Raw genomic sequence first — 56019 nt, 5'->3', positions numbered from 1 at the left:
TCCGGCGGGATTTCCACAGACGCCGCGCTTTCCACGGTTTCCGAGATCGCCTTGAAGCCGACCCAGCAGCCGCTGTATCGGGACAGGGCATAACCCCAGAGGCCAAACTCCAGGTACTCGGCGATGTTGGCGGGGTTGATGGTTGGCATGAAGAAGCTCATGAACGCCACATCGGACTGATGGGGCATGGACGACGACACGCACCCGTGGTCGTCACCCGCCACGACCAGCACACCGCCATGAGGCGAAGAACCATAGGTGGTGCCGTGTTTCAGGGCATCGCCGGCCCGATCGACGCCCGGGCCCTTGCCATACCAGAGGCCGAAAACCCCATCCACCTGCCGGTCTTCATCGGTCTCCACCTGCTGGGTCCCCAGCATGATCGTAGCGGCGAGATCCTCGTTGATGGCGGGAACAAAATCGATCCTGTTCTCGTCCAGCAGGCCCTTGGCCTGCCAGAGCGCCTGATCGACGGCACCGAGGGGGGAGCCCCGGTAGCCACTGACCATGCCTGCGGTGTTCAATCCCTGTTTTCGATCCAGGGCGGCCTGCATCAGGGGAATTCGAACCAGGGCCTGCGTGCCGGTCAGGAAAACCCGGCCGGATTCCCGCAAGTAACGGTCTTCGAGTTTGTAATTGTCGAGTTGGGGGGTATCGGCGGACATGGCGCCCTCCTTTTTGTGCGTTTTATGACCAAAATTCTAGAGGGAAGTCCGCAAAAGGTGCTTGCTTATTGGGTGAGGGTTTTGAGAGTTTGCGAAAGGTTCTTTGATAAATGACAATAAAGAGAAAGAACCTTTGATTAAAATCAGGTGTTACCAAATGAAACAGGTGGAATTGGACAAGTTGGACCGGAAAATCCTCTCGGCACTGCAGCAGGATGGGCGCATCAGTAACCAGTTGCTGGCAGAGCAGGTGGGGTTGTCACCGGCCGCTTGCTGGCGCCGCGTGCGGACACTTGAGGAAAGCGGCGTGATTCAGGGGTACAGCGCCAGAGTGGATCCGGAGCGTATTGGTCAGGGCCTGTGCGTACTGGTCAATTTGTCACTGCAGCGGCATAACATCGATAGCACCGCGGAGATCGAGCAGCAGGTGAGCAGTTACCCGGAGGTGCTTCAGTGTTTTGCGGTGACCGGGAATGCCGACTTTGTACTCAGGGTCATCGTGCCGGACATGGCCAGTTATGATCGGTTCCTGAACGAAAAGATCTTCACCCTGCAGGGCATTGCCCAGGTGAATTCAAACTTTGCCTTGCGGGAGATAAAGAACACCGAAACGATACCGGTGGAAGGGATGCAGTAGGTTTGGTTGGGAGCAATAACGAAAAAAGGCAGCCTCGGCTGCCTTTTTTTTAACGTGTCGTCTGCTATTTGCAGAGCATCTCTTTATAGATTAAAGAGCGACTACGTTTTCCGCCTGGGGACCTTTTTGGCCCTGGGTAACGGTGAACTCGACCTGCTGGCCTTCAGCCAGAGTCTTGAAACCGCCGCCCTGAATGGCGCTGTAGTGAACGAAAACGTCCGGGCCGCCTTCGCGAGTAATAAAACCAAAACCTTTTGCTTCGTTGAAAAACTTAACGTTGCCGGTAACTGTAGACATAGTATTCTTTCCTGATTTCAATCATTTAGTGTGCCGTCAGATCATCATTTTTGATGATTGCTCGGCGGTATGCGGGAAACAAAAAACTGGCGGGATCAAAAACAGGACAAGCTACTTATTACAGCTGAGCGGTCTTATTGATGAAATGCTTTGCTCAATCTTTCCAACGAGCCCCACTGTACTCCTGCCAATGTGAAAAGCAAAGCTATTTCTTGTAGGCATAAACCGGGTTAGTAGAAGTCCCGGTACCAAGGCTGTCCAGCCTGCGCGGTTTGGCAATGGCAAAGCCCTGGGCGTAGTCCACCTGGATCTCCTTGAGGGTGTCCATGATTTCCATGTCTTCCACATATTCTGCAATGGTCTGGAGATCGAGGAAATGGCACAGCTCATTGATCGACCTCACCATGGCGTAGTTGGTCAGGTTGGTGGCCATGTCCCGCACGAAAATGCCGTCGATTTTCACGAAGTCCACAGGCAGTTTCTGAAGGTAGGCGTAGGAAGATAGCCCGGTGCCAAAGTCGTCCAGCGCGAACCGACAGTTCAGGCGCTTCATTTCACGCATGAAATCCGAGGCAAAGTGGAGGTTGGCGACGGCCGAGGTCTCGGTCACTTCGAAGCACAGCTTGTGCGCCAGTTCCTGGTGGGCCCGGAGGTTTGACTCCAGCCCGAGCATGAAGCTGTCATCGCTCAGTGAGGAGCCTGACAGGTTGACGTTCAGGGTGGCAATCCTGTCGAGCGACTCGGGGTTGTTACGCATCCACGCCAACACTTCGGAAATGACCCACAGATCAACCCGGGTACTGCGCTTGAATTGTTCGGCCGCCTCAATGTAACCCTGGGGCGAAATCTCATTGCCCGAGCTGTCTTTCAGGCCCAGCAGGAGTTCATACATTTTGCCTTCGCCGGTTTCAGGGGCGAGTGCAACGATAGGCTGTGCCCGGAGGTAGAGGCTGCCGTCGCGGATGGTCCGGTCGATTTCCGTAACCCACTGAGGCGTGCCAAGCTTTGAGGGGTCCCTCTGTCCTTTCGCCAGTTCAATCCGGTTTCCTCCCAGTTTCTTGGCCGCCTTGAGCGATAGGCTCGCCTGGTTGAGAAGATCGCCGGGGGAGTGAGCGGCACCAGTAACCGGTCGAATACTGATACTGACCGTTGCCTTGTATTCCGCCGGCCCATGCTGGAAAACCTGCTGCTCGAAGTTTCGCCGCAGGGATTCTGCGAAATCCAGGCAGTCCTCCGTGCTGATGTTATTGATGAGCACGGCAAACTCATTACCGCTGATTCGGCCAACGTAGGATTCCGGGAACTTGGCACCGCACGCTCTTCGTAGCAGTTCGGCGACATCTCGCAACAGGGCATCGCCGGCTTCCGCACCATAGGAGGCGTTGATGACGCTGAACTCGTCTATATCCAGGATCATAAGAGCGGAATCACTCTCGTCCGGCGACGAGGGTGCCGCGCTGATCAGCCTTGATACCTGTTTTTCGAAGTCGTGGCGGTGCATGCAGCCTGTCAGGGCATCGTGGGTGGCCTGAAAATTCAGCTTCCGGTACACGTCCTCAACAATGCTGAACAGGCTTTGGTCAAGGAACGGGATGTCGCCATCTTCAACCAGCCAGGCTTCGCCCTCGGCGAGTTTCTGGACAAACTCCGGGAATCCATAACTGACTTCACTCATACCTTTGGGCGAGAGAAAAACGAACCGGAGTGAATCCTCGCCACCCCAGACCAGGCGCATGCGGCGGGTCTCCCCGTTTTCAAACCAGGCTTCAACCCAATCGCCGACGGCAATGTCCTTTGCCCTGGAAACCCAACGGCTGTCTTCGAGCTCCGGGGGCAGCGTCAATGGTGCCTCATCGGCGTCGCCGTATTCCTCCACCCAGGTGGTCTCTGCTTCCATAGTGCCCTGCAGGATTTCGGATAGCTCGTCTATGGCGGGCCGGGTTCGGGAGATGTCACCGGTGGTTTTGAGTTCCCGCTCAATGAATTGCAGCATGACACTGCTTTCAAGTTCCCGTTCAAATGCCAGCTCACCAGAGGTGCCGGCTGGAGACAGCCAGGCCTGGAGCTGGGCTACGACATCAACAAGTTCCTCACAGTGTCGGCTCTCCGGGCCTTCCCGCAACATTGTCAGGACGATCAGTTGCTCCCAGCCCGCCTGAAGCAGTCGAATCAGCGTTTTTGGAACCTGCCTGCCGCCGAGGAGTTCATTCAGTCGTTGCCGGGCTTCCTTGCGAGTTTTGCGCAGGCGCTCTTTGCCCTCCAGGGTTTTGGCCAGCCGTTCCGAGTTTCGGATAAATGACTGGTCCTGTCGCTCAACCAGCTGTTTCAGGCGTTGGCCCAGACTTTCCAGCAGGTCTGGATCCGATACCTCGATTTCCGTCAGCTCCTCGACAATGTCGGCAACCGTCGCTTCCAGTTTTTTGCTCGATGCCCTCTCCGCAAGGCAGATGTGCATCAGGTTATTGATTATGTCCCGGGCGGGGTGATCGTCGGTATTCAGAAAGTCCGGTGTTTCGACCAGCGTTTCAAACACCGGCAGCCGAAGTTTCTGCAGTTGGTGGCGAAGCGAACCCGAGAGTCCTTCGTTTGTTTCCAGCGGTGCAAACAACCGGTCCACCAGGTTGGCCTTTTCCACGGCTGTCCGGTCGAGAGCGCTGGCCAGTTCGGCGTCCGAGTCGGCCAGTTCGCGCAGCAAACCTGCCATATTCGGTTCATCTTCGTGCAACCGGTTCAGGAGTTCGCGGCGCCTGGAACGCAGGTTTTCCGAGAGCTTCGGATTGGGTTCCTCCCAGTCTGCGGGTTCAGAAGAGGGGCTTGCTTCAAGCGCCATCAACTGGAACAGGGAACGGCCAGCCGATGGCATCCCTGACATTGAGTGCCCGGTGGCGCCGGCTTCCGCCGGCTTGTCCGATGTGCCCTTGTCCGTTGTTTCACCCGGAGAACCTGTGTCCTCCTGGGCGTATTCCCTGAGCGACCAGTTCGCCGGCAACTCGGTGATGTCCAGGGCTTCCAGTCCTGCCCGGCGGCAATCATTGATCAGGGAGCGGATGGCTGCGGGCCACACCCTGCCCAGAGCGCTCTCCCAGGCCCGGTAGATGGTCAGGCGGTGCTCCCGCGCAATACCCAGGTGGTCGACCATGTATTGCAGGCACACGCACAGTGCGCGAGGCGTTAGCGGGTTGTTGTCGTCGTTGACGTCCTGACGGAAGATCTGGTTGAGGAACTGGTTGAGCAAAAAGGTCGCGCCGGAGTTTGCCTTACTTATGCCCGTGGCGATGGCCTGCAAATCCAGCCAGTCTTCGAACTCGTGCTGTTGCAGCAGATGCAATTCTTTGGCGTTGTTGCCGAATTCGGGAGCTGGTTCAAGGGTTGTCTGGTTGGCCTGAAACTGCGCCTGAAAATCCTGGAGCATCCGCTGCTGTCGGCTCTGGAAGATGAAGCGCATATCCTTGAGTCGGGTGATTTCACGAAGCTCGGCCGCTTGTTCCAGATCGGCTTCAATGCCTTCGAACGTGCCCTCCATGAATTCCGGAAGCAACTGTTCCAGAAGTCGCCGGCAATGCTGGTGATAAAGTTGTTTCAGCGCGGGCGCCGGCGCGGGGTCCGCCAGTTTGCTCTTGCCCGTGTGCTGCACCAGAAGATCAACTTCGCGTTCGAGGTCCGGGGTGATGCCCTGGAGTTCGAGCGAAATACTATCGCCCCGGCCGCTGCGAACCGCTCCCCGAAAATGGAGATGTTGCTTGTCATGATCATGATCGAGGAAAACGTGCAGATCCGCCTGGGCGGAGGCAGACGATGACAGTTGATCAAGCACAGCGGGTGAGGAGAAATGCTTCAGGCCGAGGCGGAGTTCTTTGCTGTCCAGAGTCACGCTGTCGATGATACAGCCACAAGGAATGAGGCCGGGAGTGACGACGACCGCATCCTTGCTGAGACTGGACTGTTTTGCGTTAAACCGGGCCATTGACCGCCTTCCTGAGCAGTGAAAAGTGAATTGTTGTTCAGATTATCCCCGATTGCAGTGTAATTTGAACTTCGCCGAACGCAAAGGTGAATCTACAAAAGCGACACATCAATTTGCTGACGGCCCAGGAGCCACGCCCTCATTATAGACGCTCGGAAGGTCTCAGTATCAGATCCCTGCTAAGCTCATAGCAGGCAAAGTCGTTTGCCAGATACAGGTTCCCTCTATAGATGCCCCTGGCTTCGGATTCGATCTCACCAATGTGTGGATAGGCGTTCGGGTTGAGCTGGTAGCGGGAGCTGAAATGGGTCAACACAAGATGCGGAACACCGGCGGCCTCAGCGAAACGGGCTACCTGGGCCGCGGAGCTGTGTTGTGGCCAGGGGCCGACCCGGTCCGAGACCTCCTGCGTGTAAGTTGCCTCGTGAATCACAACCTGGACATTCGTGCTTGCTTCGAGAAGCAGGTCAGGTTGGTCATTGTCACCGGCAACAATCACTTTACGTGGTTTTCTGGCAATTTGGGTGTAGTCGTCGCAATGGGCCAGGCGGCCATCTTCCAGAACCACATCGTGGCCCTGTTGCAGTCGGCCCCAGGCCGGGCCGGCCTCAATACCGTCAGCTTCAAGCTTGTCACGCAGCAGCTGGCGTTCGAGGTTCTTTTCAGTGAACACAAACGCCCGGCAGGATACGCGATGGGAGAGGGGAACTGCCGTAACCGACAACGCTTCGTCTTCCCAGTGGAAGCTTTCTGCCTCGGAATCAACAAATCGTATTTCAAAACTGAGGCTGGAGTCACTGTTGCCCAGCGCTGCCTCAACGAAGGTTTTTACCGGACGGGGCGCGATCAGGTAGAGCGGGGCGGTTCGGCCCAGCATGGAGGCGCTTGTGAGCAGCCCCGGCAGCCCGAATGTGTGGTCGCCGTGAATGTGGGTGATAAATATGGCCTGCAGTTGCATCACCGAATGATGCGTTCGCAACAACTGGTGCTGGGTGCCTTCCCCGCAGTCAATCAGGTACCAGTGTTTGGGGCCTCCATGACTCAATGCCAGGCCGGTTACATTGCGAGCTTTCGTGGGTGTTCCGGCTGACGTGCCGAGGAAGGTGAATTCCATACCAGGCCTTTTCGGGTTAACGTGTCGTCTCTCTGTCCGCCATAATACGAAGGTAGCAGAATAGAGAAACCATTATTCGCGGTGATCGCTTAAGAGCCGGTTTTCGGAATACATAATAAGGAGTGCTGTCTTGTCTGAGTTGTCCAGTTACGAGAGTTTTTCGATTGAGGTCAAAGACCATATCGCCCATGTCCAGTTCAACCGCCCTGAGGCGCTGAACACCATGAACAAGGCGTTCTGGCTCGAGTTGCCCCGTTGCATGCAGGATATTGAAGCCAACACCGACGCTCGCGTGATTGTCATCTCTTCCACCGGCAAACACTTTTCGGCCGGCATGGACCTGGGTGTGTTCAGCGATCCCAAGGCGGTGCCCATGAATGGGGACCCTGGCCGTATGGCGGAAAACCTGCGCAGGGTCGTACTGCAGTTGCAGGATACGCTGACCTCCCTGGAAAAAATCCGCCTGCCGGTACTGGCGGCCATCCATGGTGGTTGCATTGGCGGAGCTCTTGATCTGGTTTGTGCGGCGGACAGCCGTTATTGCACGGAAGATGCCTACTTCACAATCAAGGAAACCGAGCTGGGCATGACCGCCGACGTTGGCACGCTTCAGCGCCTGCCCAAACTGATGCCCGAGGGTGTAGTCCGGGAACTGGCGTACACCGGGCGCAAATTCTCCGCTGCTGAAGCCCGGAATCTCGGCTTTGTAAACGCCTTATACCCTGATCAGGAAACCATGCTGGAAGCGGTCATGGGCATTGCCGGTCAGATTGCCGCGAACTCACCACTGGCGGTGACTGGTTGCAAGGAAATGCTTAATTACAGCCGCGATCACAGTGTGGAAGACAGCCTGAAGTACATGGCCACCTGGCAGGCGGGCATGTTCCGTCCGACGGACATGATGAAATCCTTCCAGGCGAAAGCCCAGAAGCAGGCGCCCCAGTACGATGCGCTGTTTCCGGTGAAGCCGCTGTTCGATCAGTAAATGGCGCTTGGTAAAGGGCGAAAATCCGGTATTTCCCCCAATGCTGCGCTGCTGTTCCAGGGCGGCATTGGGGTCGTAGGGTTGGTGGCCATTCTGGTATTCGGGATTCCGGTGCTGCTTATCGGCCCGGGGTTCTGGCCAAGCCTGATTTACGGCACATTGGGTGCCGTTGCGACTTACGGCTTGCTGCTTCTGCTGACGCGCGTGCCACGCCTGTTTCCGGAGAATCTTGAACGCCAGATGCAGGGGCTGTATGACTTTGCCTCCAGTTATTCTCCGTTGGTGTTGGTCTTGCTGTCCCTATTGGCCGGCGTTGGTGAAGAGCTGTTGTTTCGCGGCGCAATCCAGGGCTGGCTGATGGCGCATACGGATCCGGTGACTGCGGTGTTGGCGGCGTCTGTGCTGTTCGGGCTGGTGCACTACGTATCGTTCACCTACTTTCTGGTAGCAACCGGGCTCGGTTTGATACTGGGCGCGGCCTATGAGCTATCAGAGAGCCTGGCGCTGGTTATGATCTGGCATGCCGTTTACGACATGATCGCGCTCTATTGTCTGCTCCGGTTTCCGCGCTGGTTTGGTGTAAAAGATTGTCGAGCCCGCCGCAAACCGGCCTCATGAATAGTCGACATCTTCCCGACCGGCACTCTTGCGCGCCTCAAAGTTGGACAGCTCAACGTTGATCGCATTGGTTGAGATCTGGATTTCATACAGTGAGTACAACAGCGAGAGAGACAGCAGTACGAGGCTGGCGCCAAACGCCACTACGCCCGGCAGTTCCGCGCCCAGGAACAGCAGGAACATGGAGACGGTACACAGGAAGAAACTGAGGACCCCGAATGCCTGCATGCGTTTGGTCAGCACAATCCGTTTGCGCAGCATGCTGATCTGCCTGGCGATGAGCGCGTGATCTTCCTCGGTGTCCATCTGCTTGAGCTGGCGTATGAGCTGCGCGAGCACCAGAAAACGGTTGGTGTAAGCGAGCAATAGCAACGAAATGGCAGGGAAGAGCAGGGCAGGTGTTGTCAGATCCAATCTCGTGTCCTTTTCTGTGGCGGGGTGTGAGCTGGTCTACCAGCTTCCGGAGTTCAGCCGTTGGATTGTTTTGACCGGCCGGTTGTAAAGATACACCCAGGCCGGCCCGTGGCGGGTGTCCATGGTCCGACGGATATACAGACTGCTCTGCGGGCGTTCAGGAAAGAAGTCTTCCAACTCGTCCAAAATCTTCAGCGTGGAATCGTTCACTTCATAGATTTCCACGCGAACGCCCGTGGAAGGTTCCTCTACAGCGCCTGGGTAGGGGCCCAGATGATACAGGCTCAGCTTCGGCATCCAGTCGGTTCCAACAAACCGCTCGCCTCGCAGAATATGGCTGTTGTTTCGGCCTCGCTTCAATGTGCCGTAAACCGCTACACGGTGCTTGAATCTGATTGGTGCTCCTCCTTTGTTCATGCACTTGAATTGAGTATGGCAGCAGAGCGCAGGGCAGAAGTCAGTCGGTCCATCACGCCGCCACCGTGGCGCCAGAAGTGCCAGTATAGCCGTACTTCCAGGGTTTGTTCAGGCGCAATGCTTACCAGCCGTCCCGCAGCAATTTCCGGGCGAGCCTGCATTTCCGGAATCATGCCGTAGCCCATGCCGGCCAGCGCAAGGTTCACAAAACCTTCCGAGGAAGGACAGAGGTGGTGGGGGAAGGTGCCGTGATAGCCGCACTGGGCCAGAAACCTGTGTTGCAGCTGGTCATTTGGCCCAAAAACGATGGCCGGGGCATTCTGCAGGCTGGCCTCACTGAGTCCGTTCCCGAAATATCGGTCAACATACTCCGGCGTTGCCAGGGGCATGTAGATCATGGTGCCAATTGGCACGCATCGCGCACCGGCAACTGGCTGGGGGCTGCTGCACAGGCAGGCCGCCACATCCCCCTCGCGCATTCGGCGAAGGCCGATGTCCTGGTCCTCTACCACGAGATCCAGTAGCAGGGTTTCGTCCGCGCAGAAACTGCCTACGGCGGCCGCCCACCAGGTGGCCAGGCTGTCGGCATTCAGTGCAATGCGGAGTCTGGCGGTGGGTTCCGAGAGCGCCGGAATGGATTTGGTCAGGTCTCTTTCCAGCAGTTGCACCTGCTGAACGTGATTGAGCAGGCGCTGCCCGGCCGGTGTCGCTTTGAGTACCGGACTACGGACCAGAACCGGTTGCCCCAGCCGGATTTCAAGTGTCCGAATGCGTTGGGAAACGGCCGACTGGCTCAGCCCAAGCGCCAGACCGGCGCGCTCGAACCCCCCGCACTCAACAACCGTCGCCAGCGCTTCCAGCAGTTTGTAGTCAATCATAAGGAAAACTGATGCAGCATAATGAGTATGAATTTCCAGTATAGATGTAAACCGGTAACCTTGCGCCATTGAGTGAGGAGAAACCAACGTGCTTGAGAGTTACCTGACCGGATTGATCGTGTGTGGCGGCATTATCGTGGCGATTGGCGCGCAGAACGCCTATTTGCTGAGCCAGGCAATTCGCCGGGAACACCACTGGTGGTCAGCCGGCTTGTGCATGGTGGCGGATGTCACGCTTTTCACGCTGGGTATGTTCGGCATCAGTGCTGCCCTGATGGCCATGCCGGAGGCCCTTGAGATTCTCCGCTGGCTGGGGGTGGCGTTCCTTGGCTGGCTTGCAATCCAGTCATTTGTTCGCGCCAGCCGCGGCAGGGCAGCCCTGGAAGCGGGTGAGGTGACCAAGCGAAGCCTGAAGGCCGTCGTGTTCACGACCCTGGCGGTCACACTGCTCAACCCTCAGGTTTACCTGGATACGCTGCTTCTGATTCCGGCTGTCGGCGCCCAGCAGGAAGACGCGACTACCTTCGTGGCTGGTGCGAGTAGCGCCTCGATTCTCTGGTTCGGCCTGCTGGCCTGGGGTGGCTCGGCGCTGGCCCCGATTCTCGCGCGTCCGCTGGCCTGGCGCATTATTGACGGTGTCATCGGCGTTATGATGGCTGCTATCGCCCTGCACCTCACGTTCAGTGGTCTTTAATATCGGTGGTCTTTAATATTCAAACGGTCGTATGAATTTCTTGCATCAGCGCACGACACAGCGGAAGATAGCGTGCTACTGAGTTTGCAGTCATTTTTACCACCGAGGATATGTGATGAACTCCACCTTACGTCGCTGGCTTGCCAGTGCAGGGGCCATGCGCCGCATGCTGTCCACGTTTGCTCCCTATCTCGGAGCAGGCATTCGCGTTACCGATATTGCCGATGACTTCAGCTCGGCAACGGTGGAGATGGGTCAGCACTGGTACAACACCAACTACGTCGGCACCCACTTCGGCGGCTCTCTCTACAGCATGGTTGATCCCATGTACATGCTGCTACTGATGCGTAGGCTGGGGAACGACTACATCGTGTGGGACAAATCCGCGAGCATCGATTTTATTCGCCCCGGTAAAGGCACGGTGATGGCCCGGTTTGAGCTGACCGATGAGCGTGTTGACGAGATCCGGGCCGCAACGGCAAACGGAGACAAAATGCTGCCCGAGTGGGACGTGGATATTGTTGATGAATCCGGTGAGCTGGTCGCGCGCGTGCACAAAGTACTCTACGTGCGTCGCAAAAATCGTTGAAGCGGGCTGGTCAGCCCGGCTCAGTCGAAGCGCCGCGCCTCGGTCAGGCGACCTTTCCAGTAATAACCGCTGATTGAAGACTGGATGACGCCGGCAGACGTGGAGGCGTGGATAAACCGGTCTCCGCCCATGTAGATGCCTGCGTGCTGCTCCTTGCCGCCAATCTGGAAGAACACCACGTCGCCCGGCTGGATCTCTCCAGGATGAACTACATCGCCACTGGCCAGCATTTGGCCGGTTGTCCTGGGCAACTGTTTGCCGAGGCCTTCCTGATAGGCGGTAAGAATAAATCCAGAGCAATCGAAGCCATTAGAAGAGGTGCCGCCGTATTCGTAGGGGGTTCCCCTGTAGCGCTCGAACACCTGCCAGAGCTTTTGTGCCTTGTCGGAACCGGACGCCTCAACAGGCAACGGCTGTGCCGGCGTAGATGAGGACGGCTTGATATTTCCGCTGCTGGCGCAGCCGCCAAGTACAAGCGCCATGACTGCCAGAGCGAAAAGGTTTTGCAGGGAATTGCGCATGCTCAATCCTGTATCGGTGTCCGCAGCCTACACTCTAAGCCTCGGGCCGCCTGATGTCAGGTTACGGTTCGTGAGATTTTGTTGGTCTCCTGGTTGATTCGGGAGGCCGCGAAGCCGGATCACGAACCTCCGGACAATCAGCTTTCCCGGATCAGGTCCGGCCTGTCATGCCTCGGGTTATTGACCTCCTGGGACACGGGAACGGCTTTCAGGTGCTCCGGGTCCAGGCGGTGGGTTACTGACCGTATCCGGGTGCGATCACTGATTTCCGGGTTCAGCCAGTCCCTCAGACAGCCGGGGTGGAGTACCACTGGTTGGCGATCATGAATGTGTTTCAGGCTCTCGCTGGCGGGCTCGGTAATAATGGCGCAGGCGGTGGTTTCGTCGCCCTCCCTCGGTGTCCAGAGACCGGCAAAGAAAATGGCCGGATTCTCCCCGGTGTCCGATGGCGTGATGTAGTAAGGCGTCTTGCCCTGTTCACTCTGCTGCCATTCGTACCAGCCATTGGCAGGAATCAGGCAGCGGTGGTGGGCAAAGGCGTCCCGGAAGTACTTCGAGGTAGCCGCTGTTTCTGCCCGGGCATTGATCGGGGCGGGTGCCTTTTCATCTGCCCAGGACGGGCGAAAGCCCCAATGGGAGTGCGCCATGATCAGGCTACCGTTCATGCTCATGCGGATCATGGGAATGCCAGTACCGGGCGGAATGTTGTAGCTGGGATTAAAGCGCCCGTCCACTTCCATACCTTCGGGAAAAAACTCGAGGATCAGCGTATCCGGAGGTGTATAAAACGTGAATCGTCCGCACATGGTGTCGGCTGCTTCCTGTCCCGGGTTTAATGGGGAGCGGTCCTCATGGGAGCCCGCTGGTTCGTATTTTGTTAACCTTAGCAGATGCTAAAACTATCCAACGCTGTTGAAATTGGCGACTGGGAGATCGAAATCACCCAGATCCGCGCCCAGGGTGCCGGTGGCCAGAACGTGAACAAAGTGGCCTCCGCCGTGCACTTGCGCTTTGATATCCCACACTCTTCCTTGCCGCCTTTCTATAAGGAGCGGCTGATGTCGCTCAATGATCAGCGAATCAGCAAAGAGGGTGTGCTGATCATCAAGGCGCAATCCTTCCGGACCCTGGAACTGAACAAGGAAGATGCACTGGAGCGGCTCAAAGAGCTGATTCTTGAGGCGGTAAAGCCCCGCAAGGCTCGCCGACCCACCAAACCGACCCGCGCTGCCCAGCGCAAGCGGGTGGATCGTAAAACCCAGCGAGGTAAAACCAAGGCCCTGCGGGGCAAGGTGTCGGTCTAGCCAGTTCCCGACCGACTGTTCAAAGTCAGGCCGAAGCCTGGCTCAGGTCGCCAGACTCAACCTCTGCCAGAAAGGCCCGGATATCCTCGAAGGCCTCTTCGGCTTCCGGAAGCAGTGGCACGAAGATCTGCCACACATGCACCATGCCCGGCCAGGTGTGGAGCGCGACCGGAGAGCCGGCAGCCTTTGCCCTGGCGGCATAGCGACGGGCATTGTCCAGCAACATCTCGGTGTCGCTGGCCTGTATCAGTGTTGGTGGCAGGTCCCTCAGGTCCCCGCGCAGTGGCGAGGCAACAGGGCTTGTCGGTGAGACCCGGAATGCCGCCAAGGTGGCCCACCAGATCACTGGCAGGGGGATTTTCGACAAGCCGCCGAACACAGGCCCGAGCAGGGGATCGGTACCAATGTTGTTGCGGTTGCTCGGCGCCGTCAGGGTCAGATCGGTGGAAGGCGAAAAAGCGATTGCGGCGTCGGCCTGTCGCAGGCCATTGTCACGAATCCACGCAATGAGCCCCAGGGTATGACTGCCGCCGGCCGAATCCCCGGCGATCAACATGAAGTCTGAAGGCTCGTCACCGTCCGGCCCGTGCTTCAGCAGCCAGGAGTAGGCATCCCGGCAATCCCGGACACCGTCCATGAAACGGTTCTCAGGCATCAGCCGATAATCCACGGCAAAAACAGCGGCACCAGTGATCGCCGACAGCCTGTCCGTAATCGCCCGATGGCTTCTGGGGCTGCCGGCAGCCCAGGCACCCCCATGGATGTACAGAACTCGCCGCCGCGTATCGCAACCCGGGGCCAGGACCCACTCTCCCCTGGGCGATGCGTTGAAACGAAACTCGGAAGCCAGTTCCAGCCCTTCACTCAGGCCATCCATGTGCTTGCGGAGCGCCATCAGTCTTGCCTTGCCCCGAAGTCCCCGGGAGGACTCGCCCATCTCCCGGATGCGCCCCAGTACCTCGCGATTTGCCGGGCTTGGTTTGCCCTCCCGAACTGGAGGATTGTCTCCGTCCAGATGCGACAGATCCTCAAGCCGGAACAGCAGAAACGTTGCGGCAACAATGAATACGATGACGGCAAGAATAATCCAGAGCATGTTCGATCCGTACGTTATTGGCCCCTCATTGCGGGGCGAACTATCCTTTAGATAATACTCGCAGATTTGTCCCGGTTCTGCCCGGAACGGTCACAGAAGGAGTCGCGTGTTGCAAATTGCCTATCGGGCCAAAGACATAACCGAAGCCCACATCGTGGCAGGTCTGTTGGAAGCCAACGGTATTGAGGCTTATGTGGGCGGCCACTATCTCCAGGGGGCAATGGGCGAGATCGGTGCCGCAGGTTTCAGTAATGTCCATGTCGATGACGAGGATCTCTACCGGGCACGACAACTGGTGTCAGAGTATGAACAGACTTCCGGTGGCAGTGTCAGCCGCGCGGTCAGCGACGATGAGGATCGCCCCGACCACTACGCCCGCTGGTTTCTGTTGGCCCTGGCCATCATCGCTCTCATCCTGCTGCAGATCTACTGACTGATCGGTCTGGGGTCACCGGGCGTAGCCCTACCCACACTTCCCAAGCAACAGGAGAAAAAGCTTATGGCAGATCAACCTGTAATGCTGATTACCGGCGCGTCGTCAGGCATCGGCGCGGAAACAGCGCGAGCGGCCGCGAAACAGGGCTATCGGCTGGTTCTGGCCGCGCGCTCTGAAGACAAACTGAAAGGCCTGCAGCAGGAGCTGGGTGGCGAGGAAAAGGTGTTGACGGTCCAATGCGACGTCCAGAGCGGTGATGACCAGAAAAACATGGTCGACCAGGCCCTGAAAACCTTTGGCCGTATTGATGCGGTGTTCGCCAATGCCGGCCGGGGCGGTGAGCCGGGCGGATTCAGTGGCGCTGATCCTGAGGTCTGGAAGGACATGATCCTCACCAATATCTACGGTGTCGGGCTCACGCTTCAGCACTGCATGCCAGCACTCAGGGAGAGCAAGGGCCACTTGCTGCTTACCGGCTCTGCGGCAGGCCGAACCACCATCCCCGGTTCCATGTACAGTGCGACCAAATGGGCGGTTTCCGCCATTGGATATGGTGTTCGTGAGGAGCTTCGTGGCTCCGGTATCCGCGTTACCCTGATTGAGCCAGGCATGGTAGACACGCCTTTCTTCGATGAACGTCCTGGCCACGCACTGAAGCCGGAAGACATTGCCAATGCGGTCATGTATGCCGTGGCGCAACCGGCACATGTGGATGTCAACGAAATTCTTGTCCGGCCCACGCCGAAGGTTGAGTAAGTCGGCGGATCAGCCAAAAAGGAGGTTGTTTTGAGCCAAACAGATCGCGTCGCATTGGTAACGGGCGGCGCTCGGGGCATCGGCCGGGGCATCGTGCTTCACCTGGCCGGTGCCGGTTGGAAAGTGGCGTTCTGTGATACCGACAAGGCCGTGGGTGAGCGATTGGCCGCCAGTGCCGAGCACCAACTGCGCTTTCTGCCAGGCGATGTGGCCTCGGAAACCGATGTGAAGCACATCCTTGCCGAAACCCTTCGCTGGGGCGGCCGCCTGGACGCCGTTATCAACAACGCCGGAATCGCCAATCCGGAGACCGGACCGGTGGAGGAGCTGAGCCTTGAACAGTGGCAGCGTCGTCTGGATGTGAACCTGACCGGGCCGTTCCTGGTCACCAAACACTCGGTACCGCACCTTCGAAAAACGAAAGGCGCTATCGTAAACATGGCCTCGACAAGGGCGCTTCAATCCGAGCCAGACACCGAGGCGTACGCTGCCACCAAGGGAGGCATTGTGGCGCTGACCCATGCCCTAGCCGTGAGCCTGGGGCCGGATGTCCGGGTTAACTGTATCAGTCCGGGCTGGATCGATACCCGGGCCTGGCAGGGGGACTCAGAAGAGGTTGAACCGCTCTCCGAAACCGATCACTTGCAACATCCGGCGGGCAGAGTAGGGCAGCCCGGTGATATCGCCTCATTGGCGGCTTACCTGATATCGCCCGAAGCTTCGTTTATCACCGGTCAGAACTTCGTGGCAGATGGCGGCATGGTACGCAAGATGATCTACGAGGAATAAGGAATTGCCACGGATCTTCTTCGGCCTGGAGCTCCCCTCCGAAATCAAGGAGCGGTTGCTGAACGTCAGGGTCTCGGTGCCGGGCGCCAAATGGCAGAGTGCCGAACAATTGCATATCACACTGCTGTTCCTGGGTGGGGTGGAAGAGAGCCGTCTGGAAGCCGTGGTTGATTCTGCCCGTGCAATTCGACCAACCCCTTTCGAGCTGGAAGTCTCAGGCCTGGGCTGTTTCGGCCAGTCGCGGAGGCCGCGGAACCTGTGGGCCGGCGTTCAGCCGGAAGCGCCGGTGGCCGACATCCACGAGGCGCTTGGGCAGCGAATGGAGAAGCTCGGGTTTGAGGCGGAGCGCCGGTCCTTTCTTCCGCATATTACCCTGGCCAGATTCAAGCGACAGCCGGGCTCTGTTGAGCGCCTGCTGGCCGAACAGGGTGCATCCGTGTTCGGGCAATTTGCGGTAACCGAGTTCGCCCTGTTCGATAGCAAACCGGGCCCGGCAGGGTCTGAGTATCGTGTCATCGAACGCTTCCCGCTGAGTGGGCCCGGGTAACGGATTTAGCTTGACGAAAAGCCGTTGCTCCACCAAAGATGAGGGCAAATCAACGCCTTTGCTGAGGTGTCTATGTGTCCCCCGTTTTCCGATCCTGATCAGCGCCTGTATGTCCGCAATGCCACGCTGGCGGATATTCCCGGCATCATCCAGCTCAGCCGTCGGGTTTATGAAGGCACAGGCATGTACGGCTACACCAAGGGGCCGCTGACCGGGCAGATCAATACCTTTCCTGACGGGCAGTTTGTCGCCATGCTTGGGGATACTGTAGTCGGCTACTGTGCCACGTTCCGGATCGCCGAGGAGATCGCCCTGGCCGCTCACGACTGGACGTCCATAACCGGCAATGGCTATGCCTCAAGGCATGATCCGGAAGGCGACTGGCTCTACGGAATGGAAGTCTGTGTTGATCCGGAATGCCGTGGCTACCGCATCGGTGAGCGGCTCTACAACGAGCGCAAGCAGTTATGCCAGACGCTGGGGTTGCAGGGTGTGGTCTTCGCCGGGAGATTGCCGAGTCTGCGCCAGCGCCTCAAGAAGTTCACCAGTGTCGAAGAGTACGTCGAAGCGATTCGGAGAAAGGAACAGAAGGATCCGGTGCTGTCCTTCCAGCTTCATCAGGGGTTCGAGGTGCACGGCATCATTCCGCATTACCTGGACGCCGATCACGACTCCATGGGCTATGGCATTCACCTGGTCTGGCGCAATCCAAAAGTACCCCAATCCGAGAAAAACGGGCGCAGGAAACGCTATGGTCAGCGCATGCGCGATACCGTGCGAATCGGCACGGTTCAGTACCAGCAACGCCCGGTAGCGTCGTTCGATGAATTCAGTGAGATTGTCCGGTATTTCGTGGACGTTGTTTCCACCTACAAAGGCGACTTTGTCGTGTTTCCGGAGCTGTTCACCCTGCAGCTTCTGTCCATTGAGGCCCGCAAGGGCAGCCCCGCCGAGACCTTTGCCGCCGTTACTCATTACGCCGAGCGCTACCGCGAACTGATGCGCGATCTGGCGTTGCGCTACAACATCAATATTGTGGCCGGCTCCACCCCGGTCCGTGAGGAAGACGGCACCATCCGGAACATGGCGTACGTGTTTCTCAGGGATGGCCAGGTGTTCAGCCAGCCCAAGATCCATCCGACGCCCAACGAGGCCTTTTGGTGGAACGTGCAGGGCGGTAACCGGGTCAGCGCCATCGAGACCGACTGTGGCACCATTGGCGTGCTGATTTGCTATGACGCGGAGTTTCCGGAGTTGACCCGGCATCTGGTGGATCAGGGCGTGCATATTATCTTTGTGCCCTTCTGTACCGACGAACGGCAAAGCTATTTGCGGGTGCGCTACTGCTGTCAGGCCAGGGCCGTTGAAAACCAGGTTTACGTGGTGTTGTCCGGCAACGTGGGCAACCTGCCGAACGTGCCGAACATGGAAATCCAGTACGGCCAGAGTTGCATCCTGACACCCTGCGACTTTCCGTTTGCCCGGGATGGCATTGCCGCTGACACCGAACCCAACGTGGAAACCGTCGCTTTTGCCGATCTGCGCCCGGAAGTGCTGATCACCGCCCGCAACAGTGGTACCGTGAAAAACCTTCAGGACCGCCGGCACGATCTTTACAGCGTGACCTGGCGCGGTGAGTGAACCGGATCGACAGGAGTGTCGTTTTGCCCGATAAAGGGTCCGTACAGTCCAGACGCATCGGACGTCGGCTTTTCTGGATCGGTGGCCCGGCACTGCTCGCCTGGCCCCTGGCAGTCGCAGGCTGGTCTTTTGCCATTGATCAGGGCTCGATAGGCATGGCGTTGCCGGATATCCGGTCTGGTGGTTGGGAAGTCACCGGAAGCCAGGCGGATATCAGACCCTCTGTAACGGCCGATAGTGATTCTGCGATTATCGAATTTGCTCCTTCCTCGCTGATTATCACGGAATATCTCGCCTATACAGGGGCGGAGCAGCCGTTGAAGTTCAACACTCTGCGCACAGACCTCAGCAATTCCACCGTTACCTTGGACTATGGCGCGTCAGGGTCCTGGGCAGACCGCATTGCGATTGATGGCGATATCGCCGTTTCTGCCACCCGTGTTGAGCATCCGATCCTGTTGCCGCAGGCATGGAACTTCGAGGGAAGGGCAGAAGGTCGCCTTTCCGAACTCCGCGTCCAGGGAACCTTGGTTTCTGACTCTGGTTTCTCCGCCGATCTCGACGTTCAGCTTGACCCCGATGGCGGCGTTTCGGTTGCTATCGAGTCTGTTATCGACGGTAAACAGGGCGTTCGGGCCCTGGCAGGCACTCTGTCTGGCTGGCCGGATCTTCTGACCGTCGATTCCGGCAATGCCCGCCTTCGGATGGCAGTTTCCACCGGCAGGGGCGGTGAGCTTGAAGCCAGTGGGATCGCGGATTTGCAGGATGTCGGGGGTGTGTATAACCGCACGGCCGTGTCCGGACTCTCAGGCCGGGTGCGGGTATCTCTTGAGAATTCGCAGGTGGCGGGCAGTTTCAGGGACCTGGCCGTTGGTGAGATCAATGCCGGCATCCCCGTCAGCTCGGTTCGGTTCTCGGCGAACTACAACGCCCCGATGACGGAACTGCTGGCCGGAACTCTGGAGGTTCAGCAGGCCAGAGCCCGGTTCCTTGAAGGTACGCTCAGAGTTCCTCCTGCGGTGTACGAGTTGGCAGGTGGCTCTGGCCGTATCCCCGTTGAGGTTGAGGATATCTCCCTGAGCCGTCTGATGGCGGTGTATCCAGCGGAGGGGTTGTCCGGAAGCGGGCAGCTTCGTGGAAGAATCCCTCTGGGTATCAGTGGCGACGGGGTGCAGGTGAGTGCAGGAACAGTGTCAGCCATAGACCCGGGTGGCCGTTTGCAGCTGCCGGCGGACAAGCTTCAGGCAATGCTGGGTGGCAATCAGGCCATGGATGTTGTGGTTCAGGCGTTGCAAAACTTTCACTATTCAGTGCTTAACAGCACGATAGACTACGATGAACAGGGTAAGTTGACGCTGGGCCTACGACTTGAAGGTAAAAACCCGGAGCTCAGGGGCGGGCAGCCAGTCGTGCTCAATGTCAATCTTGAGGAAGACATTCCGGCGCTGCTGACCAGTCTTCAGTTGAGTGGCCGGGTGAATGAAGCCGTTACCAGACGTGTCCGGGAGTTGCTGCAGGAATCCGGTGAGGAGACAGCACCATGAGAAAGCCCTTGCGGCCGGAAAGGCCGCCATTTGCGAGAATACTGATGACAGCGATGCTGCCAATGGCCATGGCGGCCTGCACACCCACAGTGCAGATGGCGGCACCCAAAGAGCCGATTACGGTCAACCTGAACGTGAAAATCCAGCACGAAATCTACGTGAAAGTGGATAAGGAAGTGGATGACCTGTTCAGCGAACAGGGTCTGTTCTGACTGTACGCGGAAAGTTTGAGGGGTTAACGATGAAACGATTGATGCAGATGTTTGCGCTGGTTCTGGCGTTCGGTATCAGCGCCTCCGTTCTTGCCATGGGGCTGGACGAAGCCAAGCAGAAACTGGAATCGGTCAAGCAACAGGGGCTGGTTGGAGAAACGCCAACGGGTTATCTGGAGGTGGTGCGCGCCGAAGGGCAGGCCAGCGAAGTGGTGGAAGCCATCAATAGCGCCCGCCGGGATGAGTACAAGCGGATCGCTGAGAAACACAACATTCCCGTCACCCAGGTGGAGACCGTTGCCGGTAAGAAGGCCATCGAGAAAACACCGGCCGGACAGTACGTGCAAATGGGCGGCAAGTGGGTGAAAAAGTAGCCCGACATGGCCAGGTACAAGCCCTGGTTACCGTTTAACGCTCTTCTGCCTTGGTTTGCCGCCTTTGGGCCGTTTACCGGAGGTGGGTCTTTTGCCAGGCGTGGGTTTTCCTTTCGGGCCTGGTCGCCGAGCGCCGCCGGGCTTGCCCGGTGCTGATGAAGATCCAGGCTTTCGATTGGTCTGTGGTTTGGTCTTCGCCCCGGGCTTCTTTTTTGCAGGCTTGCCAGAGTTGGGCGGCGCCTCTGACGACGAATCCCGTATGGCATCGAACAGCCCGGCCAGTTCTTTCTCGGTCAGGTCCCGCCATTGGCCCACCGCGAGCCCTTTCAGACTGACGTTCATGATCCGGATACGTTCGAGTTTGGTAACCTCGTAACCAAAATACTCACACATCCGGCGAATCTGGCGGTTAAGGCCCTGAACCAGGATGATCCGGAAGACAAATCGTGACTCCCGCGACACCTTGCACTTTTTCGTCATGGTTCCGAGGATCGGCACACCATTGGCCATACCCTCCACGAATTCCCGGGTGACGGGCTTGTCGACGGTAACCAGGTATTCCTTTTCGTGGTTGTTGCCCGCCCGCAGGATCTTGTTGACCAGGTCGCCGTTGCTGGTCATGAAGATCAGGCCCTGGGAGTCCTTGTCCAGGCGTCCGATCGGGAAGATGCGTTCGCTGTGACCCACAAAGCGCTGGATATTGTGTTTCTCCGCGCTGTCCGTGGTACTGACAATCCCTACCGGTTTGTTCAGTGCAATGAACACGAGATCTTCTTCAGCCCGTGGCTCGATCACCTGGCCGTTCACCTTGACCGTGTCACCCGGAAGCACCTGGTCGCCGACGGTCGCCCGTTTGCCGTTGATGTAAACATTGCCTTGCTCGATGTATCGGTCAGCCTCCCGGCGGGAGCACATACCGCTTTCGCTGATGTATTTGTTGAGCCGGGTGGAATTGCCAGAGGTCATCGGGAGTCCGGTTGCCAGTGAGAATGTCGGGCATCATATCAGTCTGGAACACCGGTCGCAGCAGGGCTGGTTCTTTCTAACCGTCTCTGCCATTCTTGGCGGCGCCCTCAACCAATCAAACAAAAAAGACCATCATGGAAAAGACACGCATCACTATTGTTGCCGTTACCTGTATTGCCCTGTTCTTCCTGACCAACTACCTGTTCCGGTATCTGATCGGATTTACCGGGTTGTTGGCTTCATTGGTCATTGCGGCCCTGATTGCCGTCTACATGAGCTTCTCGGTGGCCCGGACCCTCGAGCGTTTGCCAATGCCGGAGGAGCGCTCACGGGCGCTATGGATTTATGGCGGTTTTCTCGGAGCCCTGTTCGTCGCTTTCGGCGCCTGGATGTTCCTGGATGCCGGGATGGATGCGGTCACCCTTGCCACCCTGTTTGTTCACTATTTGCCCTATCCGGCTCTCGCGCATGCGCTGCTATCGGATAAGGCCGTCGGGATGTTCCTGAAGAAGGATCGTCCTGGGGGATAAGGTGTTACAATATAACGTTTCGATTCTTCAAGGAGTGCCTCCGACGCCATGGCTCAACCTATTCCCACCAGTCTGATACTTGGTTTACTCGGTGTCGGTAAAACCACCGCCATTCTGGATTTGCTGAAAAACAAACCGGAAAACGAGGTCTGGGCCGTTCTGGTCAACGAATTCGGCGAGGTGGGCATTGATGGCGCCATGCTGCAAACCGAGGGCGCCTTCATCAAGGAAATACCCGGTGGCTGCATGTGCTGCGTGGCCGGCCTGCCGATGCAGATCGGGCTCAACCAGCTGATCCACAAGGCCAAGCCGGATCGGCTGCTGATCGAGCCCACCGGATTAGGGCACCCCTCCCAGATTCTGGATACCCTGACCAGCGAACACTACCAGGATGTGCTGTCGATGGGGCCGGTGATCTGCTTTGTGGACCCTCGCAGGCTCGAGGAGCCGAAAGTGCTGGGCAATGTCCAGTTCCGGGATCAGGTGGCTGCGGCAGATATTCTTGTCGCCAACAAGACTGATCTTTGCACTCCCGAACAACTGGCCCATTTCGATAACTGGGCGGCTCAGCTGGAGCCGGCCAAGCGGGCGATTCACCACACACGGTTCGGACAGCTTGCGCCGGGATGGCTGGACGGCCAGTCCGATGCCCTGCCAGTGACCAATCCGGACGCTCACCATCACCACCATCACAAGAACTCAGCGCCGGCCCCCGCTATTGATGACGAACCCTGGCAGCAGATCACCAATCAGGGGCAGGGGCACTTCAGTGTTGGCTGGCGGATTCATCCGAAACTGATCCTGGACGAGAACGCATTGCTGGTGATGGCCATGGACTCGGCGTTTGTGCGCTTCAAGGCGGTCGTTCACACAGTCGATGGCTGGCGGGCTATCAATGTTGTGGATGGTGCTCTGACCGTTATTCAGGGTGAACCGCAGGCCTATAGCCGGGCGGAAATAATCGCGTCTGATCAGATTGATGCCCGGGAACTTGATGCCCGCATGCGGGCGGCCGCAGGTCTGGATCCGAGGTGAACGAGTGAGCCTTTGTCCGGTATGTGAGCGGGGCAGTCTCTTGAAGTTCCGGGTGGTAAATACCCAGCGTTACCTTCGATGCAATGTCTGCCAGGCCACGGTGATGGATGCGTCCTGCCGGCTATCGCCCGAGCAGGAACGGGACATCTATCAGCTCCATGACAATGACCCGTCTGATGCGGGTTACCGGAAATTTCTCTCAAAACTGACGGAACCTCTTCTTGAGCGACTGCCACCGGGCGCCAGCGGCCTGGATTTCGGCTGTGGTCCAGGCCCGGCTCTGGCGCAGATGCTTGAGGCGGAAGGTATGGACGTCAGTCTCTACGATCCCTACTTTTATTCATCGACGTCCGTCCTTGATCAAACCTACGATTTCATCACCTGCACCGAGGTGGTCGAACATCTCTATGCGCCGGCTGCCGTCTTCAGGGATCTGGACCGGATGCTCAGGCCTGGTGGCTGGCTGGGCGTGATGACCTGCTTCCAGACCGACGATGACCGGTTCGACAACTGGCACTATCGCCGCGACCCGACCCATGTGGTTTTCTACCGGGAATTCACCTTCAAGCTGCTGGCCAACCGGTTTGGTTGGCATCTGGAGATACCGAGAAAGGATGTGGCGCTGTTCCGGAAGCCAGCCTAGGGCCTTTTTTGCGAGCACTCCGGTAGTGCAGGACAGTGTTCTGCGGATTTGGCATCGTCATGGCTCAGCAATTCCGACTGACCAAAACGATCCGGTGCCAGAGACGCAGCACACCGCGCAGCCTGCTTTGCTGTCCCCGAACAGCCGCTTTCCTGCAATGCGAAAGCAAGGTTGTTCCAGCCCTCGGCGAACTCCGGAAAACGTGTTGCCGCGCGCAGGAAATGGCCCCTTGCCTCATCCCGGCGGCCCAGTTTCCAGGCCAGGTTGCCTCTGGCCATGGTGGCCGTCGGTTGGTCTGGCCAGGTGATTTCGGCCGTCTCATAGGCGATGCCAGCGGCGGTGGTTCGCCCGGTTGTTTCAAGGTCATGGGCGGATTGCAGAAAACGAAGTGGTTTTGCGGTCGCAGGCACTCGGTCCGGCGGCAGAATGGTCACGGCCCAGTTGTCCGCCCGCCCCCAGGTGTGGCTGAAAACCTCCAGATCTATGGCCTCCCGCTTGCGGGTATCGGTATGGAGGATCAGGTCTCGCTCCTCCGAGTCGTAGCCCATGACAACTGCAAAGTGCCATTGGGGCCACCAGTCGAATCTCAGATTCTGCATCACCAGCACCGGGTTGCCCGAGTCGATTTCGACCAGCAGGCTCTCAAGCTCTCCATCCAGCGGGTAAACCAGCATGCCGTGCGCCCGCGCGGCGGCCACCATCTCGACCTGAAGGGACCCTTCGCGACCGGGGATGTAGACGAGTTCTTTAAGGATGTCGGGGTCGGTGTGAAGTCCATGGCTATTGAGCATCATTGCCAGGGACGCCGGCCCGCACTGATACTTCTCCTGCGGGTAGAAAGGCACATCGTCCAGAGTAACCCGATCGGGCCTTGAGAGCTGGTCGTCTTTAGGTGACGGCCATTCTGGCGTGCTCGCACAGCCAGCCAGCAGGCTGACCGTCAAAAACACGGTCAGCCCGCCGGAAATGGCTTTCAGTCTGGAGAACAGGACTGTCACTGCCCGCTGCTAGCGGATGCAGTTCACGAACGGGAAGATGTTCGTGGCGCAGAGCATATCGGTGATGATGAACACCAGCAGGAACAGCACAATAATGCCGACAACATCCTGCCCTGCAGGTGCTTCGGCAAGCTGACGCTCGAAATCCGCCAGTTCCGCGGGCGTGAGGTTCTGGATGCGTTCCTTGACCTGGTCCTGGCTGACCCCGAGATCTGCCAGCTTGGCCTGAACGTCCTGTCTGTCGAGCATGCTGATAAGCTCTTGCCGATCCAGTTGAACCTGTTGTTGGCCGATCATCTCGCCGGTTCCAACCATGCCGGCAGTAGCGGTAGCCGACCAGACAGAGCCCAGCGCCATCATCATCGCCATGAAAAAGGAAACGTACCTCAGGTGTTTGCGAATGCCTGACATGATTCACTCCTGTTATTGGCTACTTCCGCTGTAGCTGATGTGTTGGGTCATGTTGCACTACTTTCACGATAGATCAGTCTGTTGCGTTCCCTCAACCTACAAAATGTTCATGATCCCCGGACTTCAAGCTTGCGCTCCGGCCAATGGAGGATCGCTGAGCGAGTAACCATCCTGGTGGCCAGCTCAGGATAAGCCTGGCGGATAACCTCGGCCCCGAAGTCTGCCAGGAATGCCGATTTCAGTTCCGCCCGGGCTTTCTGCGTGCCCGGCTCCTGATAGGGCGCAGAGCAAAGCAGCAGGAAACCATCGTCGGGAATCCGGCCGCTGTCCATATTGCTTTTGATAATCCCTGCCGCCTGGCGGATGGGGTGAGATAGATCCGGACTGTAGGGGCCAATGATCAGGGCCACGTTCGGCGCGTGCAGGAAATCGAATCCCCGGCCGAGGCAGATTACCCATTCCCGGTGCTCGATGTTCAGCTCCCGGTCAAACTGGCGGATCTCGTTGACGTGTCGAATATTGCCCTCAACCAGGGGCAGCAGATCGCGTTGCACCGGTTCGGGCATATCCGGACAAAGGGATGCGATTTCGGAGGCCATGTCGTCAAGTCTCGACACGGGAATGGTGGACAGATCCAGCGTTCGCTCCTGGCTACCGTGCAGAACCAGCGCATCCTCGTCACTCTCGAAACCACATACCAGGGGATAGACCGTGCGGTGGCCGTTCCCGAACAGTTTTTCCACCTGGCTGCGGATCTGGAACGCATGGCGCATGGCGGCCTCACGGTCGCAGTCAAAGCCGGCGCAGCCCCGTTCCCGTAAACCTTTTGAGTAGTGATAGGTAATGATGATCAGCACCCGGCGCCCCTGACTGACTGCCTGCTGTACCGTGTCCGCAAGCATGTCGCCCAGATAGGGCCAGCCCAGCTCAAAGATGCCGCCGAGATTCCTGAAGGGGTGTATGACCCCAAGGGGCGTCTGGGTCACGTAGGGCAGGTGAATGCGGCCGTCCATGCACTTCATGGCAATGATCTGGGTGTTGTGCTCCGCCAGGTAACGCTGCCTGGCCAGATGGTTTTCCGGGCTGCAGAAGCTGGCCGAGTGGGCCCGGCTGAGTTCCATCAGCCAGTCGATGCGTTCCGAAATGGGGCGTGCATGTACCGGTGTTGTCATGGCTGTGTCCTGTGATGTTCAGAAGGTCGACAGGCCGGTGGCCTCCATTATCCGATAGCGCCAGTAGCGAAGCCTGGATTCATCGGCCCAGTCCTCGTAGGGCAGGCTCATTACCGGATCGTCCCCGGGCCCTTGTTGCCATTGTTGGTCAAAAAAGTCTCTGGCCCGGGTGGCAACCTGCGACTGGTCGGCCACCGATACCCAGACATCGGCTTCGAGATTCAGGTCGTCAAGATTGCGCCGGGTAAAATTCGCCGATCCCAGCAACATCTCTGTTGCGCCGTCGTGTTTGTCCAGCATCAGAAGCTTACTGTGACATTGCTCGCCCAGGGTATTACACCAACGGACGGGAACGCCTGCCCGAACCAGTTCCATGGCTACCTGTCGATTGGGAATGCCACTCTTCTGGTGGCCGAAGGCCTCGTTGTTGGCATCAAGCAAGACCCGCAGCGCCACGTTCCGTTTTGCCGCATCTATCAGGGCTTCGACGATATCGCGGTGGGAAAGATAGAACATGGCCATATCCAGTTGGTCGCCTGCTGAGGCCTTTCGAATCATCGCCAGGGCCTCATCCAGGATGGCTGATTCTGTCAGCACTGCCACCCGGGGCATTGCAGTGTCATCGGGTGGCGCAGTCGCTTCGGAAACCTGACTGATTTGCTCATCGATCGGTTGGGTGTTGGCGCCGGACATGGCGAGCACGGCACGCTCGCTTTTCAGCAGATCAATCACCGCCGGGCCCTTGAAACTCAGCCCCAGGTTGCTGTGCCGGCTGCTGCCGTCGTGGGGGTTGGCCGAGGTAACAATGGCTCTCAAGGAACCGGCCTCATCCGCAACTACAACCTTGCGATGATTGGCCTTGAAGTTCAGCAGCGCGAGGTAGCTTCGAAGGGTAACGGGCCTGGTGCCCAGGGCGTTGTCCAGCCAGCCGTCCCGTGGGTTGTTTCCGAACCACTGGCAACACAGGCGCCAGATCGCAGACCAGGTCGAGTTGCTGTCTCTGAGTGGACGAAGCGCGGTCTCCACAACTGGAATGCCACCATTACGCAGGGCCTCGAACCAGGGTGAGATAGTGCCGCCGTACATGGTGTTCAGAGGATCGGAGATCACTGTGATGGAAAGCTCCGGTTTCTCAGCTTTCCTGGCCAGCAGTGCCTCGGTCAGTTGTTGTGCCAGAGGGCGGTGGGCGACATTCTCCGGTGCGGTGCTGTTAAATAGAAACATGTCGACGAGAATGAACTCGTTGGCCTGTCCCACAAGCCGGAACACCTCGTCGAAAATTTCATGGTCGCGCTCTTCCCGGCCGTCCTGGTAGTGACGGGTGACGTCTGTCAGCAGCACGGGTTCCTCCAATGGCACCGCGGTTCCACGGTAGCTGATGCCCGGTGGCAGTGGCTTTTGAGTGTGGTACAGGCCGATGCCGGCCAGGGTGAGCAACAGCAGGAGAGTCAGTAACTTCAGTGTCATGTGTGTATTTCCATCATCCCTGAGGTAAACGACGACATAACTATACGTGACCTCTCTCTCAGGTAAACAAACACTTACAAAAAACACCCCGGCCGTTGTATCGAAGTTCCGCCACGCTTCCTAAACTAGTCAGATCAACCATTTATAACAAAGTTGCCTGTGAACGCCATACTCTCTTTCATTCCGCGCCTGTTCAGTTTGCGGGCCGTTATTCTCGTTCTGGCTGTTGTGTTTGCCCTGATGGGTGACCAGCTTGCTCTCGTTGGCTGGGCCGACCGCGCACTGTTCAGCATTTTCGGCGTGCCAGACGGCTCTGACCCGTCCACGATTGTCCCGCAGGAGGCATTCGGGCCGGCTATGGCTGATCGGGGCCTTTCGGAACCACTCTGGTCCGACATGGCAGTGACCGCAGGGCTGGCGATTGCGGCCCTGTATCTGGTGCTTGCTATCCCGGCGATGGGCGCAGCCGTTTCCCTGCCTGTCACGCTTTTGCTTGGCGGCTCGCTCGTGGTGATCCAGGCCGCGTTGATGTTCTACCACAACGCCTGGGTTCCGTTTGGCGTTGTGCTCACTTTGCTGGTGGTTGGTTATGTGGTGATGCTGTTCTGGCTGCAGCCACGGAAACACATCCGTGCACTGACAGACAATGTGCGCGATGCGCGGCTGAAGCTGGCCAAGGTGTTTCTGCAGCAAGGCCATACAGACGAGGCCCTTGAAGCGCTGGATCGCTGCCCCGACTGTGAGAGCGAGATCGAGCTGCGCTACGATGTCGCCATCCAGCAAGAGCGCAAACGCCAGTACGACAAGGCGGTCAGCACCTACCGCAGTATTCAGGAACGAAAAAAAGGTTTTCGGGACACCGCCGCGAGGCTGTCGGCACTGGAGAAGCTCGCACCGGATAACTCGTTGGTGCAGGGAGGGAGTTTCGATAATACCCGCACCTTGCTGATGCCGGAACCGTCAGTGAGTCGCCCGACCCTGGGGCGCTATGAAATCGAGCGGGAGATTGGTCGTGGTGCCATGGGTGTGGTCTATCTGGGCAAGGATCCGAAGATTGCCCGAACCGTTGCAATCAAGACCCTCAGCTACCAGGCCTTTGATGATGGCCAGCTGCAGGATCTCAAGGAACGATTCTTCCGGGAAGCGGAAGCCGCCGGGCGTCTGAGTCACCCGGCTATCGTTACCGTGTATGACGTGGGCGAGGAGGCCGACCTCGCCTACATTGCCATGGACTATGCGAAAGGGCGTCCGCTCAGTGAATTTTGCAGAACCGGCCGGTTACTGCCCCTGCCCAGGGTACTGGATATCGTTGCCCGAGTGGCAGACGCACTGGCCTACGCCCACAGCCAGAAAATCGTCCACCGCGACATCAAGCCCGGAAATATTATCTTCAATCCCGACAATGGCGATATAAAGATCACCGATTTCGGCATTGCCAAGATTTCCGATGACTCCCGAACGCGCACCGGGGCGGTGATGGGCAGCCCGCTGTATATGTCACCGGAACAGTTGAAGGGCCAGAAGGTCACCGGAGCCTCCGATATCTATAGCCTGGGCGTAACGCTTTACAAGCTGGTGAGCGGCGAAACGCCCTATCAGGGCGACACCCTGGCCAACCTGACCTACCAGATTCTCAACAAGCGCCCGCGCAGCGTCCGCGAGTTCAACCCGGATCTGCCAAACGGGGTGGTCCGTCTGATCAACAAGGCCATCCAGCGAGAGCCGGACAAGCGCTTTGCCAGTGCAGCAACCATGGCAGAGGCTGTGCGTCGTCTGGCCGTTCGCGAAGCTGGCCAGGAGGTGTCCTGATGCGCTATCACGTTGCTGGTCAGAGTCACCGGGGAGCCGTGCGGGAGTCGAACCAGGACGTTGTCGACTGGCGGATCAATGATGCCGGTGATCAGGCGTTACTGGTGGTTGCCGACGGCATGGGTGGGCATCAGGGGGGGGAGGTCGCCAGCCGTCTGGCAGTTGATGCCGTTATCGAATCCCTGGAACCGGCCATTGCTGGTGCCGCGTTCGACGGCACCGATGGTGCCATCCGGGAACATCTGGGGCGGGCCTTCTCGCTGGCCAATGAGCGGATAGTGAACCGGCGTTCCGGGGACCCGAAACTTGAAAAGATGGGCACCACACTGGTGGTGGCCTGGGTGATTGATGATCAGGCGCACATTGCCCATGTTGGAGATTCCCGGTGTTACAGCCTGCGTAGCAGTCAGGCGGTGTGTCTGACGCGGGACGATACCGTGGTCCAGAACATGCTGGAAGACGGCAGCATTACCGCGGCGGATGTGCCCAATGTGCCATTTCGGAATGTTCTGACCAGGGCAGTGGGAGCAGTGGAGAAGGCGGATCCGAGTTATCGGCGTGAGACCCTTGAAGAGGGGGACGTGCTCCTGCTGTGTTCCGATGGGTTAACCGATTCGGTCCCGGAATACCGGTGGCTTGAGATCCAAAAGGAAAGTGACGGCATGGAGCGCACGGTTCAGGCGCTGATTGATGCCGGCCTGGCAAACGAGGCTGGCGACAATGTGTCTGTGGTATTACTGACGTTGGAGTATTGAGGAAACTGACATGGCTTCGCTTTCGCAACTGGTGGATAACGTGGTTGTTACCACCTTTGAACTCGGGCAACCGGAAACCCGCATCGGTCGGCGCCCGGATAACGATATCCAGATCGATGAGATTTCCGTGAGCGGTCAGCACGCCCTGATAGAAGCGGTACCCAACGCCTATCTTGAAGGAACAGTGGATTACTACATCACCGACAGTAACAGCACCAATGGCACCTTCGTGAACGAGCTACGGGTTGCTGACCGGCAGCGCCTCAACAGCAACGACATGGTGCGCATTGGCTGGAACGAGTTTCGCTTTATCGACGAAGAAGAGCAGGCGCTGGAAAAAACCGCTTACATCCTCGACTGACAGAAACCAATGGTGCCGGTTTTAACGGATCCGGTCCTGAACAAATTGGCTGAAACGGGACAGTAGCGAGGACGCGTCTGGCGCTGGCTTCACGCCGGAGATCAGGGCTTCGGCATCCAGCCCCTCCCGGGTCAGGTCGGGCGCCTGTACTTTCAGGTAGGCGCTCATAATGGCGTCCGTGAACTCTGGATGGAATTGCACACCCCAGGCGCAGGGCCCAACTCTGAAGGCCTGATGGGGCTCGAATCGGTTGCGCCCCAGCAGCACCGCGCCTTCGGGCAGGCGCAGTACGGATTGCCGATGCGTCAGCTGTGCCGGAAATGCCTTCGGCAGGTCGCGGAACAAGACATCGGAGGCGGCTTCGGGGAGAAGTTCAACCTCGTGGGTGCCGGTTTCCCGGCCATTCGGATGGTAGCCCGCTTCTCCGCCCAGCGCGTGGGCCAGTAACTGGTGGCCGTAGCAGACACCGAGAACGGGCACTTCACTTTTCACAGCCTTTGCGAGCCAACGACCCGCGTTTTCGCTCCATTCGGCCCGGTCGCTGACCATGGCAGGCGAGCCTGTCACCACAATGCCGTCCCAGTCCTCCGGGTCGCCCGGCAGTTCGCCGGCTTCGGCGTTGGCTACAGTGATCTCCAGCTCCTTTGAAAGCCCCCGCAGGAACCATTCGTCAAAATCGCCAAACTCTGCCCGAATGTCCGGGTAGGTGGTCCCTGTTTTCAGGACCACTACACGCGCTTTGCGGATTGCGGGAGCGTTCTTCTGCATGGTGTTATCATTCCTGAATGACCGGAGGCCGGGCTGTTTACTGGTCTGGCAGCTCGGCATTGTGGAACACGTTCTGTACGTCGTCCAGCTCGTTCAGCATGTCCAGGAATTTCTCGAACAGGGGGATGTCATCACCTTCCACCAACGTGGTGGTTTTGGGCAGGAACTGGATTTCATCCACTTCAAAATCGATGTCGTCAATGGCGTCCACCAGCGCCTGACGGGCTTTGGCGTATTCGGTGTTCGGCGTAAACACGGTGATCAGGCCGTCTTCGTTTTCGATGTCGGTGACATCCACATCCGCTTCCATCAGCGCCTCGAGAACGGCCTCTTCATCCTCGCCCTTGAACGCAAAGATAGCGCTGTGGTCGAACATGTGAGACACCGCACCGGGCGTTCCGATCTTGCACTTGGTTTTGGTGAAGGCCAGACGCACATCGCCAAAGGTGCGGTTCGGGTTATCGGTCAGGCAGTCGACAATTACCATGCAGTTGCCCGGTCCGTAGCCTTCGTAGCGAGCGGGGGAATAGTCTTCGCCAGCGCCACCCTTGGCTTTGTCGATCGCTTTCTCGATGACGTGGGAGGGCACCTGGTCTTTCTTGGCCCGCTCGATCAACCCGCGCAGGGACAGGTTGGCCTGGGGGTCGGGGCCTCCGGACTTGGCGCTCATGTAAATTTCGCGGCCGTACTTGCTGTAGACCTTGGTTTTCGCCGCAGCCGTCTTGGCCATGGATTCTTTGCGGTTCTGGTAGGCTCTGCCCATCTGCGCTGCCTCTTGGTTCTCTGGAAAAGGCCGGATTTTACTCAACATTGCCGGTTTGGGACAGGCTTATTTGCCCCCCGTTCCGGGATGGTTTTCACGATCCACCAACACCAAGGTGCCAGCAGGACAGCACTTTTGGTGCACAGATCTATCGGCAGGACACTGCTAGCGTAAGAGGATAACTGGCATGCGTCGGGGAGCAGAATGCAAAGACATATCACAACGCAGACAACGGTCCGGATGCTGGTTCTGTATCTGATCTTTTCATGCTCGTACGCGAGTGCCGGGGTTAACGAGAACGGCGATCAGGATCAGGTTGCACGGGACATGATCCGGGTTCTCAACGCCTATGTCGTCTACAAGATGGGGCAATACGAATCGGCCTTTGAGCAGTACCTGGAGCTGGCGGAAGAAGGCAGCCGCCAGGGCATGCTGAACGTGGCCAACATGTATGCCCAGGGGCAGGGCGTTGAACAAAGCCAGAAGAAAGCCTTTCAGTGGTACCTGCGGGCGGCCGAGAGCGGCGATTCCATCAGCATGGTCGAAGTGGCCATGGCGTATGAAGAGGGTAGAGGGACCGTCCTGGATAAAAATGAAGCCCTCAGCTGGTACCGGCGCGCTGCGGAAGCCGGAAACAGTGACGCCCGCTGGCGGTTGGGCAAAAGGCTTTATGACAAAGGCAGTAGGGCTGAAGGCTTGTGTCTGATCCAGCAGGCGGCAGTTGATGGTGGTCAGCCCACGGCGCAGCAGTTCCTGTTAGCGCTGCAGCCGAGCACCGGACCCGAGAGTAAATTGCCCCGGTCTCGGTGCTCCTCTTCCGACAGTTAAACGTAATCAACCGGCCGGCGATAATTATCCTGTGTCATCAGGTCGATACCGCACTCAATGTCGCTGACCCAGTTCAGGAAGCGATCAACCATAACTGGCCCTTCAAAGCGTTTGCCATGCTGGGGCACGATCATCGAAACGTCCATGTCGCGGACCATGTTGGCCCACAGTCTGCAGACTTTCTGGGAGGCGATGTAGCGCCGATGGAAGCCAATCATGCTCGGTATGTGCTTGTCGAAGTCTTTCACTGGCAGATGATCGTCCTCACCGCCCAGCGAAGCTCCCAGGTCGCCGGAGAAGAGGATCTTGGAGACCGGGTCGTAAAACTGGAGATTGCCTACCGAATGCATGAAGTGGGCTGGCAGGCACTGCAAATAGGACTCGCCAAACTTCACATTGGCACCGGCATCCGGAATGCTGACGATGCGGTCGTACACGCTGCCGCTGAGCTGATTGGTCACGTAGCTGGAAACCAGGTGGGGAAGGAACCGCGCCCAGAGTTTCGAGGTGACGATTTTCGCGCGGGTATGAACAATCCAGCGGTCGATGGCGCCAATGATGTCCGGGTCCTGGTGAGAAGCGAACACGTAGTCCATATCGCGAATGTTCATATAGCGAGACGCGGCCACCGACAGGGGAGTGTAGGTAAGGTCACCGCCCGGATCGATGAGCGCTTCGTGTTTTCCGTCGACAATCAGGAACTGGTTGGACTGGACGCCCTCGCCGGTCACCAGGGAATCGAACATCAGGCATTTGTGGTGTCCATTATCGAACAGGACAATCGGCTCGGCTGCCATTTCGGTCTCCCGCTGAATACAGTGTGGTCCGGCCGGAATGGCCGGATATTGCAAGCTGCGCGGAGATTACAAAATTGACAAAAGCCAACTATTGCCTCAGGTCAATTCTCTGATATTCCTCAAGTAACGATTTGTTGTTGCCGACCATCAGGCCAGCCGGGGCACCCGTTTGATCCCGCGGCGAATGCCCTGTTCCAGGGCGCTGCTGACCACCTTGCCGGTAAACGGCACGATGTCTTCAAAGGTGATGGTGTAGTTCACCCGGGTATGACCTTCAGGCGTGTCCTCGAACCGGATACGGCCAAGGTGATTGCGGATCGGACTCATGCTGGTGATGGTGTACTCGATCAGTGAATCCGGCTCGAAGTTGGTCACGGTTTCTTCCAGCCCCACCGGCCCGATGCCGATCTTGCGGACGGAACCAATGCCATTGGGATCGGCCTGGTCGCTGTCCTTGATGCGTTTTACGGGCGCACCCAGCAGTTTTCCGAAACGGTGGTGGTCGGCGAACAGTGCAAAGACCCTTCGTCGCGGTACATCGAAGGTTTCATCAATTTCTATGGTGTACATGGCCATCAGCTCACTCTTTTTGTCGTTCGATACACCAAGCCTAAACCCTTGGCTCCTACAACAAAAGTCGTAGAAAGCGGCAGGTTTCAATCTGGCCCGGACTGACCGTTCAGTGCCGCGCAGTATGCCGGTAGTCCCGGGGCGACTGGCCCATTACCTTTTTGAAAAGCCGCGAAAAATAGTAGGCGTCGTCGTAGCCCAGCCGTCGGCTGATGTCGGCAAAACTCAGGCTGCTGTTATCCAGCATCTGGCACGCCCGCTCTACCTTGAGGTGCAGGAAGTGCTGGATCGGGGAGGTTCCGGTCTGCTCCCGATAGCGGGTGGCGAAATGTGCGGGGGACAGGCCGGCAAGGTCAGCCAATTGCTCCAGGCTGATACGCTCATCCAGGTGCTCCCGCATATAGTTGTGGATGGTTTCCAGCTCGGCCTGCCGTTCATGCCCGGTCTCGTCGGCGTTGATCGGAACCGCCGCTAACAGTTGCCGTAGCCGGTTGGCCGCGTGGATAAGGCCGCGGGCCCGGAAACCGGTCTGCCGCACCGACAGCAGACCATTGAAGTCAACCAGAAGCCGGGGTTGGCGGCCCATGTGGCGAATGCGGGTCGGGCCGTCAAAACCCATATAGTGTCGGAAATCCTCAGCCAATGGTCCGGTGTAGTGCACCCAGTGAATGGTCCATGGATTGTCCGGATCGGCGGTATAGCGGTGGTTGGCGCCGGCCGGCAAAAGCAGCAGGTCGCCAGCCTCCACCGTGTAGGGCTCACCGCCGACGTTCAGGAACGCCCGGCCCTCGGTACAGTAGATCAAAAGATTGTCGTGATGGTGCTCCCGGTGCATGTGATGGCCCACGGCGCGCCGATAGTGGCCGAACGCCAGCGGGTAAAGATCCCGGGTGAGCGGATGGCTCGCCAGCAGTCGGATGATTGGTTCAGGCACGACGTAGCGAATGCTGTCTTTGGGCACCGGCCACTGTGAGGTTTGGGTCATTTCAGGTCTTTTGTTTTTAGGCTTAATCGAAAGATAGTCCATTACGGGCGAAATTTAGTCAATCACCCCTTGGTCGATCCCGTGCTAGCCTTTGGTTAAACGTGGCCGCAACCCTTTGGTTCTGGCCGGCTTCCCGCACAACAACAAACAGGGACATCAACATGAAAAATGTACCGCTGTATCTCGCAGGTGAGTTCGTCGATAGCCAAACCAGTGAATGGATCGACGTTACCAACCCCGCCACCAACGAAGTGATTGCCAAGGCGCCGTGCACCACCGATGCGGAAATGCGTAAGGCCATCGAAAGCGCTGGCGAAATGTTCAAGACCTGGAAGGAAGTGCCTGTCTCAGAGCGCGCCCGGGTTATGCTCCGTTACCAGGCTCTGCTGAAAGAGCATCATGATGAGATCGCCGAAATCCTGGCGCAGGAAACCGGCAAGACCTTTGATGATGCCAAAGGTGATGTCTGGCGTGGCATTGAAGTGGTCGAGCACGCTGCCAACGTCGCTTCAATGATGATGGGCGAAACCGTTGAAAACGTGGCCCGCGAAGTGGATACCCATTCCTGGATCCAGCCGCTGGGCGTCTGCGCGGGTATCACCCCGTTCAACTTCCCGGCCATGATTCCGCTGTGGATGTTCCCGATGGCCATTGCCTGCGGCAACACCTTTATCCTGAAGCCGTCCGAACAGGATCCGCTGACGCCTATGCGCCTCGCAGAGCTGTTCGAGGAAGCCGGTGCGCCCAAGGGCGTCCTGCAGGTGGTTCACGGTGGCAAGGAGCAGGTTGACGTACTGCTGACTGATCCCGCCATCAAGGCCGTTTCTTTTGTAGGTTCTGTGCCAGTTGGCCGTTACATCTACGAAACCGGCACCCGCAACATGAAGCGTGTACAGAGCTTTGCCGGCGCCAAGAACCATATGGTGATCCTGCCGGACGCTGACAAGCAGCAGGTGATCAATGCCCTGGTTGGTGCTTCAGTAGGTGCTGCCGGCCAGCGCTGCATGGCAATTTCCGTCGCCGTTTTTGTGGGCGAAGCCCAGCAGTGGATCCCCGAGCTGAAAGAAGCCATGGCTAAAGTGCGTCCCGGCGCGTGGAACGACTCCGGTGCCAGCTATGGCCCGATCATCTCCGCCAAGGCGAAAGACCGCATTGAATCTCTTATTGCGACTGGCGAAGCCCAGGGCGCCAAGCTCCTGCTGGACGGCCGTGGTTGCACAGTAGATGGTTTGCCGGACGGCAACTGGGTTGGTCCGACGCTGTTCTCCGGTGTAACCACCGACATGGACATCTACAACGAAGAGATCTTCGGCCCCGTGCTGTCCTGCGTCGAAACCGACACCCTCGGTGATGCCATCGAACTGGTCAACAAGAGCCCGTACGGCAACGGTGTGTCCATCTTTACCAGCTCCGGCGGTGCCGCACGTCGCTTCCAGCATGAAATCGATGTAGGACAGGTGGGCGTGAATATCCCCATTCCGGTGCCCCTGCCGTTCTTCTCGTTCACCGGCTGGAAAGGTTCCTTCTACGGTGACCAGCATGCCTACGGCAAGCAGGCGGTTCGCTTCTACACTGAGACCAAGACGGTTACCTCCCGCTGGTTCTCCAGTGAAGCAACCAGCACCGAAGCTAACTTCTCTATCCAGTTGCGTTAATTGCGTTGAAGGTGGGGTATTTGGGCCGGAACCTGTTTCCGGCCCCTTGTTTTCCCTGCCCAATGCCAAGCCTTCTCTATCTGGAGCGTAACGATGGACTTTAACCTCACCGAAGATCAGCTGGCGTTTCGCGAAGCGGCTCGGGCGTTCGCTGAAAAATCCATGGCTCCCCATGCGGCGAAGTGGGATGACGAGCATATCTTTCCGGTCGATGTGATGAAGGAAGCCGGAGAGATGGGTTTCATGGGTATGTACACGCCCGAAGCACTCGGCGGCATGGGCCTTTCCCGTCTGGATACGTCGGTTATCGTGGAGGAACTCGCCGCTGCGTGTCCTTCAACCGCTGCGTTTATCACCATCCACAATATGGCTACCTGGATGGTCGCCAGCTTTGCGTCTGATGATCTCAAGCAGGAAATCGTGCCTAAGCTCGCCAGTGGCGAATGGCTCGCCTCCTACTGCCTGACCGAGCCGGGTGCCGGTTCAGACGCGGCCAGCCTTCGCACCAAGGCCGTGCGGGATGGCGACAGCTATGTGATCACCGGCAGCAAGGTATTTATTTCCGGCGCCGGTGCCACTGATATTCTGGTATTGATGGCGCGGACCGGAGCGCCGGATTCTGGTTATAAAGGCATTTCCACCTTTGTGATTCCCGCAGATGCCGATGGCATTTCCTACGGCAAGAACGAAGAAAAAATGGGCTGGCACAGTCAACCGACCCGGATGATCAGCCTCGAGAATGTCCGCATTCCGGCCAGCAACCGGGTGGGTGACGAAGGTGATGGGTTTGCCATCGCCATGAAAGGCCTCGATGGCGGCCGGCTGAACATTGCTACCTGCTCCCTAGGCGGTGCTCAGGCGGCTCTTCTCCGCGCCCGAAACTACATGCATGAGCGCGAACAGTTCGGCAAACCGCTGGCGGCTTTTCAGGCCTTGCAGTTCAAGCTGGCCGACATGGCCACCAATCTGGTTGCCGCGCGGCAGATGGTTCGCCTTGGCGCGTTCAAGCTCGACAACGCCGATCCGGAAGCGACACTGCACTGTGCCATGGCCAAGCGTTTCGCCACCGATGCCTGTTTCGAGGTAGTCAACGAAGCGCTGCAGCTTCACGGCGGCTATGGCTACATTCGCGAATATCCGCTTGAGCGTTACCTGCGCGACCTGCGAGTGCACCAGATTCTGGAAGGCACCAACGAAATCATGCGTCTGATTGTTGCCCGTCGCCTACTCGATGACGGCGTGGCTGAGGCAATTCAATAATCATAGAAATGGGGCCAGATGACGATTTCGTCTGGCCCCATTTTCAGGATGAGGAATAAGAAATGAGTGACCTGATTCAGCTCGAAAAACGCGGACACATCGCGGTACTGACTATCAATAATCCACCGGCTAACACCTGGACAAAGGATTCCCTGATTGCCCTGACGAAAATCGTCAATGAACTGAACGAAGACCGGGACATCTTTGCTCTGGTGATGACCGGGCAAGGCGAGAAGTTCTATTCCGCCGGCGCCGATCTGAAAACCTTCGCCGATGGCGACAAGGCACGGGCCAATGAGATGGCTCAGTTGTTCGGCGAGGCGTTTTCCACGCTGGGCCGCTTCCGGGGTGTCTCCATCGCTGCAGTGAACGGGTATGCGATGGGTGGTGGCCTGGAATGCGCCATGGCTTGCGACATCCGCATTGCCGAAGAGCACGCCCAGATGGCGCTGCCCGAGGCCGGCGTTGGCTTGCTACCCTGCGCCGGTGGTACCCAGAACCTGCCCTGGTTGGTAGGTGAGGGCTGGGCCAAGCGGATGATTCTGTGCGGTGAGCGGGTAAAAGCTGATACCGCACTGCGGATCGGCCTGGTTGAGGAAGTGGTGCCGAGCGGACAGAGCCTTGATAAGGCGCTGGAGCTGGCGGAAATGGCGTGCCAGCAGAGCCCGTCGTCTACCGCCCGGTGCAAGACCCTGGTAATGAGCGCCCGTGATGGCCGCAGCCACGACGACGGCTGGCGCATGGAGCGGGAACTGTTTGTCGAGCTGTTCTCCACCGAAGACCAGAAAGAAGGCGTAAACGCATTTCTCGACAAGCGCAAACCGGAATGGAAAAACCGCTGAAGCCGGCTGGAAAAGGCTGGCTCAAGGACCTGTTATGAGTGATCAACCCATTGTCTTTGAAGAATGGAAAACGGGCGACGGCACGCTGATCGCCGTGGCCCGATTGAATACGCCGAAGGCGCTGAACTCGCTTTCTCTGGAGATGATCCGGTTACTGACGCCACAACTGAAGCGCTGGGCGGAAGATCCCGCAATCCAGGCTGTCTGGTTGGAATCCGAAGGCGACAAGGCGTTCTGCGCCGGTGGAGACATCGTCGCGCTGTATCGCAGCATGACTGAACCGCAGGGTGCAAGCGAGGGCGAGGCGTTCTTCAACGAGGAATATGAGCTGGATTACCTGATCCATACTTTCCAGAAACCGATCGTATGCTGGGGACATGGCATCGTGATGGGTGGCGGCATGGGCATTATGGAGGGCGCTTCCCACCGGGTGGTGACCGAAGGCTCGAAACTCGCCATGCCCGAGATCACTATCGGCCTGTACCCCGATGTCGCCGCCGGCTGGTTCCTTAACCGGACCCCCGGCCGCACAGGCCTGTTTCTGGGGCTGACCGGCGCCCGCCTCAACGGTGCCGATGCAGTTTTCACGGGGCTGGCAGATCGCTTCATCCGGCATGATCTGAAGGCCGATGTTGTTGCTGCACTCTGCAAGCGTGACTGGCAGGGCGAGGATCCTCACGCCGTGGTTGGCAGCGTGCTCCGCCAATTCGAGCGTGAGAGCATCGATGCCATGCCGGAATCACCGGTTCGTACGCATTTCGATGAGATCAACCGGGTAACCGATGCGGACTCCCTGGAAGCAACGGTTAGCCAGTTGAAAGAACTGTCCGGAGGCGACGGATGGGTGGCAAAAGCAACCCGCTCCCTGGCGAGTGCGTCACCCACATCTCTGGCTCTGGTCTGGCGGCACCTGCACGGTTGCAAACACAACAGCCTGAAAGAGGTGCTCGATAAGGAACTGGTACTTTCCACCAAGTGCCTCACCAAGGGCGAATTCGCCGAAGGTATCCGCGCGCTTCTGATCGACAAGGATCAGCAGCCCCGCTGGCGCTATGCGTCTCTTGCGGAAATGGATAGTGCGTGGATCGACGACTTTTTTAGCTGATCTATTACAAGAACAAGGAGAAAAGACATGGCAAAAATTACCTTCATCGGCCTCGGTAATATGGGCGGCCCCATGGCCAGCAACCTCGTGAAAGCGGGCCACGAGGTCACCGTATTCGATCTGTCCAAAGACGCTGTTGCCGCCCTGGTGTCCGAGGGCGCGAAAACGGCAGACACCGCCCACGAAGCAGCCAACGGCGCAGAGTGCGTCATCACCATGCTGCCGGCCGGCCAGCATGTGGAAGCGGTATACCTGGGGGACGATGGTCTGCTTGCAAAACTGCCGGCCGGCACCCTGGTGATTGATTCTTCCACCATCGCACCGGAAACAGCCCGGGGCGTTGCCGAAGTGGCACGTGCCAAGGACATTCCATTCCTCGATGCGCCAGTCTCTGGCGGCGTTGGCGGTGCCAAGGCCGGTACCCTGACGTTCATTTGTGGCGGTTCGGAAGAGGCCTTCAACAAGGCCAAGCCGATTCTCGATGCCATGGGCAAGAACATTTTCCACGCCGGTGATCACGGTTCTGGCCAGGTGGCCAAGATTTGCAACAACATGCTGTTGGCCATCCTGATGTCTGGCACCAGCGAGGCGTTGGCGCTCGGCGTGAAGAACGGTCTGGATCCGGCGGTGCTGTCGGAAATCATGAAGCAGAGCTCCGGTGGCAACTGGGCGTTGAACGTCTATAACCCCTGGCCGGGAGTGATGGAAGGTGTACCCGCGTCCCGTAACTACGAAGGCGGTTTCCTGGTGAACCTGATGACCAAGGATCTGGGTTTGGCCTTCGACAACGCTGTGAAGAACCAGGCCTCTATTCCCATGGGCTCTCTGGCCCGTAACCTGTTCCAGCTGCACGCCGGGCAGGGTAATGGCAGCCTGGATTTCTCCAGCATCCAGCGGCTTTACAAGCCTGAATAAAGATTGGGTAAGGACACGATCAAAACGCCGGACGGGCGCTACCTTGTAGTTAAGGGGCGCCTGTGGCGTTGTTCGAATCCCGGTCTTCCATAGGCAAGGGATTAACCTTCGGTCTTTTCGTTGAATAACCACGACGACGCTGTTAATGTTTCACCCGCTACGATGGAAGAGCTGCCAGGGATAGTGCAGTTTCTGTAGCAGAATCATCCGGATTGATGACTTCAAAGGATTGAAGACATGCCCCAGGCAAATGGATTGCAGTTCACCGTCCGTGTTGGCGGTCTCCCCTCTGATATTTTTTCACTTGTTGGCTTTACCCTGACCGAACGCCTGTCCGAGGTTTTTTACGGTCGGCTTGAGCTGGCCAGCACCGATCCGTCAATTCAGGCCGCGGAAATTCTTGAACAACCGGTGGATCTTGTGGTCTGGCAGGATGGCGAGCCGCTCAGGCGCTTCACCGGTGTGGTCAACGAATTCGTTCGGGGCGATGCCGGTCATCGGCGAACCCGCTATGAACTAATCATCCAGCCGCCGCTCTGGCGCCTGGGCCTGATGCACAATAGCCGGATCTTTCAGACCCAAAGTACCGAGGCCATCGCGCGAACTTTGCTGGAAGAGCGCGGCATTATCGACTCGGTTTTCGATCTGAAACGCACTCCAGAGCAGCGGGAGTATTGTGTTCAGCATCGAGAAAGCGACCTGGCCTTCCTCGAACGCCTTGCGGCTGAAGAGGGTTGGCATTACAGGTATGAACACGGGAGCGTGGACGCAGAAACACAGCCGGCGCTTATAATCGCCGACCATCATGGCGATGCACCGAAGCTTGAGCCGGCAGAATATAACGCCAAAGCCGGCGGCAGCAGCAGGCGCCCGGTCGTGTACCGATTTCGATATGAAGAGCGGGTGCGGGTGGCCTCTGTGGCCATGAAGGATTATACCTTTAAGAATCCCGCCTATGGTCTGATGCATCAGCATGCTTCCGGCGACCTGAAGCACCGGGAAGACTACCAGCACTACGATTACCCCGGCCGCTTCAAGGCCGATGCCAGTGGCCAGCCGTTTACCGAAGCCAGACTTCAGTCTCTGCGTAATGATGCAAGTACCGCATCCGGTGAGAGCAATCGCCCGGACTTCAGCGTCGGCGCCAAGGTTGAACTGAAAGAACATGACAGCGCCGGCTTGAACCGGGAATGGCTGCTAACCGAAGTTACTCATACTGGTTCTCAGCCCCAGGCGTTGGAAGAAGAGGGAGGCAGCGAACCCACCACTTACCACAACCAGTTCAATGCAGTACCGGCCGATCTGACCTGGATACCGCAGAGGACCCACCCTCCTCTTATGGACGGCCCGCAAATCGCGATTGTTACCGGCCCGGAAGGCGAGGAGATCCACTGCGACGAATATGGTCGGGTGAAAGTGCGCTTTCCCTGGGATCGATATTCAAAGAATGATGAGCACAGCAGCGCCTGGCTCCGAGTCAGTCAGGGCTGGGCCGGCGGGCAGTATGGCTTCATGGCCTTGCCACGAATCGGCCACGAAGTGATTGTCTCCTTCCTGGATGGCGACCCGGACCAGCCCATCATCACCGGGCGAACCCATCACATCTCCAACACGCCACCCTATGGGCTGCCGGAGCACAAAACCCGCACCACCCTTAAAACCAAAACCCACAAAGGCGAGGGCAGCAACGAACTGCGGTTTGAGGATGAGGCGGGCCAGGAACAGATCTACGTTCACGCCCAGAAAGACCTGGACCTGCTGACGGAAAACAACCGAACCGAGGTGATCAGGAATGACAGTCACCGAACCGTGGAGAATCATGATTTTTGCCATGTAAAAGGCAATGCGCACCGAGCGGTCGATGGCGAACAGCGAGAATCGGTCGGAAGCGATTACAGCCTATCGGTCGGTGGCAGTCTTCACAGCAAGCAGGGCAAAAATCAGCTCGTTGAAGCCGGCACCGAGATTCACCACAAGGCGGGCATGAAAGTAGTGATTGAAGCAGGCGCCGAACTCACGCTCAAAGCCGGTGGCAGCTTTCTGAAGCTGGATCCGAGCGGTGTCACTGTTTCCGGGCCTTCGGTGCGTATGAATTCCGGTGGTGGGCCAGGGAGTGGGAGTGGGGTGGCAGATAAAGCCCCTGCACTGCCTGCCGGCATTGTTGGCCAAGACGGAAGTTCGGGCGCTGCGCAGCTAGAGGAAACCGACCAACGTGATACAGGAAAGAGTGCTCCGCAGGTTCTGGCAGATCACTCAACACTGCTGAAGGAATCAGCCAACCAGGGAGCGCCAGTCGTTTCCGATTGTGAGTTTGACGAGAATGGACGCTGCAAACTACATCAGCACGCTTGATAGTCTGGATTTGCTGGCCCAGGAACCCTCCAGCGCGGACTTTGCCATCATTGACCTTGCGGTCGACGATCGCTTCCTCAGGTTTCTTTACGAAGCTGATCAGCACGGCTCGGTTCAGTGGTGGAGCCTTCTGGAGAATACCCGATGGCAGGCCTCATGGAATCAGGGACCCATACTCTTGGCGTTCAATGGAGACACCCAATTTCTTAAAAAGCTTAAAGAGAAATTGCGCTTTATGCCGCTGGGAATCGTCATTGACTCGCCGGAAAGCTCGACATGTGTCTTCAATTGGGCTCAGGGATGGTTGCTATCCCTTGGAAAGTCAGATGAGCGCCTTTTCCGATTTTACGATCCAAGATCTTTTCGTCCATTGCTGGCGGCTTTTGCAGCGCGAGAAAAACAGATCATTAGTTCCGGTGTGACGATCTACTGGCATAACGGGTCTGGTTGGCATGGATACCGGTCGCCTGACAACGCCATAAAGGAAGAACTCCCTGAACAACCTTCGTTGGTTCAGGCTGAACTCTCCGAGTTGCCGGCCTTCAGATCGGCTGATCGTGCAATGGTCTATGAGCAAGTCTATCGGGATTATTTGCCTGAAGCCGGAGACCGAAGAGTCTGGGTTTTGGAACAGCTTCAGACAGCCTCGAAACTTGGTTTTGGAACTGTTTCTTTACAAGAGCGTTGGTTACGACTTTGCATCCGCATTGGCTCTGATCCGATTGGTAGGGCGGATGTTCAGGAAGTGATTAGAAGGTCGGAGATGACGCCGGCGGACCGTTTGAATGCGATGGAGAGCATATTGGAGGGCAAGGATGCCACAGCATGAAGTTCAGTCAGGAGAGACACTCTCAGCTATTGCTTCGAAATATCAAGTCTCGTTAGATGCGATCAAAAGTGAGAACCCGATTATCAAGGATGTGAACCACATAGAGGCTGGCTGGAATCTAACTGTCCCTGAAAACTCCGCTGATCGGGGTGTACTTCCGGCAGCGCAGTCGGCTAACGATGATACAAAAGATGATCTCGAGTGCTCTCAGTGCTCGATCGAGTGCGAAGCGCTTGTTCATGTCACTGGTGAGGAGGACACGGTTTATGCGCTTAGCCGCACTCAGTTGCAGGATCTGTATAGGGAGATTGAGACTCTCAACAAGCCTTTGGCTGAGTTGAAAAGGGCCGAGGCGGGGCCTGAAGAGGATATACCTGCTGCGCGCGAAAAGGCTTGGGGCAGCCTTCGAAAGTTGGGGGCACTCCCCGAAACTGAGCAAAGTTCTACAGCAAAGGAGCTGCTCAATGACTACGAGGCCCGCTGGAAACGAGAGCGACAACGACTCGAGCATCAGCGCCGTAGAGAAAAACGGATTGAATATGAGATCAACCAGATCCGAAGCCAGATTCTGTTGCCCGCGAGCCAAGCCAACCTAACTGAAAGGAAAGATCTGCTCTCAGTAAGAGTTTTCACAACGCTTTGTGCCGAACTGGAAGCGACACTGCCCGGCGTGAAGGCAAAGGTTGAGGCCCACGAGCTAATAACTGAAGCCAGTAAGCAAGATCTGGATGAAATGGACGAGAGGCTCAGGTTCCTCAGGGCGGCTTTGGAGGCTGAGCTTCAGTATCGGATGGTTCAGAACGATCAGGACGCAGATAGCCATCAAGTGCAAAGGCTCAAACATGAAACCCAGGAGCTGAAGAAATACACGCGTTGGCCGGATTTCATTGCTGAGGCTGATCTTCAGTCTTTGGTAGACAAAAAGAAGCGACTGAACGAGCTCGATGATGAGCTGATTCCCTACATGGATTACGTCAACGAATATGCAGCGAGAGTGTCCTGGGTCGTCCGGCTTTGGAACGTAATCCACCATGAAGAAGTCGAAAAGCACCGTAACGAACAGCAGGAACGACGGGATCTTATCGTAGATATAGAGAAAACCCTTAGGCGTTTGGTGGAAACCAGTCCGCCTTCGGCCGTCGATGTTCTCGCCAAGCCGAACACCGGCTCGATGAAGTCTCGCCCACTGGTTGAACTTAAGCATACCGGTGGCGCGGGTTATCGCTACGCCCGCCAGGAGGTTCTGAATCAATTGCGCGGTAACTGGAAGGCGCTCAAGACTTCGGATGTTCGTGCAGTGATGAGTGCTTCCGACTTTGAACGAGCCTGGGACGAGGCGAAAAACGGCCTTAAGAACGACCGGTCGCTCAAGGTGAAGTTTGCAGAGTGGAAGAGCAAAGAGGACAACTTCTTTAACCAGTTGGAAATTGAATTACTTAAAAAAGAAGCTTCAACCGAAGATGGTCGTTTCGCCGCAAGTGCCGAAGCCCAGATGTTCCGGTTTGCCGCGCAGTGCAGCCTGGAAGCCAACTACGAGCCCGAGAAGGGCCATGCCTATATTGGTACCCAAATGCAAGGAGCGTACAGTCTCCTGCAGGGTGAGGCGACCTTTGCCGCCAGGCTGCCGGATGAGACCGGAGCAAAGGTGCTCCTCGAGTACGAAAATCATCAGGGAAATTCGATAAAGCTCCATTGTGGATACTTCAGGGCAGACGCGGAATATCGGATTCAGGGGTTCGCGGGTGCCTGTCTGTCTCTCGCAGCAAACGCGAAGTTATCGAGCGCACCTGGGGACGTTAGTATCTCTGGAGAGACCAATGGTGAAGCTTTTGCTGGAGCGACCTTGAGCAATGAGGCCAGCTTTGGGGTCAAGTGGAAGGCTGCGTATCAGGAAATGGAGATTCCAGTCACTGAATTGAGCCCAAGTCAGCGTGACGTCGACCAAAGTTATCGATCCTTGTTAGAGGTTAAACCCGAATTCGCGATATCAACTGGGATCGGTGCGGGGTTTGACTTTAAAGTGTTCTTGGCGGATCGCCAGTTGTACATGACAGTAAAGGGGAGGCTGGTCTTAGGGCCTGGCGGGGGCGGCGGTATTGCTGCAGAACTGAATGGCGAACAAATTTGGGAGTTAGTTAAGTTCGTTAGGTGGTCCTTAGAAGTGAGTGATTTTCGTTTTTTGGACTGGATTTCGGAGGAAGCTTTCGAAAGTTTATCTCGCCTATTGAGCATGTTTGCCTTCAGTGAGGAAGCTTTTGCGTCGATAGTTGCCAAGGGGACAGATACCTTATCGGAAATCTGGCGGTCGCTTTATCAAGCAGATGGAGAGGTTCGAAAGATTGCTGAGGGTGTGCTCAAAAATAATCGTCTGGAGGTACTGACGCCCTCTGCTAAAGCACAGTTACTGACGGTGTTGAATCAAGATAGCAGGCCCGTATTGGGCGGCGACGATCCCCATCAAAGAATCGCTAATCAAGCTATGATCGAGATCTTTGAAACCATTCATAGTCATCGAGAGTTTATCGAAGTCCTAAAAAGAATCGGGAATGAATCAGGAAAGGGATCGCTTCAAGACTTAATGAGCAACTATTACAAATTGTTCCCGCGACGATTGTTCCAATCGTCTCAAGCGCAAAGAGCAGAGAATTGGCTTGATTCGATAGTTTAATTATCGGCGAGGGAACAACGAAAACCGGTGGTTTCATTGGTTACTCGTTGTATAGCTTTGCGCCTTGTAACTGTTGTGTTTCCAGAAAAATCTTTGAAGTCACCACCTCGAAGAACCCTGAAGGGCTCGTTGCTCCAGCTTTCTATCATTGGGCTCTCGGGTCCTTTAGGGTTATTTACGGGGGAACGCTTATAATAATCGGCGTGATAATAATCTCTCACCCATTCCGCAGCATTCCCTGACATGTCGTACAGGCCAAGCAGGTTTGGAGGGTAGCTCCCTGGCGGCTGCGGAAGTGATTTTTTCTGTCGTCTGTACTGTGATGGGCGTGCTGCCATTGTTACACCTTCTTTCGCGTCTCCGTTCTCAGTAGCATAGCGAAACGGTTTGCCACCGCTTCGGGCTGCATATTCCCACTGTGCCTCTGTCGGAAGTTCAACGGCTCTACCAGTCTGAGATCCAAGCCATTCGCAAAAATTCGACGCATCTTTCCATGAAACTACTGCCGGGAAGCTTGATTGAAAGCGATCTGGAGAATGATCTTTAAGGCTTTCATAGGAACTGTTCGAGTGTTCATACCCCGTCACCGCCATAAACAGCTCAAAGTCCCCCTGAGTAACCTCATACTTTTGAATATAGAAATCGTCCAGCACTACTTTATGCGGCGGCCAGCTGTCTTTGCTTCCGTCCCATCCCCCAGGATTCCCCATCATAAACTCCCCACCTTCGACAAAAACCATGGCGTCCATCTGGCGCTGAACCATGTCTTTTGCCTGGGATTCGTAATAGAGGCTGCATCCGGAAAGGGCAGAGGTGACAACAAGTAAAGAAAAAACGAGGTAATGCATGCTTGCTCCGTGCAATGGGGTTAACACTCCATGTGTTAGCAGCATTCTATCAACTTGCTTGAAGCAACAGAATTACCAGAGAGACAGTTTGTGCCCATTGGCGGAACCGCGTCTCATCTCATGACTTCCAAGCCCTGTTGAATCAAGTATAATTTCGACGCTCGAAAACAGGGTGTTTTCGAAATAAGGAAGCAAACTTCAAAGGAACTGATATGAAAACCTTCAATACGCTGCGGGTGATTTTTGCACTCGTGGGTGTCGGCATGCTTGTCGGCGCCTTTTTCTCTTTCCAGAGCACTTCAACCTTTCTTGAAACCGCAACAGCCAAGCGGGGTGTTGTAACCGACCTGATTCGATCACGATCCAGCGATTCCAATGCCTACTATCCTCTCGTCCGTTTTGAAGACGAAAAAGGCAGGCTCACAGAGTTCCTCTCATCCAGCGGGAGCAACCCTCCGAGTTATAGTCGCGGAGAGACGGTTCGTGTGTTGTTCATGCCCGGCAATGCTGAGTCTGCAAGAATCGATGGATTCTTTTCGCTGTGGGGAGTAACCCTGATCGTCGGTGGTTTGGGCGGCGTTTTCTTTATGGTTGGAGCCGGTATGTTTGTTGTGCCGGCTGTCAGGAACAGTGGGGCTGCCAAACTTCGCAAAACCGGGCAACGGGTTCAGGGTATGTTTCAGGGTGTCGAAAAGAACCAGATGATCGTCATGAACGGCAAGAGCCCCTATCAGATCGTCTGCCAGTGGCAAAATCCGGTCACTTCCGATGTCCATGTCTTCAGGAGTGGCAACCTCTGGTTCGATCCCTCTGACCATATCCAGAGCGAGTCCATTCCCGTTTACATCAACCCCACGAACCCCAAGCGGTACTGGGTGGATACCTCCTTTTTGCCAAAGATGGCGAGCTAATCGCGCTGAAATACGACTCATGTGAACCTCACGTAACTCTCTCTTGGGTGCGCCCGGTCAATGGTGAATGTAGACTGACCGTCTTTAACGCTGGCCTGGATTTACCAGGCCAGCCTTTTTCCACGGTATACAGGCTTCACCATGGACGACCAATCCACAGATAGGGAACCGGTTGGCGAGAATAAGCGCCCGCTGATTTCATCAGATCTCGCCACGCCGATCTACGGGCTATTCGGCCTGGGCATCCTGTACACCCTGTACGTCGCTCACCAGATCGTCCTGCCCATCATTCTCGCGGTGATGACAAGCCTGCTACTCTCGCCTCTGGTCAAGAAGGCTTACGTTAAGTGGCGGATTCCCCGGATGATCAGTTCCCTGGTTCTGGTCCTGTTGGTACTGGCCGGAATCGTCGGCATAACTTTGGCTGTGGCAACGCCTGCGCTGAAGTGGGCGGAAGAGGTCCCGCAGGGCATCTCGCGCTTGCTGGTCGGTGAAAGTGAAATCAGTCGCCAGATCGCCCGGGTTACCGAATCTGCTGAGCAAGTTGAAAAGTCGGTGGAGGAACTCTCAGAGTCAGAACAGCAACAGCCAACGGCGGTGGTTCTGCAAACGGACTCCTGGCGCAGCCAGTTGATGACCAAGGCTCGAAACGGCATTGCCGGCCTGGCATTGGCACTGGCATTGACCTATTTCCTGTTGGTCAGTGGAGATCGTCTGATCAAGAACTTTGTCCGGCAGCTCCCGATTGATCAGCGAAAAACCGTACTTCGGATTACTCACGATTCCCAGCATCAGATTGCCCAGTACCTGGGCGTTCTCGGCCTGAGTAATCTGGCCGTCGGCACCACAACGGGCCTGATCTGCTGGGCCGTCGGGCTGCCGGATCCAGCTGTGTGGGGGTTGGTCGCCGGGCTTGCCCGGTTTATTCCCTATCTGGGGGTTATTCTCTCTATCTCTATGTTGACGATTGTCTCTGCCATCAGCCTTGATGAATTCTGGATGATGGCCATTGCGCCGCTGGGGTTCCTCGGCCTGACCACGCTGGTCGGGTTCTTTATCGAACCGTGGATTCATGGTTTTCGGATGGCGATCAATCCGGTGATCATCTTCGTCTCGATCTTCTTCTGGGGCTGGCTCTGGGGGCCGGTGGGTGTGCTTCTGGCAGTGCCTTTGATGACCGTGATTCAGGTGGTTCTGAAGCAGATTCCCAAGCTGAGGCCAGTCTATAAAGTGATTGCGAGGTAGTCTGGTAATGGATACCCGCAACACGCACTGACACGCCCGGTAAACTCACCTATCCTCTTTGAATACCCGAAATTCAGCAAACAGGGAGGATCGTCAGCCCATGATCCCGAACACCATGAAAGCCATGGTTCTTACCGGTCACGGTGATGTGGATAAACTGGAGTATCAGGACGTGTCTGTTCCTGCTCCCGGGCCGGGAGAGGTGCTTGTCCGGGTCACAGCCACGGCGAAGAACAACACCGATCGCAAGGCGCGGGAAGGGCTTTATCCCACCAAAAAAGGCGAAATGACATCCTTTCAGATGGGCGGTAAGCCCACGCTGACGTTTCCCCGAATTCAGGGGGCGGATATCGCCGGGCGTGTCGCCGCCGTTGGTGAAGGGGTGGATGAGTCCCGAATCGGTGAACGGGGCCTGCTGGATTTCAACATCTACGCCAATGATCGGCGGGACATCAACCTCACGCCTGATTACTTTGGTCACGGCGCCGACGGCGGCTATGCGGAATACGTAGCGCTCCCGTCGGACCAGTTTCATCACATACCCAATGCCGAACTCACAGATGCTGAAGTGGCATCCATGGGCATGTGTTCCTATCAGACTGCCATGCACATGCTTACCTCGGCCAACATCAAGGCCGGGGAGCGGGTTCTGGTTACGGGGGCCAGCGGTGGCGTTGGCACCGCGCTGATCCAGCTTTGCCGAATTATGGGGGCTATTCCCTATGCCCTCAGTAAACAGGACAAGGCGGCAGCGCTGCTGGAACTGGGTGCCGAGGCGGTGCTGGATCGCTCGGATATGGACAGCTTCGTGGATCGGGTGAAAGCGGAAACCGACGGCAAACCCATTGATGCGGTGATGGATCTGGTCGGCGGTGAGATGACCGATGTCTTCATCGACACCATGATCTTTGATATGAACGCCCGCAGCACCTATCCGCGACTCAGTATTGCTGGCGCCAGCGGCGGCAATATCAGCGAAATTCTGTGGACCCGGATCTACCTCTACCAGGTACAGATCTTCGGGGTATCCCACGGCACCCGGGAGGAGGCCGAACAGTTGATGGCCTGGATCCGGGAAGGGCAACTGAAACCGGTTTTGCACGGTGCCTTCAGGCTCTCTGATCTGCATCGGGCAGAAGAATACTTTGTGAACCGGGGTAGCAATTATCTCGGCAAGATCGTGATCGTTCCCGACTCACAATGGGAAGAACACGGCCAACCCTGGTCACTGGAGAGTGCCTGATGAAACCCGAGCTAACCATTCAGTTGATGGATACCCATGCCGGCGGTGATGTCAGCCGGATCGTGACCGGTGGCATTGATCAATTACCCGGCGATACGGTTCGTGCGCAGATGGAATACCTGCGCGAGGATGCCGATGGCCTGCGTCGGCTTTTGTTGGAAGAGCCATATGGCGTGCCCGAAATGTCCGTGGATTTGCTGGTGCCGCCGACGGATCCCCGAGCGGCAGCCGGTTACATCATCATGGAAGTCATGGGTTACCCGATTTACTCCGGCTCCAACACCATTTGCACGGCCACCGCGGTGCTGGAATTAGGTATCGTGCCGAAGCAGGAAGGCAAACAGAACTTTCTCCTGGAATCTCCTGCTGGCCTGGTTCAGATCGAGGCGACCGTTCAGGACGGCGTGGTGGAAGCCATCACCTGTGAAGGGTTGCCCAGTTATATTCATACCTACAAGGCCAGCATCGACGTGCCCTCGTTGGGTGAGATTACCTACAGTGTGGCCTACAGCGGTGGCTTTTATGCGCTGGTGGATGCGTCCAGTCTGGGCTTTGATCTGACCCTGGACGAAGAGCGCAAGCTGTCGGAAACCGCCCATGCCATTGTTGAGGCCATCCAGGCCGAACGGGGCTTTTCTCATTACACCCTTGGGGACGTGGGGCCACTGCCGTTCCTTCACTTCATGGGGCCCGTAGAGCATGTGGCCGAAGGCTATTATCGCTCCCGGTCTGCGACCTATGTGCATCCCGGTGTGATTTGCCGGAGCACCACCGGCACTGGCACCTCTGCCCGCCTGGCTTTGATGAACTACGAAGGCAACATTAAGCCGGGCGACAAGCTCGAAACCGTTTCCCTGAGAGAGACCGGTTTTATCGGTGAATTTACCGCCGTTGAAGAAGAGGGTGAATACCAGGTAATCAAGAACAGCATCACCGGCAAGGGTTATGTCATTGCCCGCTCCGACATTGTGGTGAACTGTGACGACCCAATGGTTGAGTGCGGACCCCTCCACCATATCCTGTCTAGCCGCCATTCCGGAAAAATTCCCCCTCAATCCTGAGGTCCGTTCGGGAGCTCTTTCCCTGGCGCGGCGTGCGCGCTGCGCCCGGTTTTCCACCTCATAAAACCACGCAGATTTCTTCCTTTTTGGTCTAAAGTTTACCTTTACGTAAAGTGAAGCCTGTGCTAAACCTTGACCCGTGCTTTCAATGATAAAAACAACAGGAGTTGAGAATGAGCCTTCCGGAATATACCGACGTTTACAACAACTTCGATCCTGCTGCTCTGGAAGCGGACATCCTGGATGGACGTCTGGATAGCGGGCTCAACGTATGTCACGAAATCTGCGACAAGTGGGCGGATGATCCCAGTCGCGTTGCCCTTTACTACGAAACCGAGGATGGCGGTGACGGCTCCCTGACTTTCGCCGAACTGAAAGAGGCCTCCGCGCGTTTTGCCAATTATCTGAAATCCAAAGGCATCGGAAAGGGCGACCGGGTGGCTGCACTCCTGCCGCGCACGCCTGAGCTGCTGATCGTTATTGCCGGAACCCTGCGTGCCGGTGCCGTGTATCAGCCGCTGTTCACTGCCTTCGGTTCCGGGGCTATCGAATACCGTTTTGAACGAGCCAGTACCAAGCTGGTGGTGACCAACCCGGAAAACTACCCCAAGCTGAACGACGTCAAGGTGTGTCCGCCAGTTGTCGGCGTCAACGCCAGTGAGATTGGTGCGGACATTCCCGATTTCGATGAAACCCTGGCCGCGCAGTCCAGCGAATTTGAGCCTGTCATGATCAAGGGTGACGATCCGTTCCTTCAGATGTTCACCTCCGGAACTGTCGGTAAATCCAAAGGCGTTGCGGTCCCCGCCAAGGCATTGTTGGCGTTCTATGTTTACATGAAGTACGCCATTGATCTGCAGGACGGCGACAAGTTCTGGAACGTGGCCGATCCTGGCTGGGCCTACGGTCTTTACTACGCGGTGGTAGGACCCCTGCTGATGGGCCACGCGACCCATTTCAACCCGGGCGGTTTCACTCCGGAATCCACCTACGACATGATCCGCAAATACAAGATCACCAACCTGGCAGCGGCGCCTACGGCTTACCGCCTGCTCAAGGCCAACGATCACGTTCTGCCGGAAGGCGAAAACCTGGGTTTGCGTGTTGCCAGCAGTGCCGGTGAACCTCTTAACCCGGAAGTGGTGAACTGGATTCGCAACCGCCACTTCTGCCCCGTGAAAGACCACTACGGCCAGACCGAAACCGGCATGACCTGTTGCAACTTCCACGGCCTTGCGCATCCGGTCCGCGAAGGTTCCATGGGCTATGCCTCTCCGGGTCACAAGGTAGTTGCGCTGAATGAGAAGAACGAAGTTGTGGGCGAGGGCGAAGTCGGGCAGCTGGCTGTCGACGTGAAGGCCTCCCCGCTCTTCCATTTCGACGGTTACACCTGGGGTGAGAAAGATCCGTTTGTGAACGGTTACTACCTCACCGGCGACATGGTCATCAATCACGGCAACGGCAACTTCTCCTTCAGCGGCCGGGACGATGACATCATCACCACCGCCGGCTACCGCGTGGGCCCCGCCGACGTGGAAAGCACCTTGCTGGAGCACGCCGCTGTGGCGGAGTCAGGTGTTGTCGGCAAGCCCGATGAGAAGCGCGGCTCCATTATCAAGGCCTATGTGGTGATCAAGGGCGATTATGCCGTCGGAGATGAACAGGCCCTGAAAGATGAGCTTCAGGAACTGGTGCGTCGCAGACTCTCCACCCACGCCTTCCCCCGGGAAATCGAGTTTGTTGATGAGCTGCCCAAGACGCCCAGTGGCAAAATCCAGCGGTTCGTTCTGCGTAATCAGGCCAAGGAAGAAATCGGCGCATGATCATTACGTTTGAAGAACTGCAGGCCTTCCTCGACGAGCAGTTTCCGCAGGGGGCCGCCTACGGCACCCTGCAGAAGCTCGGGGATGGCTGGGCAGAGATGAAGCTGGAAGTGGATGAGGAGCACCTCAGGCCCGGGGGAACCGTCTCCGGGCCGGCCATGATGGGGCTGGCGGACGTCACCCTTTATGCGGCGCTGTTGAGCAAGATTGGCCTGGTTCCCCTGGCGGTAACCACCAACCTGAACATCAACTTTCTCCGCAAGCCGGTGGCCCATCAGCCCATCTGGGCTCGGGCCACCATGCTGAAAGTCGGTCGCACCATGGGTGTGGGCGAAGTGTTCGTCTACTCCGAAGGCGCCGAAGAGCCGGTTGCACACTCCACCATGACTTACTCAATTCCTCCAAACCGGTAACGCCATGCAGATTCGAGATACGATGGTGCCGGTCGGTGAGGGTGTGGAGCTGGAGGTCAGGCGAATCCAGCATGAGGAGTCGAAAGGGCCAGTGCTGGTTTTTCTGCATGAATCCCTCGGTAGCATTGCCCTGTGGCGGAAGTTCCCGGAAAAACTGGCCAAAGCCACCGGCTGCGACGCACTGATTTACAATCGTCAGGGTTATGGCCACTCTTCTGACGAAGAGCTACCTCGCCCGTATGATTACCTGGAAGTTGCCGGTCATCGGTGGTTGCCCAGGTTGCTGGACAAGCTCGCAATTCAGGATATCGTGCTGGTAGGGCACAGTGATGGTGGATCCATTGCTCTCGTGACGGCCGGTACCATGGGTGACCGCGTGAAGGCTCTGATAACCATGGCTGCGCATATCTATGCGGATCACCTTACCCTTGCCGGCATCGAGGAGATGGCTGTTCGTTATCGGGAGACCGATATCCGGGAGCGTTTGGCACGCTATCATGGCGACCGGACCGACGACCTTTTCAACGCCTGGCAGACAGTCTGGCGCGATGAGGGCTTTCAGTCAGCGATGGATTTCCGTCGCTGGCTGGCAGCGATCGAATGTCCGGCTATGATCATTCAAGGGGAGAACGACGAATACGGCGTGCCTGAGCAGGTTACAGACATCGTTGCTGGCATCGGGGAGGGCGCTCACGGCGTGATTCTGGAGGATGCTGGGCATTCTCCGCACCTGGAGAAGCAGGACCAGGTAGTAGACCTTCTATACGACTTTTTGCGTAGCGAGAGTGTACTTAAAAACTGCAATTAAGTGTTGACGTTTACGTATACGTCAATCTAATCTGGTAAACAGATAAAACGCACAACAATAACAAAGGTAGATTGGCTCATGAGTGAACAGTACGTTCTGGAGACCCGTAACCTTGTCAAAGAATTCAAGGGCTTTGTTGCGGTCGACGACGTGAACCTGAAGGTCCAGAAAGGCCATATTCACGCCCTGATCGGCCCTAACGGTGCTGGCAAGACCACGGTCTTCAATCTGCTCACCAAATTCCTGATCCCGACTCGTGGTCAGATCCTGTTCAAGGATCAGGACATAACCACCATGAAGTCCGCCGCCATCGCCCGCCAGGGCATTGTCCGCTCGTTTCAGATCTCTGCCGTATTCCCTCACATGACAGCGCTGGAGAACATCCGCGTAGCCCTGCAGACCTTCGAGGGTACCTCCTTCAGTTTCTGGAAATCCGGCAATTCCCTGCACAAGCTGAATCAGCGCTGCATGGAGCTTCTGGATGCCGTTGGCCTTGCAGAGTTTGCCAACACCACCACCGTTGAGTTGGCCTACGGGCGCAAGCGTGCACTGGAATTGGCAACCACGCTGGCCATGGAGCCGGAAATCCTGTTGCTTGACGAGCCAACCCAGGGCATGGGTTCGGAAGACGTGGATCGTGTGGTAGAGCTCGTACGCAAGGCGGCAGCGGGACGAACCGTTCTGATGGTTG

At 57.2% G+C, this 56019-nt stretch carries 58 protein-coding genes (2 of these 58 running past the window's edge); 37 read left to right on the top strand and 21 right to left on the bottom strand.

The window, feature by feature from the left end; genetic code table 11:
* A protein-coding gene (locus ABNF92_RS05295) for an indolepyruvate ferredoxin oxidoreductase family protein (RefSeq protein WP_349343660.1) crosses the window boundary here: on the bottom strand, positions 1–665 show its 5' end (the start). 2854 nt of this gene lie to the left of the window's left edge; only the first 665 of its 3519 coding nucleotides appear in the window; it begins with the start codon at positions 663–665; its stop codon lies off the left edge, out of view.
* Positions 666–822: 157 nt separating this feature from the next.
* On the opposite strand from ABNF92_RS05295, the gene ABNF92_RS05290 reads away from it, so the two are divergent.
* Positions 823–1302 carry an Lrp/AsnC family transcriptional regulator gene (locus ABNF92_RS05290; protein ID WP_136631644.1) on the top strand — a complete coding sequence of 160 codons (480 nt, stop codon included), beginning with the start codon at positions 823–825 and terminating at the stop codon, positions 1300–1302.
* A 90-nt stretch (positions 1303–1392) separates the two neighbouring features.
* Here ABNF92_RS05290 and ABNF92_RS05285 read toward each other — a convergent pair whose 3' ends face one another.
* From ABNF92_RS05285 to ABNF92_RS05275, 3 genes are all read right to left on the bottom strand, one after another.
* A complete protein-coding gene (locus tag ABNF92_RS05285; protein WP_069184192.1) occupies positions 1393–1599 on the bottom strand; it encodes a cold-shock protein in 207 nt (68 codons plus the stop codon).
* Between the two features lie 205 nt (positions 1600–1804).
* A complete protein-coding gene (locus ABNF92_RS05280; RefSeq protein WP_349343659.1) occupies positions 1805–5563 on the bottom strand; it encodes a DUF1631 family protein in 3759 nt (1252 codons plus the stop codon).
* Between the two features lie 142 nt (positions 5564–5705).
* The gene (locus tag ABNF92_RS05275; protein WP_349343658.1) at positions 5706–6677 is read right to left on the bottom strand and encodes a ribonuclease Z; all 972 of its coding nucleotides are present in this window, start codon (positions 6675–6677) and stop codon (positions 5706–5708) included.
* A 139-nt stretch (positions 6678–6816) separates the two neighbouring features.
* Between ABNF92_RS05275 and ABNF92_RS05270 the strand changes: the two genes are divergently transcribed.
* Both ABNF92_RS05270 and ABNF92_RS05265 read left to right on the top strand, forming a co-directional pair.
* Positions 6817–7662, top strand: coding sequence for a crotonase/enoyl-CoA hydratase family protein (locus ABNF92_RS05270; RefSeq protein ID WP_228744629.1), 846 nt, complete (start codon positions 6817–6819; stop codon positions 7660–7662).
* On the top strand, positions 7663–8280 hold the full coding sequence (locus ABNF92_RS05265) for a type II CAAX endopeptidase family protein (RefSeq protein ID WP_349343657.1): 618 nt from the start codon (positions 7663–7665) through the stop codon (positions 8278–8280).
* On the opposite strand, the gene ABNF92_RS05260 is transcribed toward ABNF92_RS05265, so the two are convergent.
* Genes ABNF92_RS05260 through ABNF92_RS05250 form a run of 3 tightly spaced genes read right to left on the bottom strand, consistent with a single transcriptional unit; the run spans position 8275 to position 9989 of the window.
* Positions 8275–8694, bottom strand: a complete 420-nt coding sequence (locus ABNF92_RS05260; RefSeq protein WP_069184196.1) for a DUF2721 domain-containing protein — start codon at positions 8692–8694, stop codon at positions 8275–8277. The genes ABNF92_RS05265 and ABNF92_RS05260 overlap by 6 nt on opposite strands.
* Positions 8695–8730: 36 nt before the next feature.
* Positions 8731–9111: a gamma-glutamylcyclotransferase family protein gene (locus ABNF92_RS05255; protein WP_153634506.1), complete on the bottom strand. Its 381-nt coding sequence runs from the start codon at positions 9109–9111 to the stop codon at positions 8731–8733.
* Entirely contained in the window at positions 9108–9989 is an 882-nt protein-coding gene (locus tag ABNF92_RS05250) for a LysR family transcriptional regulator ArgP (RefSeq protein WP_349343656.1), read from the bottom strand. The genes ABNF92_RS05255 and ABNF92_RS05250 overlap by 4 nt, the downstream gene beginning before the upstream one ends.
* Positions 9990–10077: 88 nt before the next feature.
* Between ABNF92_RS05250 and ABNF92_RS05245 the strand changes: the two genes are divergently transcribed.
* Both ABNF92_RS05245 and ABNF92_RS05240 read left to right on the top strand, forming a co-directional pair.
* A complete protein-coding gene (locus ABNF92_RS05245) occupies positions 10078–10683 on the top strand; it encodes a LysE/ArgO family amino acid transporter (RefSeq protein ID WP_069184198.1) in 606 nt (201 codons plus the stop codon).
* A 115-nt stretch (positions 10684–10798) separates the two neighbouring features.
* Positions 10799–11272: a DUF4442 domain-containing protein gene (locus tag ABNF92_RS05240; RefSeq protein ID WP_349343655.1), complete on the top strand. Its 474-nt coding sequence runs from the start codon at positions 10799–10801 to the stop codon at positions 11270–11272.
* 20 nt (positions 11273–11292) lie between these two features.
* Here the strand turns inward: ABNF92_RS05240 and ABNF92_RS05235 are convergent, their stop codons facing one another.
* The gene (locus ABNF92_RS05235) at positions 11293–11793 is read right to left on the bottom strand and encodes a C40 family peptidase (protein WP_349343654.1); all 501 of its coding nucleotides are present in this window, start codon (positions 11791–11793) and stop codon (positions 11293–11295) included.
* 137 nt (positions 11794–11930) lie between these two features.
* Positions 11931–12599 carry an SOS response-associated peptidase gene (locus ABNF92_RS05230; RefSeq protein ID WP_349343653.1) on the bottom strand — a complete coding sequence of 223 codons (669 nt, stop codon included), beginning with the start codon at positions 12597–12599 and terminating at the stop codon, positions 11931–11933.
* 84 nt (positions 12600–12683) lie between these two features.
* On the opposite strand from ABNF92_RS05230, the gene arfB reads away from it, so the two are divergent.
* Positions 12684–13097 (top strand): alternative ribosome rescue aminoacyl-tRNA hydrolase ArfB, encoded by a 414-nt coding sequence (arfB, locus tag ABNF92_RS05225; RefSeq protein ID WP_069184202.1) that lies wholly within the window; start codon positions 12684–12686, stop codon positions 13095–13097.
* Between the two features lie 25 nt (positions 13098–13122).
* Here the strand turns inward: arfB and ABNF92_RS05220 are convergent, their stop codons facing one another.
* Positions 13123–14193, bottom strand: a complete 1071-nt coding sequence (locus tag ABNF92_RS05220; RefSeq protein WP_349343652.1) for an alpha/beta hydrolase — start codon at positions 14191–14193, stop codon at positions 13123–13125.
* Positions 14194–14299: 106 nt separating this feature from the next.
* Here ABNF92_RS05220 and ABNF92_RS05215 point away from each other — a divergent pair, with 106 nt between their 5' ends.
* The 8 genes from ABNF92_RS05215 (at position 14300) to ABNF92_RS05180 (ending at position 20492) form a co-directional block, all read left to right on the top strand.
* Positions 14300–14626, top strand: a complete 327-nt coding sequence (locus ABNF92_RS05215; RefSeq protein WP_349343651.1) for a DUF2007 domain-containing protein — start codon at positions 14300–14302, stop codon at positions 14624–14626.
* Between the two features lie 66 nt (positions 14627–14692).
* A complete protein-coding gene (locus ABNF92_RS05210; protein WP_349343650.1) occupies positions 14693–15385 on the top strand; it encodes an SDR family oxidoreductase in 693 nt (230 codons plus the stop codon).
* A 30-nt stretch (positions 15386–15415) separates the two neighbouring features.
* Complete coding sequence (locus ABNF92_RS05205; RefSeq protein WP_349343649.1) at positions 15416–16174, top strand: SDR family oxidoreductase; 759 nt, start codon at positions 15416–15418, stop codon at positions 16172–16174.
* Between the two features lie 4 nt (positions 16175–16178).
* Positions 16179–16721: an RNA 2',3'-cyclic phosphodiesterase gene (gene thpR, locus ABNF92_RS05200; protein WP_136631636.1), complete on the top strand. Its 543-nt coding sequence runs from the start codon at positions 16179–16181 to the stop codon at positions 16719–16721.
* A 72-nt stretch (positions 16722–16793) separates the two neighbouring features.
* On the top strand, positions 16794–18362 hold the full coding sequence (locus ABNF92_RS05195) for a bifunctional GNAT family N-acetyltransferase/carbon-nitrogen hydrolase family protein (RefSeq protein WP_349343648.1): 1569 nt from the start codon (positions 16794–16796) through the stop codon (positions 18360–18362).
* 23 nt (positions 18363–18385) lie between these two features.
* Positions 18386–19906, top strand: a complete 1521-nt coding sequence (locus ABNF92_RS05190) for a YdbH domain-containing protein (RefSeq protein WP_349343647.1) — start codon at positions 18386–18388, stop codon at positions 19904–19906.
* A gap of 44 nt (positions 19907–19950) precedes the next feature.
* A complete protein-coding gene (locus ABNF92_RS05185; protein WP_228715191.1) occupies positions 19951–20118 on the top strand; it encodes a YnbE family lipoprotein in 168 nt (55 codons plus the stop codon).
* 29 nt (positions 20119–20147) lie between these two features.
* Positions 20148–20492, top strand: a complete 345-nt coding sequence (locus ABNF92_RS05180; RefSeq protein WP_136631634.1) for a YdbL family protein — start codon at positions 20148–20150, stop codon at positions 20490–20492.
* 27 nt (positions 20493–20519) lie between these two features.
* Here the strand turns inward: ABNF92_RS05180 and rluF are convergent, their stop codons facing one another.
* On the bottom strand, positions 20520–21458 hold the full coding sequence (gene rluF / locus ABNF92_RS05175) for a 23S rRNA pseudouridine(2604) synthase RluF (protein WP_069184211.1): 939 nt from the start codon (positions 21456–21458) through the stop codon (positions 20520–20522).
* 134 nt (positions 21459–21592) lie between these two features.
* On the opposite strand from rluF, the gene ABNF92_RS05170 reads away from it, so the two are divergent.
* The 3 genes from ABNF92_RS05170 to ABNF92_RS05160 are packed head-to-tail and all read left to right on the top strand — an operon-like array spanning position 21593 to position 23666.
* Positions 21593–21988, top strand: coding sequence for a hypothetical protein (locus ABNF92_RS05170; protein WP_069184212.1), 396 nt, complete (start codon positions 21593–21595; stop codon positions 21986–21988).
* Between the two features lie 48 nt (positions 21989–22036).
* The gene (locus ABNF92_RS05165) at positions 22037–23023 is read left to right on the top strand and encodes a GTP-binding protein (protein WP_349343646.1); all 987 of its coding nucleotides are present in this window, start codon (positions 22037–22039) and stop codon (positions 23021–23023) included.
* Positions 22983–23666: a class I SAM-dependent methyltransferase gene (locus tag ABNF92_RS05160; RefSeq protein ID WP_291909637.1), complete on the top strand. Its 684-nt coding sequence runs from the start codon at positions 22983–22985 to the stop codon at positions 23664–23666. Before ABNF92_RS05165 ends, ABNF92_RS05160 begins: the two co-directional genes overlap by 41 nt.
* Here the strand turns inward: ABNF92_RS05160 and ABNF92_RS05155 are convergent.
* The 4 genes from ABNF92_RS05155 to ABNF92_RS05140 all read right to left on the bottom strand — a co-directional run bounded on the left by ABNF92_RS05155 (position 23663) and on the right by ABNF92_RS05140 (position 27714).
* Positions 23663–24664, bottom strand: coding sequence for a PA2778 family cysteine peptidase (locus tag ABNF92_RS05155; protein WP_349343645.1), 1002 nt, complete (start codon positions 24662–24664; stop codon positions 23663–23665). The two genes, ABNF92_RS05160 and ABNF92_RS05155, sit on opposite strands and share 4 nt — an antisense overlap.
* 9 nt (positions 24665–24673) lie before the next feature.
* Positions 24674–25075, bottom strand: coding sequence for a PA2779 family protein (locus tag ABNF92_RS05150; protein WP_069184215.1), 402 nt, complete (start codon positions 25073–25075; stop codon positions 24674–24676).
* A 107-nt stretch (positions 25076–25182) separates the two neighbouring features.
* Complete coding sequence (locus tag ABNF92_RS05145) at positions 25183–26247, bottom strand: carboxysome shell carbonic anhydrase domain-containg protein (protein WP_136631630.1); 1065 nt, start codon at positions 26245–26247, stop codon at positions 25183–25185.
* Positions 26248–26265: 18 nt separating this feature from the next.
* Complete coding sequence (locus tag ABNF92_RS05140; protein ID WP_349343644.1) at positions 26266–27714, bottom strand: phospholipase D family protein; 1449 nt, start codon at positions 27712–27714, stop codon at positions 26266–26268.
* Between the two features lie 159 nt (positions 27715–27873).
* Here ABNF92_RS05140 and ABNF92_RS05135 point away from each other — a divergent pair, with 159 nt between their 5' ends.
* Genes ABNF92_RS05135 through ABNF92_RS05125 form a run of 3 tightly spaced genes read left to right on the top strand, consistent with a single transcriptional unit; the run spans position 27874 to position 30639 of the window.
* Positions 27874–29523 carry a serine/threonine-protein kinase gene (locus tag ABNF92_RS05135; RefSeq protein WP_349343643.1) on the top strand — a complete coding sequence of 550 codons (1650 nt, stop codon included), beginning with the start codon at positions 27874–27876 and terminating at the stop codon, positions 29521–29523.
* Positions 29523–30278 carry a protein phosphatase 2C domain-containing protein gene (locus tag ABNF92_RS05130; RefSeq protein ID WP_349343642.1) on the top strand — a complete coding sequence of 252 codons (756 nt, stop codon included), beginning with the start codon at positions 29523–29525 and terminating at the stop codon, positions 30276–30278. Before ABNF92_RS05135 ends, ABNF92_RS05130 begins: the two co-directional genes overlap by 1 nt.
* Positions 30279–30288: 10 nt before the next feature.
* On the top strand, positions 30289–30639 hold the full coding sequence (locus ABNF92_RS05125; RefSeq protein WP_069184220.1) for an FHA domain-containing protein: 351 nt from the start codon (positions 30289–30291) through the stop codon (positions 30637–30639).
* Between the two features lie 21 nt (positions 30640–30660).
* Here the strand turns inward: ABNF92_RS05125 and ABNF92_RS05120 are convergent, their stop codons facing one another.
* Positions 30661–31407, bottom strand: coding sequence for a glutamine amidotransferase (locus ABNF92_RS05120; RefSeq protein ID WP_349343641.1), 747 nt, complete (start codon positions 31405–31407; stop codon positions 30661–30663).
* Between the two features lie 37 nt (positions 31408–31444).
* Entirely contained in the window at positions 31445–32170 is a 726-nt protein-coding gene (locus ABNF92_RS05115) for a YebC/PmpR family DNA-binding transcriptional regulator (RefSeq protein ID WP_349343640.1), read from the bottom strand.
* Positions 32171–32374: 204 nt separating this feature from the next.
* Here ABNF92_RS05115 and ABNF92_RS05110 point away from each other — a divergent pair, with 204 nt between their 5' ends.
* Positions 32375–32998 carry a tetratricopeptide repeat protein gene (locus ABNF92_RS05110; RefSeq protein ID WP_349343639.1) on the top strand — a complete coding sequence of 208 codons (624 nt, stop codon included), beginning with the start codon at positions 32375–32377 and terminating at the stop codon, positions 32996–32998.
* Here the strand turns inward: ABNF92_RS05110 and ABNF92_RS05105 are convergent.
* From ABNF92_RS05105 to ABNF92_RS05095, 3 genes are all read right to left on the bottom strand, one after another.
* On the bottom strand, positions 32995–33795 hold the full coding sequence (locus ABNF92_RS05105; protein WP_136631626.1) for an MBL fold metallo-hydrolase: 801 nt from the start codon (positions 33793–33795) through the stop codon (positions 32995–32997). The two genes, ABNF92_RS05110 and ABNF92_RS05105, sit on opposite strands and share 4 nt — an antisense overlap.
* A gap of 147 nt (positions 33796–33942) precedes the next feature.
* Entirely contained in the window at positions 33943–34371 is a 429-nt protein-coding gene (locus tag ABNF92_RS05100; RefSeq protein WP_069184223.1) for an SRPBCC family protein, read from the bottom strand.
* Between the two features lie 103 nt (positions 34372–34474).
* Positions 34475–35350: an AraC family transcriptional regulator gene (locus tag ABNF92_RS05095; RefSeq protein ID WP_209398549.1), complete on the bottom strand. Its 876-nt coding sequence runs from the start codon at positions 35348–35350 to the stop codon at positions 34475–34477.
* Between the two features lie 161 nt (positions 35351–35511).
* On the opposite strand from ABNF92_RS05095, the gene ABNF92_RS05090 reads away from it, so the two are divergent.
* From ABNF92_RS05090 to ABNF92_RS05055, 8 genes are all read left to right on the top strand, one after another.
* A complete protein-coding gene (locus tag ABNF92_RS05090) occupies positions 35512–37005 on the top strand; it encodes a CoA-acylating methylmalonate-semialdehyde dehydrogenase (protein ID WP_069184225.1) in 1494 nt (497 codons plus the stop codon).
* 93 nt (positions 37006–37098) lie between these two features.
* Entirely contained in the window at positions 37099–38265 is a 1167-nt protein-coding gene (locus ABNF92_RS05085; RefSeq protein ID WP_291909602.1) for an acyl-CoA dehydrogenase family protein, read from the top strand.
* A 62-nt stretch (positions 38266–38327) separates the two neighbouring features.
* A complete protein-coding gene (locus ABNF92_RS05080; RefSeq protein ID WP_069184227.1) occupies positions 38328–39107 on the top strand; it encodes an enoyl-CoA hydratase in 780 nt (259 codons plus the stop codon).
* A 34-nt stretch (positions 39108–39141) separates the two neighbouring features.
* On the top strand, positions 39142–40212 hold the full coding sequence (locus tag ABNF92_RS05075; RefSeq protein WP_136631622.1) for an enoyl-CoA hydratase/isomerase family protein: 1071 nt from the start codon (positions 39142–39144) through the stop codon (positions 40210–40212).
* Between the two features lie 27 nt (positions 40213–40239).
* Positions 40240–41127, top strand: a complete 888-nt coding sequence (gene mmsB, locus ABNF92_RS05070; RefSeq protein WP_069184229.1) for a 3-hydroxyisobutyrate dehydrogenase — start codon at positions 40240–40242, stop codon at positions 41125–41127.
* Between the two features lie 237 nt (positions 41128–41364).
* Complete coding sequence (gene tssI, locus ABNF92_RS05065) at positions 41365–43479, top strand: type VI secretion system tip protein TssI/VgrG (protein ID WP_349343638.1); 2115 nt, start codon at positions 41365–41367, stop codon at positions 43477–43479.
* On the top strand, positions 43448–44308 hold the full coding sequence (locus tag ABNF92_RS05060) for a DUF4123 domain-containing protein (protein ID WP_349343637.1): 861 nt from the start codon (positions 43448–43450) through the stop codon (positions 44306–44308). Before tssI ends, ABNF92_RS05060 begins: the two co-directional genes overlap by 32 nt.
* Positions 44295–46976 (top strand): LysM domain-containing protein, encoded by a 2682-nt coding sequence (locus ABNF92_RS05055; protein WP_167516404.1) that lies wholly within the window; start codon positions 44295–44297, stop codon positions 46974–46976. Before ABNF92_RS05060 ends, ABNF92_RS05055 begins: the two co-directional genes overlap by 14 nt.
* Here the strand turns inward: ABNF92_RS05055 and ABNF92_RS05050 are convergent.
* Positions 46973–47824 (bottom strand): SUMF1/EgtB/PvdO family nonheme iron enzyme, encoded by an 852-nt coding sequence (locus tag ABNF92_RS05050; protein ID WP_349343636.1) that lies wholly within the window; start codon positions 47822–47824, stop codon positions 46973–46975. The genes ABNF92_RS05055 and ABNF92_RS05050 overlap by 4 nt on opposite strands.
* Positions 47825–48036: 212 nt before the next feature.
* On the opposite strand from ABNF92_RS05050, the gene ABNF92_RS05045 reads away from it, so the two are divergent.
* The 8 genes from ABNF92_RS05045 to ABNF92_RS05010 form a co-directional block, all read left to right on the top strand.
* On the top strand, positions 48037–48735 hold the full coding sequence (locus tag ABNF92_RS05045; protein ID WP_136632327.1) for a DUF3592 domain-containing protein: 699 nt from the start codon (positions 48037–48039) through the stop codon (positions 48733–48735).
* A 141-nt stretch (positions 48736–48876) separates the two neighbouring features.
* Positions 48877–49980 (top strand): AI-2E family transporter, encoded by a 1104-nt coding sequence (locus ABNF92_RS05040; RefSeq protein ID WP_153634488.1) that lies wholly within the window; start codon positions 48877–48879, stop codon positions 49978–49980.
* 100 nt (positions 49981–50080) lie between these two features.
* Complete coding sequence (locus tag ABNF92_RS05035; protein WP_349343635.1) at positions 50081–51223, top strand: zinc-binding dehydrogenase; 1143 nt, start codon at positions 50081–50083, stop codon at positions 51221–51223.
* Positions 51223–52284, top strand: coding sequence for a proline racemase family protein (locus ABNF92_RS05030; protein ID WP_349343634.1), 1062 nt, complete (start codon positions 51223–51225; stop codon positions 52282–52284). The genes ABNF92_RS05035 and ABNF92_RS05030 overlap by 1 nt, the downstream gene beginning before the upstream one ends.
* A 173-nt stretch (positions 52285–52457) precedes the next feature.
* On the top strand, positions 52458–54107 hold the full coding sequence (locus ABNF92_RS05025) for an AMP-binding protein (RefSeq protein WP_349343633.1): 1650 nt from the start codon (positions 52458–52460) through the stop codon (positions 54105–54107).
* Positions 54104–54520, top strand: coding sequence for a PaaI family thioesterase (locus tag ABNF92_RS05020; RefSeq protein ID WP_136631801.1), 417 nt, complete (start codon positions 54104–54106; stop codon positions 54518–54520). Before ABNF92_RS05025 ends, ABNF92_RS05020 begins: the two co-directional genes overlap by 4 nt.
* 4 nt (positions 54521–54524) lie before the next feature.
* Positions 54525–55328, top strand: a complete 804-nt coding sequence (locus ABNF92_RS05015) for an alpha/beta hydrolase (RefSeq protein WP_349343632.1) — start codon at positions 54525–54527, stop codon at positions 55326–55328.
* A gap of 78 nt (positions 55329–55406) precedes the next feature.
* Positions 55407–56019: the 5' portion of an ABC transporter ATP-binding protein gene (locus ABNF92_RS05010; RefSeq protein WP_069184244.1), read on the top strand. Its footprint extends 191 nt past the window's final position; the window shows 613 of its 804 coding nt (coding positions 1–613); its start codon is at positions 55407–55409; the stop codon falls past the right edge of the window.

Origin of the sequence: Marinobacter sp. MMG032 (assembly GCF_040112695.1) — a bacterium.
GTDB lineage: Bacteria > Pseudomonadota > Gammaproteobacteria > Pseudomonadales > Oleiphilaceae > Marinobacter > Marinobacter salsuginis.
This window is presented reverse-complemented; position numbering and strand designations above follow the sequence as displayed.

Excerpts from the sequence above, each read along its gene's own strand:
- ABNF92_RS05055 (WP_167516404.1), top strand. The coding sequence starts at position 44,295 with ATGCCACAGCATGAAGTTCAGTCAGGAGAGACACTCTCAGCTATTGCT.
- ABNF92_RS05275 (WP_349343658.1), bottom strand. The coding sequence starts at position 6,677 with ATGGAATTCACCTTCCTCGGCACGTCAGCCGGAACACCCACGAAAGCT.
- ABNF92_RS05140 (WP_349343644.1), bottom strand. The coding sequence starts at position 27,714 with ATGACACTGAAGTTACTGACTCTCCTGCTGTTGCTCACCCTGGCCGGC.
- ABNF92_RS05130 (WP_349343642.1), top strand. The coding sequence starts at position 29,523 with ATGCGCTATCACGTTGCTGGTCAGAGTCACCGGGGAGCCGTGCGGGAG.
- mmsB (WP_069184229.1), top strand. The coding sequence starts at position 40,240 with ATGGCAAAAATTACCTTCATCGGCCTCGGTAATATGGGCGGCCCCATG.
- ABNF92_RS05040 (WP_153634488.1), top strand. The coding sequence starts at position 48,877 with ATGGACGACCAATCCACAGATAGGGAACCGGTTGGCGAGAATAAGCGC.
- ABNF92_RS05180 (WP_136631634.1), top strand. The coding sequence starts at position 20,148 with ATGAAACGATTGATGCAGATGTTTGCGCTGGTTCTGGCGTTCGGTATC.
- ABNF92_RS05255 (WP_153634506.1), bottom strand. The coding sequence starts at position 9,111 with ATGAACAAAGGAGGAGCACCAATCAGATTCAAGCACCGTGTAGCGGTT.
- ABNF92_RS05050 (WP_349343636.1), bottom strand. The coding sequence starts at position 47,824 with ATGCATTACCTCGTTTTTTCTTTACTTGTTGTCACCTCTGCCCTTTCC.
- ABNF92_RS05280 (WP_349343659.1), bottom strand. The coding sequence starts at position 5,563 with ATGGCCCGGTTTAACGCAAAACAGTCCAGTCTCAGCAAGGATGCGGTC.
- ABNF92_RS05265 (WP_349343657.1), top strand. The coding sequence starts at position 7,663 with ATGGCGCTTGGTAAAGGGCGAAAATCCGGTATTTCCCCCAATGCTGCG.
- ABNF92_RS05045 (WP_136632327.1), top strand. The coding sequence starts at position 48,037 with ATGAAAACCTTCAATACGCTGCGGGTGATTTTTGCACTCGTGGGTGTC.
- ABNF92_RS05110 (WP_349343639.1), top strand. The coding sequence starts at position 32,375 with ATGCAAAGACATATCACAACGCAGACAACGGTCCGGATGCTGGTTCTG.
- ABNF92_RS05150 (WP_069184215.1), bottom strand. The coding sequence starts at position 25,075 with ATGTCAGGCATTCGCAAACACCTGAGGTACGTTTCCTTTTTCATGGCG.
- ABNF92_RS05075 (WP_136631622.1), top strand. The coding sequence starts at position 39,142 with ATGAGTGATCAACCCATTGTCTTTGAAGAATGGAAAACGGGCGACGGC.
- ABNF92_RS05105 (WP_136631626.1), bottom strand. The coding sequence starts at position 33,795 with ATGGCAGCCGAGCCGATTGTCCTGTTCGATAATGGACACCACAAATGC.
- ABNF92_RS05210 (WP_349343650.1), top strand. The coding sequence starts at position 14,693 with ATGGCAGATCAACCTGTAATGCTGATTACCGGCGCGTCGTCAGGCATC.
- tssI (WP_349343638.1), top strand. The coding sequence starts at position 41,365 with ATGCCCCAGGCAAATGGATTGCAGTTCACCGTCCGTGTTGGCGGTCTC.
- ABNF92_RS05115 (WP_349343640.1), bottom strand. The coding sequence starts at position 32,170 with ATGGGCAGAGCCTACCAGAACCGCAAAGAATCCATGGCCAAGACGGCT.
- ABNF92_RS05220 (WP_349343652.1), bottom strand. The coding sequence starts at position 14,193 with ATGCTCTGGATTATTCTTGCCGTCATCGTATTCATTGTTGCCGCAACG.
- ABNF92_RS05285 (WP_069184192.1), bottom strand. The coding sequence starts at position 1,599 with ATGTCTACAGTTACCGGCAACGTTAAGTTTTTCAACGAAGCAAAAGGT.
- ABNF92_RS05085 (WP_291909602.1), top strand. The coding sequence starts at position 37,099 with ATGGACTTTAACCTCACCGAAGATCAGCTGGCGTTTCGCGAAGCGGCT.
- ABNF92_RS05165 (WP_349343646.1), top strand. The coding sequence starts at position 22,037 with ATGGCTCAACCTATTCCCACCAGTCTGATACTTGGTTTACTCGGTGTC.
- ABNF92_RS05170 (WP_069184212.1), top strand. The coding sequence starts at position 21,593 with ATGGAAAAGACACGCATCACTATTGTTGCCGTTACCTGTATTGCCCTG.
- arfB (WP_069184202.1), top strand. The coding sequence starts at position 12,684 with ATGCTAAAACTATCCAACGCTGTTGAAATTGGCGACTGGGAGATCGAA.
- ABNF92_RS05160 (WP_291909637.1), top strand. The coding sequence starts at position 22,983 with ATGCCCGCATGCGGGCGGCCGCAGGTCTGGATCCGAGGTGAACGAGTG.
- rluF (WP_069184211.1), bottom strand. The coding sequence starts at position 21,458 with ATGACCTCTGGCAATTCCACCCGGCTCAACAAATACATCAGCGAAAGC.
- ABNF92_RS05125 (WP_069184220.1), top strand. The coding sequence starts at position 30,289 with ATGGCTTCGCTTTCGCAACTGGTGGATAACGTGGTTGTTACCACCTTT.
- ABNF92_RS05095 (WP_209398549.1), bottom strand. The coding sequence starts at position 35,350 with ATGACCCAAACCTCACAGTGGCCGGTGCCCAAAGACAGCATTCGCTAC.
- ABNF92_RS05025 (WP_349343633.1), top strand. The coding sequence starts at position 52,458 with ATGAGCCTTCCGGAATATACCGACGTTTACAACAACTTCGATCCTGCT.
- ABNF92_RS05020 (WP_136631801.1), top strand. The coding sequence starts at position 54,104 with ATGATCATTACGTTTGAAGAACTGCAGGCCTTCCTCGACGAGCAGTTT.
- ABNF92_RS05235 (WP_349343654.1), bottom strand. The coding sequence starts at position 11,793 with ATGCGCAATTCCCTGCAAAACCTTTTCGCTCTGGCAGTCATGGCGCTT.
- ABNF92_RS05015 (WP_349343632.1), top strand. The coding sequence starts at position 54,525 with ATGCAGATTCGAGATACGATGGTGCCGGTCGGTGAGGGTGTGGAGCTG.
- ABNF92_RS05145 (WP_136631630.1), bottom strand. The coding sequence starts at position 26,247 with ATGACAACACCGGTACATGCACGCCCCATTTCGGAACGCATCGACTGG.
- ABNF92_RS05290 (WP_136631644.1), top strand. The coding sequence starts at position 823 with ATGAAACAGGTGGAATTGGACAAGTTGGACCGGAAAATCCTCTCGGCA.
- ABNF92_RS05080 (WP_069184227.1), top strand. The coding sequence starts at position 38,328 with ATGAGTGACCTGATTCAGCTCGAAAAACGCGGACACATCGCGGTACTG.
- ABNF92_RS05030 (WP_349343634.1), top strand. The coding sequence starts at position 51,223 with ATGAAACCCGAGCTAACCATTCAGTTGATGGATACCCATGCCGGCGGT.
- ABNF92_RS05120 (WP_349343641.1), bottom strand. The coding sequence starts at position 31,407 with ATGCAGAAGAACGCTCCCGCAATCCGCAAAGCGCGTGTAGTGGTCCTG.
- ABNF92_RS05035 (WP_349343635.1), top strand. The coding sequence starts at position 50,081 with ATGATCCCGAACACCATGAAAGCCATGGTTCTTACCGGTCACGGTGAT.
- ABNF92_RS05250 (WP_349343656.1), bottom strand. The coding sequence starts at position 9,989 with ATGATTGACTACAAACTGCTGGAAGCGCTGGCGACGGTTGTTGAGTGC.
- ABNF92_RS05090 (WP_069184225.1), top strand. The coding sequence starts at position 35,512 with ATGAAAAATGTACCGCTGTATCTCGCAGGTGAGTTCGTCGATAGCCAA.
- ABNF92_RS05185 (WP_228715191.1), top strand. The coding sequence starts at position 19,951 with ATGACAGCGATGCTGCCAATGGCCATGGCGGCCTGCACACCCACAGTG.
- ABNF92_RS05060 (WP_349343637.1), top strand. The coding sequence starts at position 43,448 with ATGGACGCTGCAAACTACATCAGCACGCTTGATAGTCTGGATTTGCTG.
- ABNF92_RS05195 (WP_349343648.1), top strand. The coding sequence starts at position 16,794 with ATGTGTCCCCCGTTTTCCGATCCTGATCAGCGCCTGTATGTCCGCAAT.
- ABNF92_RS05100 (WP_069184223.1), bottom strand. The coding sequence starts at position 34,371 with ATGGCCATGTACACCATAGAAATTGATGAAACCTTCGATGTACCGCGA.
- ABNF92_RS05240 (WP_349343655.1), top strand. The coding sequence starts at position 10,799 with ATGAACTCCACCTTACGTCGCTGGCTTGCCAGTGCAGGGGCCATGCGC.
- ABNF92_RS05230 (WP_349343653.1), bottom strand. The coding sequence starts at position 12,599 with ATGTGCGGACGATTCACGTTTTATACACCTCCGGATACGCTGATCCTC.